Origin of the sequence: Comamonas testosteroni, assembly GCF_000761245.1 — a bacterium.
Lineage (GTDB): Bacteria > Pseudomonadota > Gammaproteobacteria > Burkholderiales > Burkholderiaceae_C > Comamonas > Comamonas testosteroni_C.
Genome location: NZ_AWOR01000068.1, coordinates 402329 through 458463 on the forward strand (window position 1 = coordinate 402329; position 56135 = coordinate 458463).

The 56135-nt window shown below is 62.3% G+C and carries 56 protein-coding genes (1 of these 56 cut by a window edge); 23 read left to right on the forward strand and 33 right to left on the reverse strand.

Annotated features, from left to right (window positions below):
* The 3 genes in view from P353_RS20790 to glpK are tightly spaced (at most 14 nt apart) and all read left to right on the forward strand, a layout consistent with a single transcriptional unit that may run on beyond the window.
* Positions 1-253 carry the end of a DeoR/GlpR family DNA-binding transcription regulator gene (locus P353_RS20790; protein ID WP_034373828.1) on the forward strand. 512 nt of this gene lie to the left of the window's left edge, so only the last 253 of its 765 coding nucleotides appear in the window; the start codon falls outside the window, past its left edge; its stop codon occupies positions 251-253.
* Positions 250-729 (forward strand): GNAT family N-acetyltransferase, encoded by a 480-nt coding sequence (locus P353_RS20795; protein ID WP_034373831.1) that lies wholly within the window; start codon positions 250-252, stop codon positions 727-729. Before P353_RS20790 ends, P353_RS20795 begins: the two co-directional genes overlap by 4 nt.
* 14 nt (positions 730-743) lie before the next feature.
* Positions 744-2240, forward strand: a complete 1497-nt coding sequence (glpK, locus tag P353_RS20800) for a glycerol kinase GlpK (RefSeq protein WP_034373833.1) — start codon at positions 744-746, stop codon at positions 2238-2240.
* An 82-nt stretch (positions 2241-2322) separates the two neighbouring features.
* Here glpK and aqpZ read toward each other — a convergent pair whose 3' ends face one another.
* Positions 2323-3021 (reverse strand): aquaporin Z, encoded by a 699-nt coding sequence (gene aqpZ, locus P353_RS20805; protein WP_034373835.1) that lies wholly within the window; start codon positions 3019-3021, stop codon positions 2323-2325.
* 100 nt (positions 3022-3121) lie between these two features.
* Between aqpZ and P353_RS20810 the strand changes: the two genes are divergently transcribed.
* Positions 3122-4300: an esterase-like activity of phytase family protein gene (locus tag P353_RS20810; RefSeq protein WP_034373838.1), complete on the forward strand. Its 1179-nt coding sequence runs from the start codon at positions 3122-3124 to the stop codon at positions 4298-4300.
* A gap of 69 nt (positions 4301-4369) precedes the next feature.
* On the forward strand, positions 4370-5209 hold the full coding sequence (gene proC / locus P353_RS20815) for a pyrroline-5-carboxylate reductase (protein WP_034373841.1): 840 nt from the start codon (positions 4370-4372) through the stop codon (positions 5207-5209).
* Between the two features lie 84 nt (positions 5210-5293).
* Here proC and ubiA read toward each other — a convergent pair whose 3' ends face one another.
* From ubiA to recG, 5 genes are all read right to left on the reverse strand, one after another.
* Positions 5294-6175 carry a 4-hydroxybenzoate octaprenyltransferase gene (gene ubiA / locus P353_RS20820; protein ID WP_034373844.1) on the reverse strand — a complete coding sequence of 294 codons (882 nt, stop codon included), beginning with the start codon at positions 6173-6175 and terminating at the stop codon, positions 5294-5296.
* 50 nt (positions 6176-6225) lie between these two features.
* Positions 6226-7074: a phosphatase PAP2 family protein gene (locus P353_RS20825; RefSeq protein WP_052084954.1), complete on the reverse strand. Its 849-nt coding sequence runs from the start codon at positions 7072-7074 to the stop codon at positions 6226-6228.
* A gap of 97 nt (positions 7075-7171) precedes the next feature.
* The gene (locus P353_RS20830; RefSeq protein WP_034373847.1) at positions 7172-7708 is read right to left on the reverse strand and encodes a Dps family protein; all 537 of its coding nucleotides are present in this window, start codon (positions 7706-7708) and stop codon (positions 7172-7174) included.
* Positions 7709-7771: 63 nt separating this feature from the next.
* The gene (locus tag P353_RS20835) at positions 7772-8740 is read right to left on the reverse strand and encodes a LysR substrate-binding domain-containing protein (protein ID WP_003050465.1); all 969 of its coding nucleotides are present in this window, start codon (positions 8738-8740) and stop codon (positions 7772-7774) included.
* Between the two features lie 142 nt (positions 8741-8882).
* Positions 8883-11066, reverse strand: a complete 2184-nt coding sequence (gene recG / locus P353_RS20840) for an ATP-dependent DNA helicase RecG (RefSeq protein ID WP_034373850.1) — start codon at positions 11064-11066, stop codon at positions 8883-8885.
* A 148-nt stretch (positions 11067-11214) separates the two neighbouring features.
* Between recG and P353_RS20845 the strand changes: the two genes are divergently transcribed.
* The 4 genes from P353_RS20845 to P353_RS20860 all read left to right on the forward strand — a co-directional run bounded on the left by P353_RS20845 (position 11215) and on the right by P353_RS20860 (position 15625).
* Positions 11215-12426, forward strand: coding sequence for an HD-GYP domain-containing protein (locus P353_RS20845; RefSeq protein ID WP_034373852.1), 1212 nt, complete (start codon positions 11215-11217; stop codon positions 12424-12426).
* 87 nt (positions 12427-12513) lie between these two features.
* Complete coding sequence (gene queA, locus P353_RS20850; RefSeq protein ID WP_034373855.1) at positions 12514-13602, forward strand: tRNA preQ1(34) S-adenosylmethionine ribosyltransferase-isomerase QueA; 1089 nt, start codon at positions 12514-12516, stop codon at positions 13600-13602.
* Between the two features lie 134 nt (positions 13603-13736).
* Entirely contained in the window at positions 13737-14591 is an 855-nt protein-coding gene (locus P353_RS20855) for a Wzz/FepE/Etk N-terminal domain-containing protein (protein ID WP_034373859.1), read from the forward strand.
* Between the two features lie 23 nt (positions 14592-14614).
* Positions 14615-15625: a DMT family transporter gene (locus tag P353_RS20860; RefSeq protein ID WP_232776736.1), complete on the forward strand. Its 1011-nt coding sequence runs from the start codon at positions 14615-14617 to the stop codon at positions 15623-15625.
* A gap of 20 nt (positions 15626-15645) precedes the next feature.
* On the opposite strand, the gene P353_RS20865 is transcribed toward P353_RS20860, so the two are convergent.
* Positions 15646-16383 carry a uracil-DNA glycosylase gene (locus tag P353_RS20865; RefSeq protein WP_080750625.1) on the reverse strand — a complete coding sequence of 246 codons (738 nt, stop codon included), beginning with the start codon at positions 16381-16383 and terminating at the stop codon, positions 15646-15648.
* 172 nt (positions 16384-16555) lie between these two features.
* Between P353_RS20865 and P353_RS20870 the strand changes: the two genes are divergently transcribed.
* Positions 16556-16960 (forward strand): winged helix-turn-helix domain-containing protein, encoded by a 405-nt coding sequence (locus P353_RS20870; RefSeq protein WP_012840108.1) that lies wholly within the window; start codon positions 16556-16558, stop codon positions 16958-16960.
* A gap of 21 nt (positions 16961-16981) precedes the next feature.
* Here the strand turns inward: P353_RS20870 and trpC are convergent, their stop codons facing one another.
* From trpC to trpE, 6 genes are all read right to left on the reverse strand, one after another.
* The gene (trpC, locus tag P353_RS20875; RefSeq protein ID WP_034373861.1) at positions 16982-17782 is read right to left on the reverse strand and encodes an indole-3-glycerol phosphate synthase TrpC; all 801 of its coding nucleotides are present in this window, start codon (positions 17780-17782) and stop codon (positions 16982-16984) included.
* Positions 17775-17936 (reverse strand): hypothetical protein, encoded by a 162-nt coding sequence (locus tag P353_RS29650; RefSeq protein WP_197483949.1) that lies wholly within the window; start codon positions 17934-17936, stop codon positions 17775-17777. The genes trpC and P353_RS29650 overlap by 8 nt, the downstream gene beginning before the upstream one ends.
* On the reverse strand, positions 17933-18976 hold the full coding sequence (gene trpD, locus P353_RS20880) for an anthranilate phosphoribosyltransferase (RefSeq protein WP_113707745.1): 1044 nt from the start codon (positions 18974-18976) through the stop codon (positions 17933-17935). The genes P353_RS29650 and trpD overlap by 4 nt, the downstream gene beginning before the upstream one ends.
* Before the next feature lie 111 nt (positions 18977-19087).
* Complete coding sequence (locus P353_RS20885) at positions 19088-19669, reverse strand: aminodeoxychorismate/anthranilate synthase component II (RefSeq protein ID WP_034373866.1); 582 nt, start codon at positions 19667-19669, stop codon at positions 19088-19090.
* A 4-nt stretch (positions 19670-19673) separates the two neighbouring features.
* Positions 19674-20006: a chorismate mutase gene (locus P353_RS20890; RefSeq protein WP_034373869.1), complete on the reverse strand. Its 333-nt coding sequence runs from the start codon at positions 20004-20006 to the stop codon at positions 19674-19676.
* Complete coding sequence (gene trpE, locus P353_RS20895; RefSeq protein ID WP_034374216.1) at positions 20003-21502, reverse strand: anthranilate synthase component I; 1500 nt, start codon at positions 21500-21502, stop codon at positions 20003-20005. The genes P353_RS20890 and trpE overlap by 4 nt, the downstream gene beginning before the upstream one ends.
* 446 nt (positions 21503-21948) lie before the next feature.
* On the opposite strand from trpE, the gene P353_RS20900 reads away from it, so the two are divergent.
* Complete coding sequence (locus P353_RS20900; protein WP_034373872.1) at positions 21949-22554, forward strand: chalcone isomerase family protein; 606 nt, start codon at positions 21949-21951, stop codon at positions 22552-22554.
* Between the two features lies 1 nt (position 22555).
* Here the strand turns inward: P353_RS20900 and speE are convergent, their stop codons facing one another.
* The 3 genes from speE to rpe all read right to left on the reverse strand — a co-directional run bounded on the left by speE (position 22556) and on the right by rpe (position 25520).
* Positions 22556-23821, reverse strand: coding sequence for a polyamine aminopropyltransferase (gene speE, locus P353_RS20905; protein WP_034373875.1), 1266 nt, complete (start codon positions 23819-23821; stop codon positions 22556-22558).
* A 138-nt stretch (positions 23822-23959) separates the two neighbouring features.
* Positions 23960-24643: a phosphoglycolate phosphatase gene (locus P353_RS20910; protein WP_034373878.1), complete on the reverse strand. Its 684-nt coding sequence runs from the start codon at positions 24641-24643 to the stop codon at positions 23960-23962.
* Between the two features lie 196 nt (positions 24644-24839).
* Positions 24840-25520, reverse strand: a complete 681-nt coding sequence (gene rpe, locus P353_RS20915; protein WP_034373881.1) for a ribulose-phosphate 3-epimerase — start codon at positions 25518-25520, stop codon at positions 24840-24842.
* A gap of 31 nt (positions 25521-25551) precedes the next feature.
* Here rpe and apaG point away from each other — a divergent pair, with 31 nt between their 5' ends.
* The 6 genes from apaG to P353_RS20945 all read left to right on the forward strand — a co-directional run bounded on the left by apaG (position 25552) and on the right by P353_RS20945 (position 31844).
* Entirely contained in the window at positions 25552-25959 is a 408-nt protein-coding gene (gene apaG, locus P353_RS20920) for a Co2+/Mg2+ efflux protein ApaG (RefSeq protein WP_019043152.1), read from the forward strand.
* A gap of 20 nt (positions 25960-25979) precedes the next feature.
* Positions 25980-27947: a site-specific recombinase gene (locus P353_RS20925; protein WP_034373883.1), complete on the forward strand. Its 1968-nt coding sequence runs from the start codon at positions 25980-25982 to the stop codon at positions 27945-27947.
* 62 nt (positions 27948-28009) lie between these two features.
* Positions 28010-28987, forward strand: a complete 978-nt coding sequence (gene thiL, locus P353_RS20930; RefSeq protein ID WP_034373885.1) for a thiamine-phosphate kinase — start codon at positions 28010-28012, stop codon at positions 28985-28987.
* Positions 28988-29088: 101 nt separating this feature from the next.
* Entirely contained in the window at positions 29089-30705 is a 1617-nt protein-coding gene (locus P353_RS20935; RefSeq protein WP_034373888.1) for a DUF4139 domain-containing protein, read from the forward strand.
* 21 nt (positions 30706-30726) lie between these two features.
* On the forward strand, positions 30727-31320 hold the full coding sequence (locus P353_RS20940; protein WP_080750626.1) for a phosphatidylglycerophosphatase A: 594 nt from the start codon (positions 30727-30729) through the stop codon (positions 31318-31320).
* 23 nt (positions 31321-31343) lie between these two features.
* Positions 31344-31844, forward strand: a complete 501-nt coding sequence (locus P353_RS20945; RefSeq protein ID WP_034374220.1) for a CinA family protein — start codon at positions 31344-31346, stop codon at positions 31842-31844.
* Here the strand turns inward: P353_RS20945 and P353_RS20950 are convergent.
* The 14 genes from P353_RS20950 to P353_RS21015 all read right to left on the reverse strand — a co-directional run bounded on the left by P353_RS20950 (position 31838) and on the right by P353_RS21015 (position 45537).
* Complete coding sequence (locus P353_RS20950) at positions 31838-33403, reverse strand: pilus assembly protein TadG-related protein (protein ID WP_034373891.1); 1566 nt, start codon at positions 33401-33403, stop codon at positions 31838-31840. The genes P353_RS20945 and P353_RS20950 overlap by 7 nt on opposite strands.
* Before the next feature lie 21 nt (positions 33404-33424).
* Positions 33425-33850 carry a DUF3613 domain-containing protein gene (locus P353_RS20955; RefSeq protein WP_034373894.1) on the reverse strand — a complete coding sequence of 142 codons (426 nt, stop codon included), beginning with the start codon at positions 33848-33850 and terminating at the stop codon, positions 33425-33427.
* A 17-nt stretch (positions 33851-33867) separates the two neighbouring features.
* Complete coding sequence (locus tag P353_RS20960; RefSeq protein WP_034373897.1) at positions 33868-35544, reverse strand: tetratricopeptide repeat protein; 1677 nt, start codon at positions 35542-35544, stop codon at positions 33868-33870.
* Positions 35541-36494 (reverse strand): type II secretion system F family protein, encoded by a 954-nt coding sequence (locus P353_RS20965; RefSeq protein WP_034373901.1) that lies wholly within the window; start codon positions 36492-36494, stop codon positions 35541-35543. The genes P353_RS20960 and P353_RS20965 overlap by 4 nt, the downstream gene beginning before the upstream one ends.
* Positions 36494-37438: a type II secretion system F family protein gene (locus P353_RS20970; RefSeq protein WP_232776738.1), complete on the reverse strand. Its 945-nt coding sequence runs from the start codon at positions 37436-37438 to the stop codon at positions 36494-36496. The genes P353_RS20965 and P353_RS20970 overlap by 1 nt, the downstream gene beginning before the upstream one ends.
* Positions 37439-37454: 16 nt before the next feature.
* Complete coding sequence (locus P353_RS20975; protein WP_034373907.1) at positions 37455-38789, reverse strand: CpaF family protein; 1335 nt, start codon at positions 38787-38789, stop codon at positions 37455-37457.
* Positions 38786-40126 (reverse strand): AAA family ATPase, encoded by a 1341-nt coding sequence (locus tag P353_RS20980; RefSeq protein ID WP_232776740.1) that lies wholly within the window; start codon positions 40124-40126, stop codon positions 38786-38788. Before P353_RS20980 ends, P353_RS20975 begins: the two co-directional genes overlap by 4 nt.
* 28 nt (positions 40127-40154) lie before the next feature.
* Entirely contained in the window at positions 40155-41519 is a 1365-nt protein-coding gene (locus tag P353_RS20985; RefSeq protein ID WP_034373910.1) for a type II and III secretion system protein family protein, read from the reverse strand.
* A gap of 3 nt (positions 41520-41522) precedes the next feature.
* A complete protein-coding gene (gene cpaB / locus P353_RS20990) occupies positions 41523-42512 on the reverse strand; it encodes a Flp pilus assembly protein CpaB (protein ID WP_034373912.1) in 990 nt (329 codons plus the stop codon).
* A gap of 48 nt (positions 42513-42560) precedes the next feature.
* Positions 42561-43067: a TadE/TadG family type IV pilus assembly protein gene (locus P353_RS20995; RefSeq protein WP_034373915.1), complete on the reverse strand. Its 507-nt coding sequence runs from the start codon at positions 43065-43067 to the stop codon at positions 42561-42563.
* Between the two features lie 21 nt (positions 43068-43088).
* On the reverse strand, positions 43089-43562 hold the full coding sequence (locus P353_RS27660) for an A24 family peptidase (RefSeq protein ID WP_052084955.1): 474 nt from the start codon (positions 43560-43562) through the stop codon (positions 43089-43091).
* A 4-nt stretch (positions 43563-43566) separates the two neighbouring features.
* Positions 43567-43746 carry a Flp family type IVb pilin gene (locus P353_RS21005; RefSeq protein ID WP_034373917.1) on the reverse strand — a complete coding sequence of 60 codons (180 nt, stop codon included), beginning with the start codon at positions 43744-43746 and terminating at the stop codon, positions 43567-43569.
* 417 nt (positions 43747-44163) lie between these two features.
* Positions 44164-44478 (reverse strand): helix-turn-helix domain-containing protein, encoded by a 315-nt coding sequence (locus P353_RS21010; protein WP_034373920.1) that lies wholly within the window; start codon positions 44476-44478, stop codon positions 44164-44166.
* Between the two features lie 210 nt (positions 44479-44688).
* Positions 44689-45537 (reverse strand): YecA family protein, encoded by an 849-nt coding sequence (locus tag P353_RS21015; protein WP_034373924.1) that lies wholly within the window; start codon positions 45535-45537, stop codon positions 44689-44691.
* Between the two features lie 129 nt (positions 45538-45666).
* On the opposite strand from P353_RS21015, the gene P353_RS21020 reads away from it, so the two are divergent.
* Positions 45667-47415: an FMN-binding glutamate synthase family protein gene (locus P353_RS21020; RefSeq protein WP_034373927.1), complete on the forward strand. Its 1749-nt coding sequence runs from the start codon at positions 45667-45669 to the stop codon at positions 47413-47415.
* 68 nt (positions 47416-47483) lie between these two features.
* Complete coding sequence (locus P353_RS21025; RefSeq protein WP_034373931.1) at positions 47484-48302, forward strand: RIO1 family regulatory kinase/ATPase; 819 nt, start codon at positions 47484-47486, stop codon at positions 48300-48302.
* Between the two features lie 115 nt (positions 48303-48417).
* Here the strand turns inward: P353_RS21025 and P353_RS21030 are convergent, their stop codons facing one another.
* Positions 48418-49734 (reverse strand): dicarboxylate/amino acid:cation symporter, encoded by a 1317-nt coding sequence (locus P353_RS21030; RefSeq protein WP_034373934.1) that lies wholly within the window; start codon positions 49732-49734, stop codon positions 48418-48420.
* Positions 49735-49949: 215 nt separating this feature from the next.
* On the opposite strand from P353_RS21030, the gene P353_RS21035 reads away from it, so the two are divergent.
* The 4 genes from P353_RS21035 (at position 49950) to P353_RS21050 (ending at position 54297) form a co-directional block, all read left to right on the forward strand.
* Positions 49950-52613 carry a PAS-domain containing protein gene (locus tag P353_RS21035; protein ID WP_034373937.1) on the forward strand — a complete coding sequence of 888 codons (2664 nt, stop codon included), beginning with the start codon at positions 49950-49952 and terminating at the stop codon, positions 52611-52613.
* Positions 52614-52791: 178 nt separating this feature from the next.
* Positions 52792-53328 (forward strand): DUF2867 domain-containing protein, encoded by a 537-nt coding sequence (locus tag P353_RS21040; RefSeq protein WP_034373941.1) that lies wholly within the window; start codon positions 52792-52794, stop codon positions 53326-53328.
* Positions 53329-53377: 49 nt separating this feature from the next.
* Entirely contained in the window at positions 53378-53854 is a 477-nt protein-coding gene (locus tag P353_RS21045) for a hypothetical protein (RefSeq protein ID WP_034373944.1), read from the forward strand.
* A 41-nt stretch (positions 53855-53895) separates the two neighbouring features.
* Entirely contained in the window at positions 53896-54297 is a 402-nt protein-coding gene (locus P353_RS21050) for a GFA family protein (RefSeq protein ID WP_034373947.1), read from the forward strand.
* Between the two features lie 111 nt (positions 54298-54408).
* On the opposite strand, the gene P353_RS21055 is transcribed toward P353_RS21050, so the two are convergent.
* Both P353_RS21055 and P353_RS21060 read right to left on the reverse strand, forming a co-directional pair.
* Entirely contained in the window at positions 54409-55047 is a 639-nt protein-coding gene (locus tag P353_RS21055) for a response regulator (RefSeq protein WP_034374228.1), read from the reverse strand.
* A 107-nt stretch (positions 55048-55154) separates the two neighbouring features.
* A complete protein-coding gene (locus P353_RS21060; RefSeq protein WP_196354071.1) occupies positions 55155-56129 on the reverse strand; it encodes a Bug family tripartite tricarboxylate transporter substrate binding protein in 975 nt (324 codons plus the stop codon).
* Positions 56130-56135 lie beyond the last annotated feature (6 nt).

A 56135-nucleotide genomic window follows, 5' to 3' on the forward strand; every position in this document is an offset into this window, starting at 1 on the left:
CGGCATCTCGGCCATCGAATCCGACGGCAGCCTGCGCGACTTCGACCTGCGCGAGGTCAAGGTGGCCCAGACCATCATCGGCCAGTCGCGCGAAGTCTGGCTGGCGGCCGATCACAGCAAGTTCAGCCGCCAGGCCATGGTGGAGCTGGCACGCCTGAACCAGATCGACCGCCTGTTCACCGACGTGCCGCCCTCCGCCCCCTTCGATGCCCTGTTGCGCGATGCCGAGGTGCAATGCACCATCGCCCAATGAACGCTGCCCCCTATCTGATCCGCCCCGCACTCCCCGAGGATGCAGCAGGCATTGCCGAGTTGCTGCACGACATAGGCTGGTTCAAGGCCTATGAAACCCATTCCGCCGCCCAGAACACCGAGGCCGTGCAGGCGCTGCTGGACGAGTTGCAGACCGGGCCGGAGCGCTCTTTAATGCTGGTGGCGCAAGACGGCCAGCACCGCATTCACGGCTACTGTGCCGTGCACTGGCTGCCGGTCGCCGTGCAGCAGGGCTGGGAGGCCTATGTAAGCGAGCTGTTTGTCGCCGAAGCGGCGCGCGGAGCCGGCCTGGGCCAGCAGTTGCTGGATGCGGCCACACAGGCTGCGCGCGAGCGCCGCTGCCTGCGCATCTGGCTGGTCAACAACCGCGAGCGCCCTTCCTATGTGCGCGGCTTTTATTCCAGCCAGGGCTGGAGCGAACAGGCCGAAATGGCGCGCTTTGTGCTCCCCCTCTGAATCACGGACAACCCATGACAACCTATCTGCTCGCCCTGGACCAGGGCACCTCCAGCTCCCGCTCCATCGTCTTCGACACACAAGGCCGCATCGTGGCATCGGCCCAGCTGGAGCTACCGCAGATCTATCCGCAACCGGGCTGGGTAGAGCATGACCCGCGCGAGATCTGGCGCACCCAGCTGAGCACCGCCAAAGAGGCGCTGGCCAAGGCGGGCCTCAAGGCGGCCGACATCCGCTCGGTGGGTATTACCAACCAGCGCGAAACCACCATCGTCTGGAACCGCAAGACCGGCGCCCCCATTCACCACGGCATCGTCTGGCAGGACCGCCGCGCCGAACCCACCTGCGTGCAACTGCGCGAAGCCGGTCACAGCGACGCCATTCTGCAAAAAACCGGCCTGCGCATCGATGCCTATTTTTCAGGCACCAAGCTCAAGTGGCTGCTGGACAACGTGCCCGGCGCACGCGCCGCAGCGCAGGCCGGCGAGCTGGCCTTCGGCACGGTGGATTGCTGGCTGATCTGGCAGCTGACGGGCGGCAAGCGCCATGTCACCGACGTGAGCAACGCCAGCCGCACCATGCTCTTCAATGTGCACAGCAACCAGTGGGATGCCGATCTGCTGGCCCTGCTGGACATTCCTGCGTGTCTGATGCCCGAGGTCCTGCCCTCGGCTGCCGATTTCGGCCAGACGGCTGACGAGGTGCTGGGCGGCTCCATCAATATCGGCGGCGTGGCCGGCGACCAGCAAAGCGCACTGTTCGGCCAGGCATGCTTCGACGCGGGCATGGCCAAGAACACCTATGGCACGGGTTGCTTCATGCTCATGCATACGGGCAGCAGCTTCCAGACCTCGAGCAACGGCCTGCTGACCACATCGGCCGCCCAGGTGAGCCGCCAGCCCCAGTTTGCACTGGAAGGCAGCGTCTTCGTCGGCGGTGCCGTGGTGCAGTGGCTGCGCGACGGCCTGCAGGCCATCGAGCACAGCGGCCAGGTCCAGCAACTGGCCGAAAGCGTGCCCGACAGCGGAGGCGTGATGCTGGTGCCGGCCTTTACGGGCCTGGGCGCCCCCTACTGGAAGCCCGACGCGCGCGGCACCATCACCGGCCTGACGCGCGGCACGACAATGGCCCATATCGCCCGCGCGGCCCTGGAATCCATTGCCTACCAGAGTGCGGCCCTGCTCGGCGCCATGAGCCGCGACGCCGTGGCCACGGGCGGCACGCCGGTCAGCGAGCTGCGCGTGGACGGCGGCGCCTGCGTGAACAATCTGCTGATGCAGTTCCAGGCCGATCTGCTGGGTATTCCCGTGGTACGTCCGGCCTGCGTGGAAACCACGGCCCTGGGCGCGGCCTATCTGGCCGGCCTGTCCAGCGGCGTCTATCAGAGCACCGAGGAGCTGTCGGCATTGTGGAAGGCCGAGCGCCGCTTCCTGCCCACGCTGGGCAAGGGGCGCGCCGACGAGCTGATGCAGCGCTGGGAACAGGCCGTACGCCAGACCACGGCGCAGTAAAGCCGCACCGTCCGGCAAAAACCATCAAAAAAGGGATGCCAATGCATCCCTTTTTTGTTTCGGCAACGGCCGCGTTCAACACTCAGTCTTCGTCACCCAGCAGCGCCTTGTGAATCACGGCACCGATGATGGCGCCCACGATGGGAGCCAGCCAGAACAGCCACAGCTGCTCCAGCGCGATGGCCGGACCGAACAGCGCCGGACCGGTGCTTCGGGCGGGGTTGACCGAGGTATTGGTCACGGGGATGGAGATCAGATGGATCAGCGTCAGGCACAGACCGATGCTCATGCCCGCAAAGCCCACGGCGGCCTTCTTGGTGGTGGAGCCCAGGATCACCAGCAGAAACACGGCGGTCAGCACCACCTCGGTCACCAGCGCCGCCGCCATATTGAACTTGCCCGGCGAGTGCTCGCCATAGCCGTTGGTGGCCAGATCGGCCACCTGTGCGCCGGCCTTGCCACTGGCAATGAAATACAGCGTGGCGGCCGCCACAATGGCACCCAGTACCTGGGCAATGATGTAGCCAGGCAGCTCGGCAAAGCGAAAACGCCCCGCCACTGCCAGACCGACGGAGACCGCCGGATTGAAGTGGCCGCCGGAGACGGGGCCGAAGGCGTAAGCGCCCGTCAGCACCGTCAGGCCGAAGGCAAAGGACACGCCCAGCAGGCCGATGCCCACTTCGGGAAAGGCCGCTGCCAGCACCGCGCTGCCGCAACCGCCAAAGGTCAACCAGAAAGTACCCAGAAACTCCGCCGACCATTTTTTGACATTGGATGCCATGATTGCTCCCTATTTCCGATGGCGTCGTCCGTGCAGCCCCGCGCGGCACAGAACCACTGGCATCTTAGAAAGCGATCGGCGAAAAATACAAGGCACAAATGTGAACAATCCGCGACAGCTCCAGCTTTGGGGCCTCTCGTTGATCTGCGCCAGTCTGGCTGCCTGCACGACGGCGCCGCTCGCACCACATCGCATCTGCAGCACATCCCAGGCCCGGCCCTGGTCACTGCTTGGGGAAATCCGCTGGCAGCATGACAAGCTGTTTGCCGGCACGGCTGTGGGCGGTCTGTCATCGATCGACTACGACGCGGGCAGCAATCTGTACTACCTGGTCAGCGACGACCGCTTAGCCCATGGACCGGCGCGCTTTTACACGGCGCGCATCGACTACGACGCCGGCGGCCTGCATCAGGTCAGGCTGCACGATGCGCGGCCGCTGCTCAGCCCCGCCCAGGCTCCCTATCCCAGTCACCGCCAGCCCCTGCCCGGCATCGCGACGCCCGATGCGGAAGCCCTGCGCGTGCTGCCAGGAGGACAATCCCTGCTGTGGAGCAGCGAGGGCGACTTCGCACGCGGATTCGGCCCGCAACTGCTGCAATCAGGCACGGACGGGCGCTGGCAGCGCGAATGGCCGCTGCCGCCCGAGCTGCGCCTGCCGGCCAGCAAGTCCGAGGGGCCGCGCAGCAACTTCACGCTCGAAGGTCTGGCGCTGAGCCAGGATGGCCGCACGCTCTGGCTGGCCATGGAGGCGGCGCTCAGGCAAGACGGGCCCCTGCCCGCAGCCGGCCGAGCAGGCGGCCCGGTGCGCATCACCGCCTATGACATGGGCACGCAGCAGCCGATGCGCCAGCTGGCCTACCAGCCCGATGCCCTGCCTGCCGACCTGTGGCTGCAACGCGGCGCCATCAACGGCGTCAGCGCCGTGCTGGCCGACGACGCCGAGCATCTGCTGGTGCTGGAGCGCTTCTTTGCGCCGCCGCTACGCTTCGGCGCCCGCATCTACCGCATCAGCACCCGTGCCGACGCAAGCAGCGATACGCTGGACCAGGCCCGGCTCCTGCCGGGCAACTACCGGTCTGCGGACAAGGAATTGCTGCTGGACCTGGCCGATGCAGGCCTGCGATCCGTGGACAACCTGGAGGGCATGAGCTGGGGGCCGCCGCTGCCCGATGGCCGACGCGTGCTGCTGCTGGTCAGCGACAACAACTTCAATCCCGCCGAAGTCACCCAGTTCATCGCCTTGAGCGAAGAGCGCGGCCGCTGCGGCGCGGGTTTATAGTGCGCTGTACGCCTGGAATCCGAAGACAGGCTTGCCCACTTGCTGCATTGCAAAGCGAATCGAACCATCATGAGCCAGACCGACCACTCGACCTCCGCCTTCCCTCCCATCGCCTTTATCGGCGGCGGCAACATGGCCAGCGCCATCATCGGCGGCCTGATCCGCCAGGGTGCTCCGGCCAGCAGCATCACCGTGGTCGAGCCTTTTGAAGCCACGCGCGCTGCGATCAAGACCAGCTTCGGCATCGACGCCCTGCCCGCCGCCACCGAGGCCCTGCAAAGCGCCCAGCTGGTGGTCTGGGCCGTCAAGCCCCAGAGCTTCAAGGAAGCGGCCGCTCCCGTTGCCGCCCATACCCGCAAGGCCCTGCACCTGAGCGTGGCTGCCGGCATCACCACCGACAGCATTGCGGCCTGGACCGGCACCCAGCGCATCGTGCGCGCCATGCCCAATACCCCGGCCCTGGTAGGCAAGGGCATGACGGGCCTGTTCGCCCGCCCCGAGGTCGATGCCCAGGACAAGGCCCTGATCGAGACCGTGATCGGCAGCACCGGCGAACTCACCTGGGTGGACCAGGAAGCGCATCTGGATGCCGTGACGGCCATCTCCGGCTCCGGCCCGGCCTATGTATTCCTGTTCCTCGAAGCCATGACTCAGGCGGGCGTCGACATGGGCCTCAGCGCCGAGCAAAGCTACAAGCTGGCCGTGGCCACGTTTGCGGGCGGCTCGGAACTGGCGGCACGCTCCAGCGAGAGCGCCGAGGTGCTGCGCCAGCGCGTGACCAGCAAGGGCGGCACCACCTATGCTGCCATCACGCATATGCAGGAGCAAAAGCTGCCCGAGCATTTCATCGAGGCCATGCGCAAGGCCCAGATCCGCGCACAGGAGCTGGCCGCCGAGTTCGGCAAATAAAGAAAACCGGCCTCGGCCGGTTTTTTTGAGCCATTCAAGCCTCTATCGCTTATCAGTCAAGCGCTTTCAGCTATTAAAACAAGACTATTTCAACGCAAACCCTAGCGCCACGCCTGCAAAGATCGCAGCGCCGATCCAGTGACTCTTGCTGAAGGCGACAAAACAGCCTTCGCGCGTGCGGTCCTTGATCAGGCTGAAATGCCACAAGATCTGGGCCGCCGCCACGCCCATGCCCAGCCAGAAGGGCCAGCCCAGCCGATAAGGAGCCAGCACCCAGGCGATCAGACCCCAGCACAGGGCAAAGAACAGCATGATGGCCGTGACATCGAAACGGCCCAGGGTGATGGCCGAGGTCTTCATGCCGATCTTGAGATCGTCATCGCGGTCCACCATGGCGTATTCGGTGTCATAGGCCAGCACCAGAAACATATTGGCCAGCCACAGCGTCCAGGCCGTGGCACTGACCTCACCGGTCACCGCCGCAAACGCAATCACGATGCCGAAATTGAAGGCAATGCCCAGAAAGGCCTGAGGCATGGCAAAAAAGCGCTTGGTGAAGGGATAGAGAATCGTGAACAGCACGGCAGGCACCGACCAGGCCACGGCCTCCCAGCGGGTGGACAGCACCAGACCGAAGGCCACCAGCGTGAGCACCAGGCCGACCATGGCGGCCTCCCTGACCGAGATCTGGCCGCTGGTGACGGGGCGCTGGGTGGTGCGCTTCACATGTTTGTCGAAGTCGCGGTCGGCAATATCGTTGATGGTGCAGCCCGCGCTGCGCATCAGCACCGTGCCCAGCACAAAGACGATAAGCAGATGCCAGCCCGGAAAGCCCTGTCCGGCCACCCACAGTGCCACCAGTGTGGGCCAGACCAGCACCAGCCAGCCCGCGGGACGGTTGAAGCGGATCAGATCCAGATACAGCGACAGCTTGGAGCGCGGCGAAGCAGGAATGGAGGCGGACATGAGAGGGGTTCCGGAAGGCAGGAGATCACGACCGGGCCCCCAGGCCACGGTCAGCGCAGCGGCAATTGTGCCTCGGCCTGCGGCGGCCCGAGGGCGCCGCCCCCATGCTCGACACGGTCTGTCAACCAGAGCACCAGAGCCGTCCAGCCCAGGCCCAGGCACAGGCCCGCCAGCACATCGCTGGCATGGTGCACGGACAGCAGCACGCGGCTCAAGCCCGTGCTCAGGGCCAGCAGCGCTGCCGCCGCAAACACCCCAGCCCGCCATCGCGGCGGCAGGCGACGCGCGGCCAGCCAGGCCAGCATGCCGAAAATCGCGGCCGTGCCCGCGCTATGGCCGCTGGGAAAGCTGAAGCCGGCCTCATGCACCAGTCCGTCCAGCGGACGCGCACGCTGCATGGCCGCCTTGATGAAGCGCACCCACAGTCCCGTGCCAGCCACGGCCACCACCCAGCCCATCAGCTGCAGGCCCTGGCGCCGCCACAGCAGCCACAGGCCTACGGCCAGGCTCAGCAACCCCATGACGCGCAAATCCCCGAGCAGAGTCCATGCCTGCACCAAAGGCTGCAGCATGGGCGGCAGGGCCGCGCTCACCGCGCGCTGCAGCTTCAGGTCCAGGGCCATCAGCCCCTGAGGCGGCTGCACCGACTGGGACTGCTGCACGCCGACGCTCAGCAGAGCCAGAAACACAGCCGCCAGTGCCGCCAGTGCCAGCAGCCGGCCGCCATTCGGCCTGAAATTCGCGTGGCGGTCCTGCCACAGCCATGCGGCCCGGCCCTGCGCACGCCAGCGCAGCATGCCGGCCGTGAGCAGCAGCAACAGCAGCAGCACCCAGATGGCATGGCTGTCCACCCACTGCACCAGCAGGAGCACGGGAGTCGCCGCAGAAAACACAGGCATTCCTTTCAGGAGCAAAAGCGAAAAAGCCCTGACGGGCCTCGGGAGGCGGGCCCGTCAGGGCTTGGGGAGTCCGCGCGAACGACGGCCTGGGTGCGGCTCACTCCTCGAGCAGGGAGCGCAGCATCCAGGCAGTCTGCTCGTGCACGGCCAGGCGCTGGGTCAGCAGATCGGCCGTAGGCTCGTCGCCGGCCTTGTCGGCACGGGGAAACAGCTGGCGGGCCGTGCGCGCCACGGCCTCGTGGCCCTGCACCAGGATGCGCACCATCTCCAGGGCCTTGGGCGGCTGCGCCGGTGCATCGGGCAGGCTGGTGAGCTTGCCGAACTGGGCATAGGAGCCGGGTGCATGGTGGCCCAGTGCGCGGATGCGCTCAGCCACGGGATCGACGGCATTCCACAGCTCGGTGTACTGCGTCATGAACATGGTGTGCAGCGTGTTGAACATGGGCCCCGTGACATTCCAGTGGAAGTTGTGCGTGGTCAGGTACAGCGTATAGGTGTCGGCCAGCAGCGCCGACAGCCCCTTGGCGATGGCGGCGCGATCCTCGTCGCTGATGCCTATGTGGATGCCTGCGGGCACCTGCGGCGCGGCGTCCGACTTTTGTTTCTGCGATTTGTCCTTGCCTTGCTTGGTCATGCACTCACCTTTCAGGTTTAACGAATCCAGATTCCCGCCCTCTTCGGGCCGCCAAAGCCACGCTTACTGCGACAGGCGCTGCACTCCCGGCAGCGGGCAGGCGTAGACGGCATTGCGCAGTGCGGCAATTGCCTCATAGCGCGTGAAGCTGCGCCGCCAGGCCAGCACCACACGGCGGGTGGGCGGCGCAATGCCGTCTTCCTCATGAATCGGAAGATAGCGAATATGAGGCTCATCGGCGCGGCGACGGCGCTCAATGGGAGCCAGCGCATCCTCGGGCACGGACAGTCGTGGCACCAGGGTCACGCCCATGCCGGCGGCCACCATGTATTTGATGGTTTCCAACGAGGAGCCTTCGAACGTGCGGCGAATGCCTTCGGAGTTGCTGGCATAGCGCGCGAATTCGGGGCAGACCTCGAGCACATGGTCGCGGAAGCAGTGACCCGCACCCAGCAGCAGCATGGTCTCGTTCTTGAGATCCGTCGTGGACAGGCTTTTCTTCTGCGCCAGCGGGTGGGTGCTGGGCACGGCGGCCATGAAGGGCTCGTCGTACAGCGGCGCCAGTGCCAGACCGGTATCCGGGAAGGGCTCGGCCATGATGGCGCAGTCGATCTCGCCCGTGCGCAGCATCTCCAGCAGCTTGACGGTGAAGTTCTCCTGCAGCATCAGCGGCATCTGCGGCGTCATATTGATGGAGTTGCGCACCAGATCGGGCAGCAGATAGGGGCCGATGGTGTAGATCACACCCAGGGTCAGAACGCCGGACAGCGGGTCCTTGCCACGCTTGGCGATTTCCTTGATCTCGTTGGCCTGCTCCAGCACGCTTTGCGCCTGGCGCACGATCTCCTCGCCCAGCGAGGTCACCGAGACTTCGCCGGCACTGCGCTCGAAAATCTTGACATCCAGCTCTTCCTCCAGCTTCTTGATCGCCACGGACAGCGTAGGCTGGGACACATAGCAGGCTTCGGCGGCGCGGCCAAAGTGCTTCTCCCGCGCAACGGCCACGATGTACTTCAATTCGGTAAGAGTCATAGAGAGTGGATCTTTCGGATTATCAATAACAGCATTGATTCATCCTGTTTTTGCATTCAATCACATATTACCAAGGCAAAAGATTACATATATTCCTGCAAAAACGTAACTATTTACGTCTACAAACGCAATTTTCGGTACTTCAGGCCTTCAGATACTCGGCCTTGCCACCCAGCCAGCGGCTGACATGGCGTGCCGCCAGCGCAGGAAACTGCTCAAGCATAAGCGGTGCCAGCTCGCGCGCCCAGTCCAGCAGCAGCACATCCTGCTCCAGATCGGCAAAGCGCAACATGGGGGCGCCGGACTGCCGGGCGCCGAGAAACTCGCCCGGTCCGCGAATCTCCAGATCCCGCCTCGCTATCTCGAAGCCGTCATTGGTCTCGGCCATGGCACGCAGGCGCTCCTTGCCGGTATCGGACAGGCGCCCGTTGTCATTGACCGAATACAGCAGCACGCAGGCCGAAGCCGCAGCACCGCGCCCCACGCGGCCGCGCAGCTGGTGCAGCTGCGACAGGCCGAAGCGCTCCGAGTGTTCGATGACCATCAGCGAGGCATTGGGCACATCCACTCCCACCTCGATCACCGTGGTGGACACCAGCACGCCCATGACCCCGGCCGAAAACAGCTCCATCACGGCCTTTTTCTCGGCCGTGGGCATGCGCGAGTGCAGCAGGCCCACCATGACACCGGGCAGCATTTCGCTCAAATATTCATGGGTGGCCGTGGCATTCGACAGATCCAGCGCTTCGCTCTCCTCGATCAGCGGGCAGACCCAGTAGACCTGGCGCCCGCTGGCAACCTGGGCACCGATGCGCTCGATCACCTCGTCCTTGCGGCTGTCCGAGATCAGCTTGGTGACGATGGGCGTGCGCCCGGGCGGCAGCTCGTCGATGGTGGAGACATCAAGGTCGGCGTAATAGCTCATGGCCAGCGTGCGTGGAATGGGCGTGGCGCTCATCATCAGCAGATGCGGCTCCATGCCCGTGGCCGCTAGCTTTTGCCGCAGCGCCAGACGCTGGGCCACGCCAAAGCGGTGCTGCTCGTCGATCACGGCCAGGGCCAGGTTCTTGAACTGCACCTGCTCCTGAATCACGGCATGGGTGCCCACGACCAGCGCCGCCTCGCCGCTCTCCACCAGCGCCAGCATCGCAGCGCGCTCCTTCTTTTTCTGGGCACCGGCCAGCCAGGCGACCTTTTTGCCCAGCGGCGCCAGAATCGGCTCCAGCCAGCCGACCAGCTTGCCAAAATGCTGCTCGGCCAGAATCTCGGTCGGAGCCATCAACGCGCATTGCCAGCCAGCCTCGATACAGGCCACGGCAGACAAGGCCGCCACCACCGTCTTGCCCGAGCCCACATCGCCCTGCAGCAAACGGTGCATGGGAATGCGGCGCTCCATATCGGTCCGAATCTCGCCCACCACGCGCTGCTGCGCGCCCGTCAGGCCAAACGGCAGCTGCGCGAGAAACTGCTGCGTCAAATCCGCCATGCCGGCCTGCGGCCTGAGCACGGGCGCTCGCAAGCGGGCACGCTCGCGCTTGGCTTCATACTGGGACAGCTGCTGAGCCAGCAGCTCTTCGGCCTTGAGCCTTTGCCAGGCCGGATGGGAATGGTCTTCCAGCGTGACGAGCGCCACATCGGGCGTTGGGTGATGCAAAAAAGTGAGCGCATTGCGCAAGTCACATGATGGTTGAAGCCCGTTCTGACCATAGAACTGCGCAATGGGAGGTGACTGCCCTGGAGGCAGGGTCTCGGACAGGTCTGCGCGCAGCAGCGCCGAGCCGATGGCGCGGCGCAGATAGGCCTGAGGCAGGCTGGCGCTGGCGGGATAGACCGGTGTCAGCGCCGTGGGCAGCTCTCCGCCCGCCACCCGGAATGCGGGGTGCATCATCTGCCGCCCCCAGAAGCCGCCCTTGACCTCGCCGCGGATGCGCAGGCGCGCGCCCGGGGCCATGGTTTTTTGCTGCGAGGGATAGAAGCTGAAGAAGGTCAGCACACAGGTGCTGCTGCCGTCATCCACGGTGACCTTGAGCATGCGCCGCGGGCGCAGTTGCACCTCGCTGTGCGTGACCGTGGCTTCGATCTGCACCGTCTCGCCATCGCGCGCGTTCTTCAGCGGCACGATGCGGGTTTCGTCCTCATAGCGCAGCGGCAGATGCAAAGCCAGATCGATATCGCGCGTCAGCCCCATCTTCTGCAAGGCCTGCTGCGCAGGGCTGAGCGTCTTTTTGGGAGCGGCATCCAGATCCGTGCCTGCCTTTTTTTCGCGAGCGGCAGCGCGCTTGGCAGCAGACTTCGGCTCGGCAACAGGCTTTTTTGACACAGACAACTGAGACTCCTTGACTACACTCCCCGCGACCAGGAAAGCAATGTATGTATATACAGCATATTCAGGTTTGCAAACAACTGCCTCCAGCGCAACAACGTCAAAATCGCTACCATCCTCAACTTGTTACTTTGTGTTTCCGTAGAAATTCATGTTGAAGCGAGTTGATGTCGAGCACCTTCGCCCGGGAATGTTTGTGCACGAGTTCTGCGGCTCTTGGATGGAGCATCCCTTTTTGCGTCCCCGCCTCCTGCTCGATCAGCCCAGGGACCTGGAGCGTCTGCTTGCCACCACCATCCGCCAGGTGTGGATAGACACCAGCAGGGGGGCCGACATTGCCCCCGACATCACGCCCGCAGAGGTCTCCGAGTCGCCAGTTGACGACGCTGTGCCGTGCTCACCGGCACGGCTGACCAGAACCAGCGTGGAGTTGCAGCAGGCCCATCAAATCATCGGGCAGGCACGTGATGTGCTCAAGACCATGTTCAACGACGTTCGCCTGGGCCGTCCGCTGGACCTGCCTGCCTCAAGCCTGCTGGTCGACGAGATGGCCGAGTCGATCAAGCGCAACCCCCATGCCTTGATCAGCCTGGCACGCCTGAAGACTGCGGACAACTACTCCTATATGCACAGCATCGCGGTGTGTGCCCTGATGATCGGGCTGGCGCACCGCATGGGCCTGGACGAACACCAGGTGCATCTGGCCGGTATCGCGGGCCTGCTGCACGACATCGGCAAGAGCAAAGTGCCTCTCGAGGTTCTCAACAAGCCTGGGCCGCTGGATGCCGAGGAGTGGATCATCATGAAATCCCACCCTCGCTGGGGCTACGAACTCCTGTTGCCTCAGGGGCTGGACGACACCGTTACCGACGCCTGTCTGCATCACCACGAAAAAGTCGACGGCACGGGCTACCCCGACGGACTGAAGCAGGACGACATCAGTCTGATGGCGCGCATGACGGCCGTCTGCGACGTCTATGACGCAATCACCTCGGATCGCCCCTACAAGCAAGGCTGGCACCCGGCCATCGCGCTGCAGCGCATGGCGCAATGGGCGCCCCATCATTTCGACAAAGCCATCTTCGAGCAGTTTGTCCAGACGGTGGGCATCTACCCGCTGGGCTCGCTGGTGCGACTTCAGTCGCAGCATCTTGCCGTGGTGCTGGATGTCTCGCCAGCCTGTCTGCTGACCCCGAAAGTGCGGCGCTTTTACTGCCTCAGCCAGCAGCGCCGCATAACGCCCGAGATTCTCGACCTGGCTTGTCCCCATGCCAACGACAGCATCGTCGGGCGCGAAGACCCTGCCGAATGGCCCTTCAGGAATCTCAACGAACTCTGGAACCCAGCTGCTGCTCAGCCCTGAAGCCGGCAGCCCTAATGGCGATTTGCGACAATCGCCCACTTGTTTGATTGAACTTGGAACGGGCCTCGTACGGCCCTCAAGCACCGCATGTCTTCCTGCACCCGTGAATTCACACTCAGCGATTTCGACTTCGACCTGCCCGAATCCCTGATTGCCCAGCATCCCACCGCCGTTCGCAGCGCCTCGCGCCTGCTTGACGGCCGCAGCCTCCCAGCCACCGACCGCATCTTCCGCGAACTGCCCGATCTGCTGCAGCCCGGCGACCTGCTGGTCTTCAACGACACCAAGGTCATCAAGGCACGCGTCTTCGGTGAAAAGGCCAGCGGCGGCAAGATCGAACTGCTGGTCGAGCGCGTGCTGCAGAACAACGAGGTTGTGGCACATATGCGCGTGAGCAAGAAGCCCTTGCCCGGAGCCAAGATCCATCTTTGCGGTGGCCTCAAAAACGGTGGTTTCGAAGCCACGCTGCTGGGCCGCTGGCCGGACGAGAACGGGCCGCTATTCCAGCTTTCCTTCAAGGGCAACCAGGGCGAGTCGCCCTATGAGTTGCTGGAGCAGTTCGGCCACCTGCCGCTGCCACCCTATATCGAGCGCCAGCAAAACGCCGACCACGACCCGGATGAAAAGGAAGACAGCGAGCGCTACCAGACCGTGTTCGCAGCCCACCCAGGCGCCGTAGCCGCACCGACCGCCGCCCTGCATTTCGACGAAACCGTGCTTGCCGCCCTGCAGGCCAAGGGCGTGGAGCGCGCCAGCGTCACCCTGCATGTGGGTGCAGGCACCTTCCAGCCCGTCAAGACCGAAAACCTTGCCGACCACATCATGCACAGCGAGTGGTACGACATTCCCCTGCCCACCTTGGCCGCCATGGAGCGCTGCCGCCAGCGCGGCGGCCGCATCATTGCCGTCGGCACCACCACGGTGCGCACGCTGGAGTCCTGGGCCAAGTACGGCAATATCACCGGCGACACCTGCATCTTCATCACCCCGGGCTTTCAGTACCAGGTGGTCGACATGCTGATCACCAACTTCCATCTGCCCAAAAGCACGCTGATGATGCTGGTCAGCGCCTTTGCTGGCTACGAGCACATCATGGCCATGTACCAGCATGCGATTGCCCAGCACTACCGCTTCTTTAGCTATGGCGACTCCATGCTGCTGGAGCGCCAGCGCTGATCTGCAACATATTGGAGCCGCTTTGCCGGCTCCAGGCATAAGGAGTTACAGAAACACTGGGTCCAATCTTTTCTTAGTGGTAGATTTCATCGTTTTGTCAAAGTGCTTATTTATTTAGTCATTTAGAAAAATCAATGGAAGTTCAAACCCCACAAGATGAAGAGTTGGATCTGCTGGATCTGTTGGTCACTCTCGCGGAAAACTGGAAGATTCTGATTTTCGGTCCGCTATTAGCGGGCATTGCCGCCTATGGAATCGGCTTTGTGATTCCCAAGACCTACGAAAGCAGCTCATCGGTTCAGGTGGAGCGTGCCGGCTCCAGCTTTACCGCCCCCATGGCCGCCAGCCTGGCCATGTCTGCAGACGTGCTGCACCAGATAGCTCCCGTGGCGGGCCTGGACGATGGTCTGACCACCGAAGAAATCTATAAAAAGCTCAGCAAGCGCATCACCGTCAATGTCGGCAAGCAGGACAAGCTGCTGAATATTGCAACGCAGGCCCAATCGCCTGAAGCGGCTCAAAAGCTCAACCAAACGCTGCTGGACACCTTGTTTCCCCTGAGCAAGCCACGCGGAATGGAGAAAAAACAGCTGGAAATGCAGCTGGCTTCCGAGAAGACGCGCCTGGAGGAGTCGCTCAAGCTCGAGCATGACACCTCTGCCAATATCTCCTCCGGGAAAAGCGTCAGCGAAGCCACCAGCCGCCTCTATGGCGAACTGCTGGCCGCCAACAGCAACCGCCAGAAGGGGATTCTGGACATGGAGCGTCGCCTCGCAGGCCTGGACAACGACGACGTGATCCAGATGCCGACCCTGCCCGAGCGCTCCATCAAGCCCAAGAAGTCCATGCTGGCCATTGGTGCGGCCGTGGGCACCGGTTTCCTGCTGCTGCTGTTTGTCTTCATCCGGCAGGCGCTGCGCACCGCCAAAGAGTCCTCGCCCGAGCAGGCCGAGAAAATTGCGCGTATTCGTAACGCCATGCCCTGGTAAGCCTTCACCTCCCATCCCATCCCATGCCCGCACCCGACAGTGCGGGCATTTTTCTGGGCGACGCAACGCAGGCCGGACGCGTCATCCCCCTAGAATTCCTCGCTTCTTTGTCGCAAATCGCTACGGACATGCTCCCCCGCTGGCTCTCTCCCACACTTTCCCCGTCAGCGCAGTCTGCCATCCGCGGTGTTCTGCTCACCATATTCGCCTGTGCACTGTTTGCCGTTCTGGATAGCGCCACCAAATTCACCGGCAAGCTGCTTCCGGTGCTCATGGTGCTGTGGCTGCGCTTCATGGCCCAGGCCTTTGTCACCTGCGTACTGGTTTTGCCCCGGCATGGCCTGTCGGCACTGAAAACCCGGAACCTGAAGTTTCAGCTTCTGCGAGCAATCTCGGGGCTGTTGACCACGGTCTGCGCCTTTTTCTGCATACAGAACATGCCCCTGGCTAATTTCACGGCCATCTGGTCTGCGGCCCCGCTGTTCATCGTGGTCGCATCGGCACTCTTCTTCAAGGAACAGGTCAGTCCTGCCCGCTGGGCGCTGCTGGTGATCGGTCTGCTGGCCGTGATTGCCATCGTCCGACCGGAAAACGATGGACAGCCCTTGGGCCTGGCCGCCCTGTGGCCGGTTGGTCTGCTGGTATCGGGCACCACCTACCAGGTCCTCGGAAGTCGCCTGTCGCGCCTGGATTCACCTCCGACCACCCAGCTTTACTCGACCTGGCTGCCCTTGCTGCTGACCACTCCTCTCATAGGCTTTGTATGGCAGCCCATCGATCAGTGGCAGATCTACGCAGCGGCAACTGTGATGGGCCTTTGCAGCGGCATCGGCCACCTGATGCTGCTGCAGGCATACACCCACGCCACGCCCGCAACCGTGGCGCCTTTCCTCTACAGCCAGATCGGCTTTGCCATGCTGATGGGCTGGCTGTTTTTCGGACAGCTTCCCGACAGCACATCGCTGATCGGCATGGCGGTGGTGACGCTCAGCGGCCTGACGGGCGTCTGGCTGGGAATCCGGGAAAAGCGCTGAGACAGCCCAATCTGGCCATCTCAATAGCCGTGTCTGAGCTTGAACTCCCTGGCCTTGCCGAAGTGTCCGTTACCGATAAAGGGCACGGGAGGCCTCAGAGCCGATAGCGGTGAAGGGTGGTTGCTCATCAGCACCAGATGGCCACGATCCTGAGGAATGAACACACGCTTGGACTGGGCGTGCGAGCCCCAGAGCATGAAGACCGTGGGCCGCCCCTGCTCGGCGACATGTCGGATGATGGCATCGGTCAGCTCTTCCCAGCCTTTTTTGGCATGGCTTGCGGCCTGCCCTTCTTCCACCGTCAGGCTGGTGTTGAGCAGCAGCACGCCATGCTGGGCCCAGCTCACCAAGCTGCCGCCGGGCTGGGGAAAAGCCGGAAACGGCGTGCCCAGCTCGCGTTGCATTTCCTTGAAGATGTTTTGCAGCGATGGCGGCACGCGCACCCCGGGAGCAACAGAAAATGCCAGCCCCTCGGCCTGCCCACGACCATGATAGGGGTCCTGCCCCAGGATCACGACACGCACCTCCTCGGCGGGTGTCAATTCCAGGGCCCGCAGGGGCTTGGGCGGGAAGATCACGGCGCCGGCATCCAGTCTTTGCTGCAAAAACTGCAGCAGCTTCTGACCTGTGCTCCCTGCAAAGAAAGAGTCGACAACGGCTTGCCAGTCTGACGAGACAGGCCAGTCCTGTGGATCTGCACTCATCAACTGGGTAGGCGCGGCGGTGTTAGCACTCATGCTCTGGCTAGTGAAGTTCATACGTGGATTTTCTCAACTTCCACGGCCACCTCGAATGATTTCCTCAAGGGTTCTCACCTATTTCGAGGCTCAAAATACCTGATTTCAGTGAGTGACACATTCTGACATTTTGCAAAGAATCGACTCCAACATAGCTGACCACCTGGCGGCTCAGGCTCACAAGGAGTTATTCATGCACACATCTTCTGCCAGTCACTCACAAGCCTCTGCCGCGCAGGCCTTCTTTTCCTGCGCCCGCCCTGCGTTCACCTTGAGTCCACAGGGCTTCAAGTTTGCCGACTGGGAGTTGAGGCTGCGCTCGCGCAGCCTCATCAGCGCTGCCGGGCATGAGGTGGGGCTCACAAAGAGCGAGTTCGCGCTGCTGCTGGCCCTGCTCAAACGTCCCAGGCAAATCATGAGCCGTGAGCAGATCATGGATCTGACGCAGGCCGAAGATGATGTCTTTGACCGTGCCATTGATGTGCAGATGCTGCGCTTGCGCCGTAAGGTCGAAGCATCGAGCCGCGCGCCCACGCTGCTCAAGACCAAGCGTGGTGCCGGTTATTTTCTGGATGCCGATGTGCAGGTTCTGCGCTGAACCTGCACCTCAGCCAACCCTCTATTGAAACAGCTGGGCCAGGGCCTCGCCCGGCTCGCGGGCACGCATAAAGGCCTCTCCCACTAGGAAGGCGTCAATGCCGGCCTCACGCATGGTCTTCACATCGTCGCGGCTCAGGATGCCGGACTCGGTCACCAGCAGGCGGTCGGCGGGCACATCCTTCTTGAGCGCAATCGTGGTCTGAATATCGACCTCGAAGCTGCGCAGATTTCGGTTGTTGATGCCCACCAGCGGCGTCCCGAGCTTGAGAGCGCGCTGCAGCTCCTCGGCGTCATGCACTTCCACCAGCACATCCATGTCCAGGCTGTGCGCAATCTGCTCCATCTCGGCCATCTGCGCATCGTCCAGGCAGGCGGCGATCAAGAGCACGCAGTCAGCGCCCATCACCCGCGATTCGTAGATCTGATAGGGGTCGACCATGAAGTCCTTGCGCAGCACCGGCAGCAGCGTGCTCGCGCGGGCCTGCTTGAGATAGTCGGGCTGCCCCTGAAAGAACTGACGATCGGTCAGCACCGACAGGCAGGCCGCACTGATCTTGCCGTCGCCCACCATATAGCTCTGGGCGATATCGGCAGGATCGAAGTCGGGGCGGATCACGCCTTTGCTGGGGCTGGCCTTCTTGACTTCGGCGATCACGCCGGCCTGTCCCTTGGCGATCTTGGCACGGATGGCACCCACGAAATCGCGCGTGGAGACACGGCTTTCCGCATCGCGGCGCATCTCGGCAAACGGCACGGCCTTCTTGGCGGCAGCAACTTCCTGGACCTTGACGTCGCAGATTTTCTTGAGAATGTCAGACATGGTTTTCCTTGTTGGTGGCGGCATCCGCTGGGCCGCGCAAGACCTTCACGATGACGCGGTGCATGCCTATGCCCACCACGATGAACAGCAGGGAGATGCCCAGCACGATCCAGGTGCCGGCATCACTCCAGATGGGCGCGTCGAGCAGGCTCATGCAGCTGCCTGGCCGAGCTTTTGCGAATAGGCCACCAGCTCCTGGAGCTTGGCCAGTGCCGCGCCGCTGTCGATGGCCTGTTGCGCACGCTCCAGGCCCTCTTCGATCGAGCCTGCCACATTGGCGGCATAGAGGGCGGCACCGGAGTTGAGACAGACGATATCGCGTGCCGGCCCTGCCTCCCCCTGGAGCACGCCCATCAGCATGGCTTTGGACTCCTCGGGATTGTCGACCTTGAGCGAGCGCGTGCCCGCCATGCGCAGACCAAAGTCCTCGGGGTGGACTTCATACTCGCGCACCACGCCGTCCTTGAGCTCGCCGACCAGCGTGCCCGCACCCAGACTGATTTCATCCAGGCCGTCGCGGCCGTAGACGACCAGCGCATGCTCGGCCCCCAGGCGCTGCAGGGCACGCACCTGGATGCCGACCAGGTCTTCGTGGAACACGCCCATCAGGATATTGGGTGCGGATGCCGGGTTGGTGAGCGGGCCCAGGATGTTGAAGATGGTGCGCACGCCCAGCTCCTTGCGCACGGGGGCCACATTCTTCATGGCCGGATGATGGTTGGGCGCAAACATGAAGCCTATGCCCACATCGCGTATGCAATCGGCGATCTGCGCGGCGTTGAGGTTGATGTTGACGCCCAGCGCCTCCATGGCATCGGCGCTGCCCGACTTGCTGCTGACGCTGCGCCCGCCATGCTTGCTGACCTTGCCGCCCGTCGCCGCAATCACAAAGGTCGAGCAGGTGGAGATATTGAAGGTGTTGGCGCCGTCGCCGCCGGTGCCGACGATATCGACCAGATTCCTCTTGTCGTGCACGTTCACCTTGTTGGAGAACTCGCGCATCACCTCGGCCGCAGCCGAGATCTCGCCAATGGTTTCCTTCTTCACGCGCAGGCCGGTGATGATGGAGGCCGTCATCACGGGCGAGAGCTCGCCGCGCATGATCATGCGCATCAGGTGCAGCATTTCGTCATGGAAGATTTCACGATGCTCGATGGTTCGCTGCAGCGCTTCCTGGGGAGTGATCATTGCAATATCTCTCTATGTTTTTGAGAGCTGCCTGCGCTTATCAGCAATCGATTTCCTATTGTTTTCATTCTGAAATCAAGCAGTGACAAGCGCTGGCAGCTATCAATAAATCGGCTGTTATTTCTGGTCAAGAAAGTTCTTCAGCATGGCATGACCATGCTCGGTCAGAATGCTCTCGGGGTGGAACTGCACGCCCTCGATGGCCAGTTCGCGGTGGCGCACCCCCTGGATTTCACCATCTTCGCTGGTCGCCGTGATTTCAAGGCATCCGGGCAGCGTGTTCTTGTCAATGACCAGAGAGTGATAGCGGTTGACCGTGAACTGCCTGGGCAGGTCGGCAAACACGCCCTTCTGGTCGGTGCTGATCACGCTGGTCTTGCCATGCATCTGCTGGCCCGCCCGGATGATGTCGCCGCCAAAGGCCGCGCCAATGCTCTGGTGGCCCAGGCAGACGCCCAAAATCGGCAGCTTGCCCGCGAAATGCTGGATCGCCGCCACCGAGATGCCCGCCTCGTTGGGCGAGCAGGGGCCGGGTGAGATCACCAGCCGCTCGATGCCTTCGCGCGCGATCAGCGCCTCGACTTCGGCCACCGTGGTTTCGTCGTTGCGCACCACGGTCACCTCGGCGCCCAGCTCGCCAAAGTACTGGACGATGTTGTAGGTAAAGCTGTCGTAGTTATCGACCATCAGCAGTTTCATGGTCTTACTCCCCTGCAATTTCTTTGGGTTCACGCAGGCGCGCAAATTCCTGGTGTTCGTAGGCGATGCAGGCTTCCATCAGCGCGCGATAGACGGCCTCCATCACATCGGGCTGGCCGCCCTCCTGCGCCGTGCGCTCACGCACTCGGCTGACGATGGCTTCGATGCGCGCCTCATCGCGCACCTGGCTCGCATCGCCCTTGATGCGCGCCGCCTGCTGCATATAGCCGATGCGCGTGACCAGCAGCGGCACCAGCACATCGTCGAGCGCATTCACATTGCGGCGCACATCTTCCATGGTGGTGCAGTGCTGCACCAGATCGATGGCTTGGCTCATTCCAGACCTTCCTCAACGAGTTCTGCGGCGCGCAGCAAGGCGCGGGCCTTGTGCTCGGTCTCTCTCCACTCCAGCTCGGGCACGGAGTCGGCCACCACACCGGCAGCGGCCTGCACATAGAGCACGTTGTCCTTGATGACGCCGGTACGGATCGCGATCGCCAGATCCATGTCGCCGGCAAAGCTCAGATAGCCGCAGGCACCGCCATAGATGCCGCGCTTGCTGGGCTCGAGCCGGTCGATGACTTCCATGGCATGCACCTTGGGAGCGCCCGTCAGCGTGCCTGCAGGGAAGGTGGCCTTGAAGACATCCATATTGTCCATGCCGTCCTGCAAGATGCCTTCCACGTTGCTCACGATATGCATGACATGGCTGTAGCGCTCTACGGCAAAGGCTTCGGTCACCTTGACGCTGCCGGTCCTGGCAATGCGGCCGATATCGTTGCGCGCCAGATCGATCAGCATCACATGCTCGGCACGCTCCTTGGGGTCGGCGATCAGCTCCTGCTCGGTGGCCTTGTCGGCCTCCACCGTATTGCCGCGCGGACGGGTGCCGGCCAGAGGGCGAATCGTGACCTTCTGGCCATCGGGAGTGCGCTCCTGGCGCACCAGAATCTCCGGGCTAGCCCCCACCACATGGAAATCTCCGAAATGGTAGAAGTACATATAGGGGCTGGGGTTGAGCGAGCGCAGCGCGCGGTACAGCGACAGCGGCGAGGCCGTGAAACGCTTGTGAATGCGCTGGCCTACCTGCACCTGCATGAAGTCGCCCGCCGCAATCAGCTCCTTGGCCTTTTGCACGGCGTCCAGATAGTCCTGCTTGTCGAAGCTGCGCTCTGCGGGATAGCTCTCGCCGGCACGAATCTGCGGCGCGCTGACGGAATAGCGCAGCTGGTCCTTGAGCTGGCGCAGGCGCTTCTTGGCGCGGGTATAGGCTTCGGCCTCGCCGGGGTTGGCATAGACGATGAGGTAGAGCTTGCCCGAGAGGTTGTCGATGACGGCCACCTCTTCGCACTGCAGCAGCATGATGTCGGGCGTGCCCAGGCTGTCGGGCGGGCAGCTGCCTTCAAGCTTTTTCTCGATGTAGCGCACGGCGTCATAGCCGAAATAGCCGGCCAGGCCGCCACAAAAGCGCGGCATGCCGGGCGTGACGGCAACCTTGAAGCGCTGCTGATAGGCCGCGATGAAGTCCAGCGGATTGCCACCGGCTGTCTCCACCACCTTGCCATCGGTCACAACCTCGGTCCTGGCCTGGTCGCCGAAGCCCGAGGCGCGCACAAAGCTGCGTGCCGGCAGGCCGATGAAGCTGTAGCGGCCGAAGCGCTCGCCGCCGACCACGGATTCCAGCAAGAAGCTGTACTTGCCGTCGCCATTGGCATGGGCGAGCTTCAGATAGAGGGACAGCGGGGTTTCGAGGTCGGCAAAGGCCTCGATCAACAGCGGGATGCGGTTATAGCCTTGGGCCGCAAGCGATTTGAATTCCAGTTCCGTGATCACGGGAGAAGCTCCGGGAGTCATGGCGCATGGTGCATCTGCACGGATTGATTACAGGGCAGATGACGCGTTTGAAGAGAGGGTGCGCCGGTTCATTCCAATTGGCCCGAAGTATGCAACGCATGGGGCCGCGGGGTGCACGCCGGGCTCGTGCCGGGTGCTTCAGCAGTTCAGATGTGCAGGCTTACGCCAGGGCCAGGCTCCCCGGTCTCCACAACCTGCATTGAACGTGCGATGAATGAACATGATGCGGACAGTGTAGCGCATAGCGCCGCCGCACAAGCAATAGCGCTCCGATGCCGTGCAACGCCCCCCTTTGCTGGGGACAGACCTGATTGCAGCCATCGCGGACAAAAACAAACATACCGTTTTTACCGGAACGCTTGCCCACGGCGTGCAAGCGAAGCGGTCGCCAGAACTGCTCGACCGGAAATCACGAGGAGACAGCCATGCCCAGTGCCCGTTTAATGCCTGCCTTGCTGCTGGCAGCCGCTCTTGCCTGCCAGGCCGCTCAGGCACAAGGCATGCCCTCCGAGCCCGTGAAACTTCACGGTGTCATCTATGCCCCCAGCCTGCAGTCCCAGGGCAGGACGCTGGAACTCAACGGCGCAGGCACCCGCTACAAGGCCGTGTTCAAGGTCTATACCGCCGGCCTGTACCTGGAAAAGCCTGCGCGCAGCCTGCAGGAAATCGCCGCCCTGCCCGGGCCCAAGCGCATCAGCGTGACCATGCTGCGCGATATCGACTCGGCCGAGCTGGGAAAGCTGTTCTCACGCGGCATGGAAGACAACATGGAGCGGGCCGCCTTCTCCAAGCTGATACCGGGGGTGATGCGCATGAGCGAGATCTTCACCCAGCACAAAAAGCTGCTTGCAGGCGAGAACTTCATGGTGGACTGGCTGCCCGGCCAGGGCGCCATCGTGACCGTCAAGGGCCAGCCACAGGGCGAGGCCTTCAAGGAGCCCGAATTCTTCAACGCCCTGCTGGGCATCTGGCTGGGTCCCAAGCCCGCCGATCAGCAGCTCAAGAAAGCGCTGCTGGGCGAGGCAGGCTGACTCACTTGAGCAGCTCGCGATAATAGTTGGGCAGCGCAAACAGCGCGCCGTGCACCTGCTCGTTGTAGTACTGCAGATCCCGCACCTTGCGCTGCTTGAGGCGTTCGGCCAGTTGCGGCGCCTTCAGCTCCAGCGGATCGAGCTCATCGGATGCCACGGCCAGCCCCCAGTAAGCGCCGTAAAGCGGAATATAGAGGCCGTAGCAGCGCACCACGGCAAACTGCTGACGCAGGCTGCGCACCAGCTCGGCCACCTGCGCGCCGTGAAAGACAGGGCTGCCCAGATGCAGCACCAGCGCGCCGCCCGGCGCCAGCACGCGCTTCATGCGTGCCAGCGAGGCCGGCGCATACAGGGCGCTGGCAGGCGTGTCAGGGTCGGTCAAATCCATGAGTGCCAGATCGAAGCGCTCATCGGTTGCCTCCATCAAGGCCAGACCGTCGCCTATGCGGACCTCAACACGGTCATCATCGAGCGCACCGCGATGCACGGCTTGCAGATGCTGGCGCGAGAACTGCACCACGGCCTCGTCCAGCTCAGCCAGCACCACGTGCTCGATGCTCGGGTGCTTGAGCAGCTCCTCGGCGGCCCCGCCATCTCCCCCACCCAGAATCAAGGCCTTGCGCGGCGCGGGGTGGGCCATGGCGGCCGGGTGCACCAGGGCCTCGTGATAGAAAAACTCCTCGCCCTCGGAGGTCATGAAGCAATCATCCAGACGCAGCACCTTGCCGAACTGCGGCGTCTGCAACAGCTCCAGCCTCTGATACGGGGTCTGCTGCGTCTGCAGCGCCGTGGCGCGATAGCCAAAACGGGCATGGGGCGTGAGCTGCTCCGTGACCCAGCCGGATTCGGACACGGGTGCAGGGTCCACGCCATGGTCTGCCGGCTGCGCCATGCCGATGTCGCCGCGCATCAATTGCTGGCGCAACACCTTTTGGGGCGCGAAAGCGCCAATCACGCCTTCCATCAGACGGCGGGCCTTGCCCGAGTTGTCGGCAGAAAAATTGCACACATAGACGTCGATGGTGACACTGCCCGTCTCGGGCCAGGTATGTATGGCCAGATGGGACTCCGCCAGCAACACCGTACCCGTCACCCCGCCGGGCTGGCCTTCATAGGGCGGAAACTTCACCCAGGTGTCATCCACCAAGGTCAGCCCCGAGGCCGCAGTCTGTTCGCGGCAAAGCCCGGCGATGGCGTCGGCATCGAGCATGAAGCGCTCATGGCCTGTGCATTGGTAAAGGTCGGCAGTCAGGTGCAGTCCGTGCATGTGGCGCGAGTCCCCCTTTGTTCTCTGCCGACCGCACAGTGATGCAGGAGCCGGCATGGATTCAGACAAAGCGACCGACTCTAGCAAATATGCTTATCCGCACTCTTTCATGCCAGATATGCGGACAAAAACACAGCATCACGCAACAAGCTGCGCCAGCGAATCCAGATGCGCCCTGGCCTTGACAGCCGTGATGGGCTGGCCGTGGTTGTAGCCGTAGGTCATCAGCACCACCGGGCAGCCTGCGGCATGGGCGGCCTGGGCATCGTTGCTGGAGTCACCCACCATCAGCGTGCGCGCGGGCTCGCTGCCCAGAGCCTTGCAGGTCTCGACCAACGGCATGGGGTCGGGCTTTTTGCGCGGGAAGGAGTCGCCACCGAACACGCAGTCGAAAAAGCCGTCCAGCCCCTTGGCGGCCAGCAGCGGCTGGGCAAAAGACAACGGCTTGTTGGTCAGGCAGGCCATGCGCAGCCCCAGGGACTGGAGTGCCTGCAGACCTTCGGCCACGCCCGGATAGACATCGGCAAACTGGCCGTTGATGGCCAGGTAATGGTGCTCATAACGCTGCCAGGCCTGGGGATACAGGGCATCGATGTTCGGTGCCTCCACATGCGCCAGCACGCAGCGGATCAGATGCTCGCTGCCCTTGCCCACCATGTTCTCGATGATTTGCGGCGCTATGGCAGGCAGTTGCAGATCGGCCAGCATGCGGTTGAGCGCTTCGGCAAAGTCGCCCAGCGTGTTCACCATGGTGCCGTCGAGGTCGACCATGACGGCATCCAGTTCCAGAGCGGCGGCGGGAGCAGGCAGATTCAGCTTCATACAACTATCAATTAAATAGCTGCATGCGCTTATTCATATTGGGCTTGCAGCCAAAAAACACTAAAACTTTCATACCCCGACTCCAAAAGCCGCGCTCGTGTATCGAGCGCAGCCGAAGCCAGGGCAGGAAGCCAGACCTGGGCGGCCTCGCCGCCTCTGTGCAAAGGAGCCGCGGGCGCAGCGCCTTAAGCGGGAGTCAGGCCAGATTCTTGCGCATGGTGTCGATGACAGCCTTGTAATCCGGCTTGCCGAAGATGGCGCTGCCAGCCACAAAGGTGTCGGCACCGGCATCGGCCACGGCGCGGATATTGGCTTCCTTGATGCCGCCGTCCACTTCCAGGCGGATATCCTTGCCACTGGCTTCAATTCGCTTGCGAGCGGCTTCCACCTTGCGCAGCGTGCTATCAATAAAGCTCTGGCCGCCGAAGCCGGGGTTCACGCTCATCAAGAGGATCAGGTCGATGTCCTCGATCACCCAGTCCAGCACGTCCAGTGGCGCGGCGGGATTGAATACCAGGCCGGCCTTGCAGCCATGGCTTTTGATGTTCTGGATGCTGCGATGCACATGTTGCGACGCATCGGGGTGAAAGCTGATGTAGTCCGCACCTGCCTTGGCAAAAGCAGTGGCGAGATCGTCCACGGGCTGCACCATCAGATGCACGTCGATGGGCACGGGCTTGCCATCGGGTGTGACCGAATGGGGCTTCAAAGCCTGACAGATCATGGGGCCGAAGGTCAGATTGGGGACGTAATGGTTGTCCATCACGTCAAAGTGGATCCAATCGGCGCCGGCCGCAATGACATTACGCACTTCTTCACCCAGACGGGCGAAGTCGGCTGACAGGATGGAGGGGGCAATACGGTAGGTGGGGCTCATGGATTGCAATTGTCGCAGTTACCATTAGCTCATGCCGATGAATGAGTTTCTGGTCCAAGTCCAGCCCGCCTACCTGCCCGAGCAATCCGCCCCGGCCGCCGGCGTCTATGTGTTTTCCTACACCATTACCGTCACCAACACGGGTGAGGTGCCGGCGCAGCTGATTGCGCGGCACTGGATCATCACCAACGAGTTGGGCCATGTCGAAGAGGTCAAGGGCCTGGGCGTGGTGGGCCGACAGCCGCTGCTGCAGCCCGGTGAATCCTTCGAGTACAGCAGCGGCTGCCAGCTGCGCACGCCCACGGGCACCATGCGCGGCAGCTATCTCTGCGTGAATCACGAGGGCGAGACCTTCGAATGCGAGATTCCGCTCTTCGTGCTGCAGATGAATGAGTCCGGGGACCCCATGCCCATGCCCGAGAAGCGCGTTCTGCACTAAGGCAGCCACCCCACATTTGCATGAAGAAAAGCACTCTTGACCTGCCCGGCCTGCTGGCGTCCCTGGATCCCGGCGCAGGCCTTGCGCAACGCCATCTGTGGCTGATCCATCTGGCCGAATGGATACGCGCAGCCGAACCCTCTGTCGAAGGCGCCGTGCAGCGCGTGAAACAGATCGTCGAGGCCTTCGAGGCCGACCCCGAAGCTCTGGCCCGGCTGCGCCGCTGGAGCCAGACGCTGATGGAGACGGTGGACATCACCGCCCTGCTGGCAGATTTCGGCTTTGCCCCGCGCACGGCCATGGCCAGCGAAGTGGCCGAGCGCCTGCGCTACAAGCTGCTGCCCAGCACGCCCGAGACCGAGGATGCCTCCGAGCTGTTCATGCTGGTCTTTCCCGAGCGTTTCGACGCCCGCTGGCTGCATGCGCTGGACAGCCATCTCATGGCCCGCATCACCACCTTGCTGACCCCGCAGCAACAGGATGAAGGCGTGAGCTTCTGGGAGCGCAACCTGCTTGACGCCATCACCTATTGCGCGGGCCAGATTCTCTCCACGGGGTTTGCCCCCGAGCTGCGCCTGCGCATGAGCGAGCAGGCACGCGAGGAAAAGCCGTTTCATGCGCTGATCCACGATGTGGAAAACCTGCGCGTGGAGGTCATGCTGCCGCTGCGCACCACCGACAGGCGCGACGCCGCTGCAGCGCAGTTGCGCGAGCGGCTCGAGGCCTGCCGCGCCGCCGTGTCCTCGGTCTACTCCTACGTCGAGGCCGAAGGCATTTCCGTCGGTTTGATCTTCCGCCTGCGCCAGGTGCGTGCGCGCATTCTGCGCATTCGCCGCCTGCTCGATTGCCTGCTGGCAGAAGACCGTGCCTACGAGACGTCCGAGCTGCTCTCCAACCTCGTGGCCGTGGGCATAGAGCGGCGCAGCGTGCGTGCGCTGATGTCCACCAACTCATCGCTGCTGGCAGCCAAGGTGGCCGAGCGCAGCGCCGAAACCGGCGAGCACTACATCACCCGCGACGGCAGCGAATACCGCAAGATGGTGGCCAAGGCCGCGGGCGGCGGCTTTGTGATGGCCTTCACCACGCTGGCCAAGTTCGCACTGTATGCGCTGGGCCTGTCCGTCTTCTGGTCGGGACTGGCTGCGGGCTTCAACTACGCCATCAGCTTTGTGCTGATCCAGATGCTGCACTTCACGGTGGCCACCAAGCAGCCGGCCATGACGGCGCCGGCCATGGCTGCCAAGCTCAAGGACATCCAAAGTGATGGATCCATCCAGGAGTTCGTCGATGAAGTCGCCCATCTGGTGCGCTCCCAGGTGGCTGCCATTCTGGGCAACGTGCTCATCGTCTTCCCCGGGGCGTTGCTGCTGTCGCTGGGCTATGCCTATCTTGTCGGTCATCAGGCGCTCAGCACCCCGCATGCGCGCCAGGTGCTGGACTCGCTGAGTCTGCTGGGGCCGTCCGTGCTCTTCGCCGCCTTTACCGGCGTGCTGCTGTTTGTCAGCAGCCTGATTGCCGGCGGTGCGGAGAACTGGTTTGTGCTGCGCAATATCGATTCGGTGATTCGCTACAACCCGCGCATCACACGCTTTCTGGGCACCGGCCGCGCGGATCGCTGGGCAAGCTTTTTGCGCAAGAATGTCTCCAGCCTCGCGTCCAATATCTCGCTGGGTTTCATGCTGGGCCTGGTGCCTGCATTTGCGGCCTTCTTCGGCCTGGGACTGGAAGTGCGCCACGTCACCCTGTCCACGGGCCAGATCGGCGTGGCCGTGGCATCGCTGGGCTGGGAGGTGCTGCATGACGATCTGCTGTGGTGGGCCGTGGCCATGCTGCCCTTCAATGCGGCGCTGAATGTGGGGGTGAGCTTCTACCTGGCTTTCCGTGTCGCCCTGCGTGCCCACAACGTCAGCGGCGTGGATCGCTCGCGCATCTACAAGGCCATACGCCAGCGTTTCTGGCGCAGGCCGCTGAGCTTTTTCTGGCCTTGACCTTTAACCGCCGCCGACCAGCGGCCCAGCAGGCCGCAGCATCGCGGGCGGCCAGAGACCTTATGGGTGAATTCGATCTGATCCGGCGCTATTTCCAGCGCCCCGTGCGTCGCGCCGCCCTTGGCGTGGGCGACGACTGCGCGCTGCTGGCCCCGGCCCCCGGCATGCAACTGGCCATCTCCAGCGACATGCTGGTCGAGGGCCGCCACTTCTTTGCCGATGTGAACCCGCGCCTGCTGGGCCACAAGGCTCTGGCCGTCAACCTCAGCGATCTGGCCGCCAGCGGTGCCAGGCCTCTGGCGTTCACGCTGGCCCTGTCCCTGCCCGCTGCCGACGAAGACTGGATCAGCGAATTTGCGGCCGGCCTGCTGACCCTGGCCGATGCCCATGAATGCGAGCTGATCGGCGGCGACACCACGGGCGGCCCGCTCAATATCTGCATCACCGTGTTCGGCGAAGTCCCTGCCGGCCAGGCCTTGCTGCGCAGCGGCGCCAGGGCCGGCGATGAGATCTGGGTCAGCGGCACTCTGGGCGATGCACGCCTGGCACTGGAGGCCATGCTGGGCCGCGTGCAATTGCCTGCCGAGCTGCTTCTGCAGGCCCGCCATAGGCTGGAAGCACCGACGCCGCGCGTGGCCCTGGGCCTGGCGCTACGCGGCCTTGCCAGCAGCGCGCTGGATGTCAGCGACGGCCTGCTCGGCGACCTCGGCCATATCCTGGAGCTGTCCAGCGTCGGTGCCACGGTAGACAGCCGCTGCACCACGCCCTTGATGGCTGCTGCCGCCTACGCGTGCGGCAATGCATGGCAACTGGATTCAAAACTGCAGCAGCAATGCACGCTGGCTGGCGGCGACGACTACGAGCTGTGCTTTACCGCCCCCGCAGCCCGGCATGCCGACGTGCTGGCAGCAGGCGCTGCCAGCGGCACACCAGTGCATCGCATAGGCCGCATTGATGCCGAGCCGGGCCTGCGCGTGATCGGTACGGACGGCGCGCTGCTGCAAAACCGCTGGAAGTCCTTCGACCACTTCGGCAGCTGAAAGCCGAGCACGCGGGCAGGAGGCAACAGGCACCTGACAGGGAGCTCGCAAAGAGCCCTGAGTTAAGCTCAAGCCCTGTCCACTGCCCACAAGAGCTGCCAATGCATTCAAGCCGTCTTCTGCCTGTGTCCATGGTCTGTGTCGCAGCTGCTTTGCCCGTGCTCGCCCTGGCCGACGCCAGCAGCCTCAGTGTCTCCGGCAATCGCGCGCCCATCACCGACGTCACGCTCTATCCCGGCATCGCCGCCGTACAGCGCGAGGCACGCATCGAAGCCCAGACCCGTCTGCTCAGCTTTGAATGCCTGCCCGCCAGCGTAGATACGCAGAGCCTGCAGATCAGCGGCGACGAAGGCGTGCGCGTGGGTGAGATCAAGACCCTGATGCAGTCCAGGCAGGTGGCTGCCAAGGAATGCACCAGCCCGCTGGACCAGCAGATTCGGGCCCTTGAGGATCAGTTGGCGAACATCGATGCCGAAGAAAGTGCAGCCAAGCTGGTGGGCGACTTTCTGCAGGGCATGAGCAAGCCCGGCGACGAAGCCAGAATCAACCCCGCTCAGATCGCCGGCACCAGCCAGGCCCTGCGCCAGACCAGCCGCGACAACAGCCTGCGTGCTCACCAGATTCAGCGCCAGAAGCAGGATCTGCTGGCACAGCTGCAGCCCCTGCGCCAGGAGCGAGACCGCACGGGCTCCGAGCAGTCTCAGGTCATGAAAGTCAGCGTGCAGCTGGCCAGCCCGCGCGCGGCCAATGTGCGCCTGAGCTACCAGGTGCGCGGCCCCAGCTGGCAGCCCAGCTACCGCGCTCAGCTGAACACCGCCAAGCAGCAGGTGCAACTGGAGCGCCAGGCTCTGGTCGTGCAGGCCAGTGGCGAGGACTGGAGCAATGTGCGCCTGCGCCTGTCCACCGGACAGCCCGGCCGCAGCACCCAGGGGGTCATGCCACGCCCCTGGACGGTGGATATCGCTCAGCCACTGCCCCCCGCCGCACCGGCACCGGCCCCTGTCGCCATGATGGCGCGCGGCGGAGCCAGGGCGATGCGCGAAGAGGCAGCGGCACCGGACTTGCCGGCGCTCGATGTCTCCAGCATCAACACGGCCTACAGCACGCAATTCATCGTGCCGTACAAGATCAGCGTGACCTCCAGCGCCGAGCGCATCACGCTGTCGCTAGGTCAGGAAAATCTGGCCACCAGCTTGCTGACCCGCACCGCTCCGGCCATGGAAGAGGCGGCCTATCTGATTGCCACGTTGCAGGCTCCGCCAGGCATCTGGCCGGCGGGCCCGGTAGCTCTGTTCCGGGACGAGGCGCTGGTTGGCAATGGCAGACTGGACTTTGGCAACGCCCAGGCGCTGGCACAAGGCCTGTCTTTTGGTCGCGATGACAACGTAGTGGTGCGCCGCCTGCCTGCGCAAAGCCATACCGGCAGCGGCGGCTGGGCCAGCAGCAAGACCGAGCGCAGCATCATGCGCAACTACGCCGTGGAAAACCGCCACAACCAGCCCATCGCGCTGCAGGTGCTGGACTCGGCCCCTGTTTCGCGCAATGAGCAGATCAAGGTGCAGTCGCAGTACAGCCCGCAGCCCGCCACCACCAGCTGGAATGCGCAAAACGGCATGGTTGCCTGGGAGCAGAATCTGGCCGCCCGCAGCACGACCCAGTTCCAGGCCACACACCAGATCCGCTTCCCCGAAAACCAGCCCATCACCGGTCTGCAATAAGGCAGCGCGTATCATCACGCCATGACGGATGATCTATCAAACGGCGCCACAGCGCATGTGGATATTGCGCAAGCAGCTATCAATAACAAAGCACGTCCCGACATGAGTGCGCCGGGAATCGCCCACCCCAGCGTGGGGTTCATGCTGCAGCATCCGGCCCATTTGATTGCTCTGGGCTTTGGCTCCGGCCTGCCCCGCGTCGCCCCCGGCACGGTGGGCAGCCTGTGGGCCTGGCTGGCCTATCTGGTGCTGGCACTGTGGCTGAGCCCGGCACAGATAGGCTGGCTGATTGCCGCCAGCATTCCCGTAGGCTGGTGGGCCTGCACCGTCACCGCAAAGCATATGCGCGTGGCCGACCCCGGCCATATCGTCTGGGACGAAGTGGTCGCCATGTGGATTGTTCTGTGGCTGTGCATGCCCATGGGCTTCTGGGGTCAGCTCACCTGCTTTGCGCTGTTCCGCTTTTTTGATGCCGTCAAGCCCCAGCCCGTCAAATGGGCCGACCGCCTGTTCAAAGGCTTCGGCCCGCGCGGCGGCTGGGGAATCATGTGGGATGACCTGGTAGCCGCCTTCTGCACCCTGCTGGTGGTCGCCCTTTGGCGACATTTCTTCTGACGGTGCAAGCCATGGAGGAGACGATGAGCACACAAGCAAGCAGCATCGAAGAACTGGTGCGACAACTGGCCGCCAGACTGACCGAAAAAGGCTGGATGCTGGCCACCGCCGAAAGCTGCACCGGCGGCATGATTGCCGCAGCCTGCACCGATCTGGCTGGCTCCAGCCAGTGGTTCGAGCGTGGCTTCGTGACCTACTCCAACGAAGCCAAGACCGAGATGCTGGGCGTGCCCGCCGAGCTGATCGCCAAGCACGGCGCTGTCAGCGAAGAAGTCGTGCGCGCCATGGCCGAGGGCGCCCTCCGTCACTCACGCGCCCAGGTCAGCATTGCCGTGACGGGGGTTGCCGGCCCGAGCGGAGGCTCTGCAGAAAAGCCTGTGGGGACGGTGTGGGTGGGGTGGAGCACCGCGGATACGTCCCATACTCAGCAACTTGCACTCCATGGCTCTCGCCAGAAAATCCGCGAGATCACCACCTATCTAGCTCTACAAGACTTGGCAAGACGGCTGATGCCCGCTCAGTAAACAAGCTCCACATTGGTGTCGCAATTGAGTTGAGCCCCGATATCTGTTTGCGCAAGGCTCAAACCCAAAAGGCTCAACAGCAAGTTCAGTATCAAGTCGAGCGCATACGTCAGTGGGGACAGAACTGCCGCCAGCAGCGTACCAAGTGGACCGAGCTGACTTTCCAGCGCAGTGAACAAGGCTCCCACCAAATTGGTTTGCACCATGCTCAACCAGACTGCAGGCTTATCCAGCCTAGGCGGCGGCGGACTATTGAACAGCAACTGTTGGGGCGGCGACAGCAAGGGTAGTGAGATCACGACTGGAATTTTGATCAACGAAAGCAACAGAGTCGCCTCACCCTTCAGCGCAACGGTTCCCACTCCGGTCTGCCCAAGGACAGTCAAAGACTTTCCCGCACTGCTGCACTGATAACCCGTGACACGGGCACCACCCTGGGCCAGCTTCACATCCAGGGAAAGATTCACACCCACCAGCAGCAAGTTCAGGCCCAATCCAACCACGAGGTCTATTTGGGATGTCTTGGCCTGGATGACATCTCTGTCAGGATCTCCAATCGCACTCTGCGCCGGCTCTATGACTTTGAGATTCACACCCGTATGAACCAGTCCCAGATCTAGATTGACGCCGACCTTCGCCGCACTTTTGCTATTGGCAAACTGGGCCAGCAAGGTGACCATGTCCAGTACGTTCAGGTCCGTACGCAATGCCTCTGCTCCCAGGCCCGTTCCCAGTTTCAAAACATCTGCCAATGCCAATTGGATCTGCCCGACTCCGGCGGCCAATACTTTCAAGGCCGTTATCGCCGCGGCATTTCCTTGCTGGGGTAAGACATCGGCCATGGCCAACATGAAGTTGCCAAGAGACACCTTCGCGTTGACGACTTCATCGTAACTACCCACATTCAGCGAGCCACGAATTTTCAAGGCGTCCAGAAATTTGAGCAGATTGATATCGGCCCCCGCGATGCCCTTCCAACCAACGGCACCCAGCTTGATGCTGCCTCCCAGCATTCCTCCAATCACGGCGTCCAGCAAGTCCGACTTTGTCGTATCCAGCTCTAGCAAGGTAGACCGTACGGAAAGTCGCGCGAGACGGGGAGCGCGAAAAGCCGTGGCAGACGCCGTTACTCGTCGCCCCCCCGCATCCAAGTCCGCCCCGAAAAGAAACAAGTAGGGGACCACTCTGGCCACTTGCACCTTGCAGGCATTCAACGGCCCCTGTCCTGCTACGAAATACTGCTCTGACGTCAATCCGGTTCTGACTTCCCAACGCCCCTCCGCAGTGCTCACCAATTCCGATGGAATGCCACCGTTTCTTGGAATGCTATCTGCCGCCACCGACTGACACGCTCCGCTGCGAGGTGTGCCACTGGCCCCCGCCAGCGCCGCCAGATCCGCCATCTTCTGCAGCTCGCGCTTCTGCCAGAACACATTGCCGATATCGATGGTCGCCAGGCAGATCACGGCAATCATCAGCCATAGCGCCCCCAGCGTCGCCACGGAGCCCGATTGGCGACGCATGGGAGTAGGGCCCAGGCCTTTGGCAAAAGACTGCATGCAGAGCGCCTCTGAGGCCGCCTAACGGCCGCCGCTGGTTGTACTACCCACCTGTGTTTCAGAGCTCTCCGGAATCTTGTAGGTAAAACTCTCGAGATAGCGCTGATAGGTACGCTGTGCCACATCGCTTGTCACGGGATAGGCATTGCGCGATGCATACTGGCCGCTGGCCTGCAGCGCCAGCAGATAGCTGGTGGCGTCGCCCACCCGATTGCTTGCCGGTGGCGTCAGGGAGGCATTGCCGGGAGCCGGAGTCTGCGTCACTGCTGCCTGAGCTGTTGCTGCGGGCATCACTGCCGCACTTCGGGGCGCACTCATATTGGTCACTCCCGTACCGGAGCCGGTACTGCTGCCGGCCTGCGCCATGGCGACCGAGGCCGCTCCCAGTGCCATCAACGCCAGGGTGAATGCGCGGGCCCGTTGGGTGAATGCTGTCTGCGTATTCATGGGGACTCCTTGAAGGTTCAGGGCCAGGCACGCTCGGGTGCACTCTTCTTGGCAGAAGCTGCAGGCTTGCTGCCGGCATCTTCATCGGGCGTCTCGAAAAACAAGCCGCCCGCCGCCGCGCGCTGGGGCAGCATGGCTTGTACCGCCTGTCTGCCACCGGATTCACCGCTCTGACGCACTGCGGCAGGATGTGCTGCAGCCATCACCACTGCAGCCTCCGGCATCGATCTTGTCGGGCGCACAGGCTGGCGCGCGATCACGGGCTGCACCGCAGGCTCAGCTTGCGAAGCCGGTGCCGGCTGCGTCTGCTGCAGTTTTGCGGGCATCGCCTCGGTAAGCAGAGGCTGTGCAGGCTTGGGCGTCTCCTGCTTCGCGGACTGAGAAGCCGTCGCCACGGCCGCCTCCAGCGGTGGCGCCACTTTCGCTATCGATGCAGGAGCTTGTTGCGCTTTATCTATGGCTACTTCAGACTGCTTTGACTCTGGAATCCTTTCCAATGGTGCGCTAGCCGCTACATCGACAGGAGCAGCCATTGCCTGCACAGGCACAGGTGGCGCATAGGCATAGGCCCGCGGAGCCGCCGGCACAAACTGGCTCGCCCCCTGACCGGGGTGACGCGGCCTTCCTGCATCAAAGCTACCGCCAGAGACCATCCACTGACCACCGCTGGGCGCCCGCTCCACACTCCGCGCCACCATGGGCTGAGCTTGGGGCAGTGGTAACAGGGTCTGGGGCACATGGGAACGAGACGGCACAGAATCCGATGCCTTGACTGCCACTACCGGAGCCTTTGCGGCTTCAGGCTCCGGTGCGGGCTTTTTTGTGGGGGGTACCTCCTGCACTGCCGCAGGCTCCAGCACTTCGGCAGATTTCCCGGAGCTGGCTACGGCCTCGGGGGCGGTCTTCACTTCCGGACGGGAGAGGTTGACGACCTTTGCCGTCGCAGCCGCGGCAGGCTTTGCTGCTGCCAGGCTTGCAGCCCTCAACCACTCCCCGGCCTGCTCCTTGACCAGTTGCCGGGTCTGTGCGTCCAGCTTGCGCTGGCGCATGAATTCCTCGGCCTGTGCGCTATGGCCGCTGACCATCATGAACAGGCTCAGATTGACGTTGGCCTGTGCATCTTCGGGGTTGAGCTGCGCCGCCTGCATCAGCGGAATGCGCGCCGCGTTCAGATCATGCGCACGCAGATAGGCATAGCCCAGATCGGTCAACAGGCGCGAATCCACAGGGTTGCTCATGCGCGCCTGCTCCATCTGCTGCGCGGCACTGCGAAAGTCGCCCTGCTCTGCGGCCACACGGCCCAGGCCATAGCGTGCGGCACCATCCTTGGCGCTGCCCAGCAGGCCCTGGTAGATGGGGATGGCCGCACTGAGCTGCCCCACCTGACGCAATGCATCTGCACGCAGCAGCCGCGAATCGCTGGAAGCGCCCCATTGCTTGTCCAGTGCGTCCAGGTGCGCGATGGAGGCATACCAGAGCGACTTGGACTGCATCTGCTTGACCAGAGAGAGGTAGGTGTCCTGCGTGTCGACCACCGCCTCCTTTTCGAGCGGCATATCCGCTGCGGCCTTGGCCGCCGGCGACAGCACGGGCTGGTTCTGCCCCAGCAGATTGCCCATGCTGGAGCAGCCCGACAGCATGGCCATCGCAGCAACCGCCAGAGGCAACATCATGTATTGCTTGTTGTTTCTCATATCGTCATCCCTCCCAATGCCCGGATCACGGCCAGGAATCCCGGTCCGGCTGTAATGATGATCAGGGCCGGCAGCAGCGTCACGACCATGACACCTGTCATCTTGACCGAGATCTTTCCTATCATCTCCTTCATCTTGGCCTTGCGCTGCTCACGCAGCCGCTCGCCAAAAATGCGCAGCGGCTCCTGGACTGCTCCGCCGTATTTGTCGATCTGAATCATCAGCGATGTCAGATTGGCCAGGTTCTCGTTCTGGTAGATCTCGCTCATACGCCCAAAGGAACGCTCACGTGTGCTGCCCCGGCTGTATTGCTGGCTGGCCAGCTGTATTTCCTTCGAGAGCACGGGCATGACATTGCCGAAGTCAGAGCCGATCACCTGCAGGGTCTGATCCAGACTCATGCCCGTGCCTTGCAGCAAGCCCAGCAGATCGACGAGCAAGGGCAGTTCGCGGGCAACGCTGGCCCTGCGGCGGCGTGCCACGCTGCGCAACACCCATTTGGGAAGCAGAAAACCTATGGTGAAGGCGGCAAACAAATAAAGCAGAAATTGCTTGCTGCCCGAAAAAACAAAGAACGCAAGCAGCGCGAACATGATGGAAACCACGCAGCGCGCTATCAGATATTGCAGCTGCGCGCGAGTCGATCCCCAGCCGCATTTGCTCAGCAGAATGCGGTCTTCCTGCGCAACCAATGCCTTGCCAAACGAGGTATTGAGCCAGTGTGCAGGCAGCTCGCCATCGCCATTGAGCGAACGCAGCAGATCTGCAGGTCTGGCAGGTACAGCCACCGCGCCCGCCGCTGCTGCGCCGCTGCGACTCAGTGCATCCTGGACCACCCGGCTGCTGCGCTCTCGGCGCTGATGCGCATAGGCAATCACAGCAGCACCGATCAATGCAGCCACAGCAAGCAGCGCAATGCTCAGCATCAGCAAAACACGGGATGTCTCCATCAGTCGGCCCCCTCGTCGAGCTTGGCCATGCGGTAGAGCAGCAGCACGCCAAAGACCTGCAACGCTGCCGCAACCCAGATGATGTTGCGACCACTGGCGTCATTCCACATGTTCAGAAAATAGCCAGCGTTGACTGCAATGATCAGACAGCACACCGCTACCGGCAGCAGACTCAACACCCAGGCCGACATGCGTGTTTCAGCCGTCATGGCAGACAAGTCCTGCTCGGCCTGCTCGCGGTCGCGCATAAAGTGGGCCACGCGCTCCAGCAGCAGATCGACTCGGCCGCCATAGCGCACACTGATGCGCAAGATGGCTGCCAGCAAATGCAGCTCGTCCAGCCTGGTCTGCCTGGCCACATGAGCCACCGCATTCTCCAGTTCCATGCCTGCGCGGGCCAGACTGGCGGCTTTTTCCATGACCGACTGCAAAGGGTCTTTGGTGGTTGCCGCTGCCATCTGGAAGGCCGCCTGAACGGAATTGCCAATCGTCACCAAGCGCACCGTGTTGTCAAGAAAGCCGGGCAACTGCTGCGTGAGCCTGGCGCGGTACTTAAGCGCACGCGCATAGAGCAGAAAGAAGAAGCCAATCCCGAGCACCACCAGCACTGCACCACCAGCGAGCCAGCCAGCGCCAAAGGCTATGGCCAGAAACGTCGCGACAATCAAGGCCAGACCACCATAGAAAAGCCGGGCGCTGGCCGTACCCAGCAAAATAGCGGGAACCGGCCAGCCTGCCTTCTTCTCCTTGCCCAGCACCGCATCTGCCACAGAACTATCAAAAGCTGATGCCGCTGCATCCTTGGCGGTAAATCCGGCCGCCGCCGCCGCGCTTTTTTCCAGACTCTGCTCCAGATGCCTGGTCATACGGTGCGTCTTCTGCTGCCGGCTGACAAGCATCCACAGCGCCATGGCCGCTGCAGCGATCAGCAGCGCCAGGCTCATGAGTAAGAATGCATTGCTAGCCATGACGCAGCCCCGCAAGGTTGCCGCCATTATTTCCCGCATGCTGCAGCACCGCGCGATAGCGCGCCAGCTTGGGCGTATGCGGCACCATGCCCAGCGTGGTCCAGCGCTCCAGGTCCTCACCGTCGGGTTGCGGCAGCAGCTCGTGACGATAGAGCTCCTGGGTGGCAATCACGCTGTCGATGATGCCCGTGACTTCGGTAATCGAGGTGATGCGCCGCTTGCCATTGGGCAGGCGGCTGATCTGCACGATGAAATCAAGCGCATTGGCAATCTGGCGGCGCAGGCTGACCTCGCTGCCCTGAAAGCCCGCAAAGCCCGCGAGCATCTCCATGCGGTGCAGGCACTCACGTGGAGAGCTGGCGTGGATGGTGGCCATGGAGCCGTCGTGACCGGTGTTCATGGCCTGCAGCATCTCGAGCACTTCCGCGCCGCGCACCTCGCCCACCACGATGCGATCGGGCCGCATGCGCAGGCTGTTGCGCAGCAGGTCCCGAATGGAGACCACTCCCGCCCCCTCAAAGCCACCGGGGCGGCTTTCCATGCGCACCACATGCGGGTGAGGCAGCGTCAGCTCGGCCGTATCTTCAATCGTCACCACCCGCTCATTGCCGGGGATGAAGCCTGCAATCGCATTGAGCATGGAGGTCTTGCCGCAGCTGGTGCCGCCGCTGATGAGAATATTGCAGCGCTCACGCACCGCCAGCTCCAGCAGGCGGGCCATACCTTCGTCCATGGTGCCGAAATCGACCAGATCCTGAACCCGCAGCGGATCATTGCGAAACTTGCGTATCGACACCGCCGGCCCGTCCAGCGACAGCGGCTCTATCACTACATTGATACGCCCGCCGTCCGGCAAGCGCGCATCGACCATGGGCGTGGATTCATCAAGGCGGCGGCCCAGCGGGGAGATGATGCGGCGCACGATGCGTAGCACATGAGCGTTGTCGGTGAAGTGCAGCGCCTCCTGCTGCAAAATGCCCTTGCGCGAGACAAAGACGCGCTGATAGCCGTTGATCAGAATGTCCTCAACCTCCGGGTCGGCCATCAGATCGTCAAGCGGCCCCAGCCCCGACAGCTCCTTGTTCAAGGCCTGCGCAATCCATTGCACCTCCTCGTCGTTGACGGGAAAGCGCTGCTGGCGCACAAACTGCTCGAGCTCCTGATGTACAAACTGGCGCACACGGCTGGCCGACCATTTCGCAAACACCGCTCCGAGCTCCTCCACACGCGTCAGCAAATGCTCGTGTGCGACGTTCTTGATCAGCAACAGCTGCTTGGAGTCCGAAAAATGACTGCTTTTTTCGGCGAAAACAATGTCCATGCTCATTCGCCTCTCCTCAATCGCTTGGCCCATTGACCCAAAACGCCCGCCACTGGTACCGCCGCAGCCTTGTCAGCCATCATTGCTTCACCCTGCAAGACACGTACCATGCTTCTGATGCAGGTTACATAGGGATCGCCGCGCTGCGCTTGAGACAACAGTTGACCGCAGCTGGCGGCACTGAGCAAAGCCGTGGATCGGTCCGGGATCACGTGCAGCAGCTCCAGGCCAAGGCGCTGCGCGACCTCTTTGACGGGCAGCCCAGCTTGGGCATTGAAGCGGTTGAGAACCAGCTTGAGGGTGCTGCGTTCCACACCCTTGGCATCGAGTTCCTTGAGCATCTGCGCCGTAGACACAATGCCGCCCAGCGACTGGTCACAAACCACCCATCCCTGACCGCTTTCGCGCAGCAAAGGCGCCAGAAAATCCGCCTGCACCATGCCGCCCATATCGATCACCTGGACGCCGAGCAAGCTCTTGAGCGTGCTGACTACCCCTGCTGCTGCAGCAGGGCTGACATCGCGCAGCAAGCCCAGGTCGGATGGCCAGGCCAAAGTCACAGCGCCAGTAGGGTGCTTGGCAAACGCCGAGTTGATCAACGTCGCATCCAGACGGCGCATGTTCTGAACCGCATCCACAAAGCTGAAGTCACCGGCGATGCCCAGATACAGCAAACCATCGCGCGCTGGCAAACCCAGATCCAGCAAAGCTGCATTCGCAGCCTCCTCCTGCGGTAACTGGCTAGCGCCGAAGGGCCGAACTGGCTGCTTTTTGTTTTTGACACTGCCCACGCCCTGGCCATGCATTTCCTGAAACATCACGGCCAGATGCACCGCCAGCGTGGTTACTCCCATACCGACACGGGCCCCCAACAAAGGCAGGGCAAAACCTTTGGTCTCTGGCGCAAGTGCCACTGCGGCAGGCTGCAGATTGCGTGCATGCACCTGATGCCTGATGGCCGCATTGGCCTCGGCTTCGGTCGCATCCCAGTCAATGAATTCAGCCACGCCACAGCGCAGGGCCGCACGCATTGAAGTGGGCTCGGCTGCAGAGCCGGATCCCATGATCACCACACCGGGGAATGCGGCACGCAGATCGCTGACCAGGGCGATGGCAGCCTCCGTCATGGGAGCCGAGAAATCCACCACCGCCACGCCAAGCCCTGGCGCCGAAATCGCAGCGTGAAGCGTTGCCAGGTCGCCTGCCACCGGTATCACTTCCGCATCGCTGCCCAAAGCACCTGCCAGCCAGAAAGCGTGTGACGAAGACTGCGTCACCAGCACCACGCGTGGATTGCCACGCACAGCCCCTGGCTGCGCGGTATTGAGCTGGGATGAATCCATGCGCATATTCATGTCTCGACTCTGGCAGTCAGCGTGAGAAGCCCGGCGCCACGCTGGACGACAGGCCACCCGCCACCCATGGACCCCATACCGCAGGGTCACGCTGCTCGGTGCGCCCGGGCAGCAGCGGCTCCACATTCACATCGCGAGCCAGCGGTTTGACAAGGCGTGGCGTCACCACAATCGCCAGCTCGCTCTCCTTTTGCTGAAACTCCTGACGCTTGAACAGCACACCGAGAATCGGGATATCGCCCAGCAAAGGAACCTTGTCGGTGCCCGAAGTGGTGTTGCGGCTGACCAGGCCGCCAATCACAAAGCTTTCGCCGTCGCCCAACTCCACCGTGGTATCGGCACGGCGGGTCGTAATCGAGGGCACGGTCGCACTGTTCAGAACAATGGTGTTGGCGTAGTCTAGTTCGCTGGCTTCCGGCGCCACCTTGAGCACGATGCGATCGTTGGACAGCACCGTGGGGGACACCGTCAGGCCTATGCCATACGGCTTGTACTGGATGGCCACCATGCCCGTGCCCGCAGGCACGGGAACCGGCACTTCGCCGCCCGACAGAAAGTTGGCGCTTTGGCCGGACAAGGCCACCAGGGTCGGAGCCGCCAGCACCCGCGCCAGATTATTGCCTTCGAGCATGCCGATATTGACACCTATGCCGGCCTTGTCGAACTGCATCAGCAAGTTGAAGGCCTGAGTCAAGGGATTGGCGGTTGCGCCCGTCGTGGAACTCCCCCCGCTGATGCCATAAGAACCACGTCCAAAAATGCCAAAGCTGAAGCCCGAGCTATTGGGGGACGTGCTGAACAGATTGAGGCCGACCTTCTTCATCTGGGTCTTGTTGAACTCGACCACCTTGACATCGACCTGCACCACATTGCTCTTGAGCTGGACGCTGGAGAGATCGACGGTCTTGGCCTTGTCGGCGGACTGAGCATTCGCCAGCTCGCCGGCAAACTGCTGCTCTATCAGGCTGGAGGCCTTGGCCGTGCGCAGATCCACCCGTTGCTGCACATTGAGCATATAGCTCTGCGCCTGCGCTTCACCGCGTGGCCAGACCATGAACGATGTGTTGCCGGGCTTGAGCGGGCTCAGCAAGATCTTGGCGGCAGCCCCCTTGCCCGCACGCTTGATATGCACAGCGGCGATCGTGTCGTCGCCGATGGCAATGCGCTCCACACCGCCGGGCAGGTCCAGCTCATGCTGCGCCCCCATCACCAGCTTGATTTCTCTGGCTGCTGTCGCTTGCTGCGCTCTGCTTTCGCCTGCATTGGGCACTTGCTGCGCAAGGGCCGGGACAGTGACGGCACCCAAGGATAGGCCGCAAAGCAGATACAGCGGCTTCATTGACGGGGTACGGGGCGAGATCCAAAAAGTCTTGTTATTCATAGCTCAGTACCGCACGGTTTGGGAGTTGGCGCCACGCACGAATTCAACGGGCAGGGAAGGATCTGCAGATGCGGTGCGCGTGCGCGGCACGGCAGGGTTGGCGACACCAGCGGTCATGGGCCTGACTGCAGTCGTGCGCGCTGCCGAAGTGCCTGCGGAGCCGGCCAGGCTGCTCATGGCCACGCCGGCCTGCGCTGCGTCAGCACCTTCCAGCCGAGTTGCAACAGATCCCTTGGTCATGGCGACGGCCAATACCCCAGGCAGCGGAGCAAACTTCTCGCTATCCGGCTCGGTCATATCCGTGGGATTGCGCAGTGCCAGCAGCAGGCTGCCATTGGAGCCGCCCAGCAGCAACTGACTGACCTCGGCCACCGGCACAGCAAGCACAGCCGTGCGCGCACTGTCGGAGCCATTGGCCTGCTTGCCATCGGCTTTGTCCGTCGAGGTCAGCGCCTCCACCGATGCCGCGCCATAGGCCAGCACGCGCTTGCGCGAAAGCAGCAAACGCGCCTGGCTCTGATCGATTTCATTGCCATCGCGGCGCAGCGCAAAGAACACATCAACAAAGTCGCCTGGCTTGATGCGATTACCAGCGCCAATGCTTTCATCGACCTTGACAGCCACCGCACGCTCACCCTCCGACAACTTGAGCGCCAGTCCGGTCACCATTTGCCCTTGCAGCACGGGGGCGCCCTTGGGTATGTCCACCGCTGGTACGGAGCCAACAGCTGCCTGAATGTCGCTATAGGCGCCATCGGGGATGGCCGGCAACTGCGAGATCTGCAGATCCTCGACCTTGAGCGCCTGTCCCGCTGGAATGGCCTGCGCTGCCATCACCACACTCACATTGGCACTGGACTTGACGTCGCTGGATGAGTTTTGAGCCTGAGGGTCTGATGCTTGTGGTGTTTTGGCGAGCATCCACCCATAAATGCCCAGAGCCAATGCCACCGCCAGCAGAACCCCGACCGCGATCTTTGCGACATTCACCATAACCACCCCTCTTATTGCCCTGCATCGTTGACAGAGCTTTTCAATTCATCAATCCAGCAGACTTACTTGAGCTACTGCACCGCCCCTCAATATGTCTGGAGTCGGCAGGCTCAGCACGGGTCCCAACAACTTTGGAATCAACGGTGAAGCTGCATAGTTGTAATTAATGCGAACATTGATGCAGGAGATTCCAGCCCCCACAGCGCCCCCCGTGCAATCGCCTGATGAGACATAGATACCGGCCGCATCACCCGTCGGGCTGTCCATGCACGAGGTTCCCCCCAAGCCGGTACCCATGTTTCTCAACCATTCCAAAGCGCCATTGGTCATCGCACAGGCGGCGCTCTTACGCGCACTGATTAAAGAGGTGTTGGCAGGAACCTGAGCCGGATATCGCACTGCGGCTCTAGCACCTTCTGCTGCAGCCAACGTCAAAGTCTGCTGAGCAGTAAAAATCAATCCATAGGTAACTATGGCATAGAAAATCAAGAAAAAAATAGGGAAGAGGAGTGCAAATTCAATTGCCACAGCACCTTTTTGATTTCTCAAGTACATACCCCCTCCTTTCTGCTTACGCTATTTGATCATCACCAAAACGATGACTGTTGCCAGCGACAGATAAGTCACATAGGGGATAAACCGCTTTCCCCTATCAGTTGAGCCATCCTCCAACTTTATTGCAGGGAAAAATAAATATCTCAGATCACTTCGGGCAATCAAGCCATGAGCCAGTGCAAACGCACAACTCAGAGCCCAGATCAAAAGCAGCAACTCCCAGCCGACCCAGGCTCCCAGAGCCGCAGAAAATTTCACATCTCCCGCCCCCATGAGGCCCATAAAATAAAAGAATAGAAAAAATAAAAATATCGAAACCGAAGAAATCAGACCATTGATCCAACTTACCCCAACTGGTTGATTTTCAGGGTCAAAAACAAAAATGAAAATTGATGTTATCAAACCACAGAAAATCAACCAGTTGGGAACCATCCTATGTCTGAGATCGAAGATCCCAGAGGCAACCAAGAACAATATGAAAAGATATCCCCACATTGCTTTATGCGATGGTGATTCCCTTCAGTTTCGTTCCAATGCGTCCGAAAAAGTCTGACAACTCCTTGCCCAGATTAGTCAGCGCCAACGCCAACCCAACAGCAATCAGGCCAGCGATCAGCGCATACTCAATCGCCGTTGCACCTTCTTCATCACGCCAGAATTTGATGATTTGGTCTTTCATGACTAGCTCCTTCAACAATCAGGTTTGTAGATCGCTGTGGCTGTTTTCGACCACCGCGGAGTCCATCTTACGAAGCAAGAAACATCTTGAAATATTTGAAATAGCTATCAACAAATATGCTGCATAGCTCTCAGCAATTTCACCCCTCGAGTAAGCAAGCACTCCCGGACCAAAAAATCCAATAAAAACAATCACTTCACAAGCCGAAAGAGATCATCTGTAATTTTCCCGACTAATCCCTCACGTGTGGCTTCCGGTTCAATCTACGCAATCTTCATTCATTTCCTACAGGCTATTGGATTTCCTCCTACATTCAATAATCGGGTTAACCCTTGGTTTTGAATGAAAAACAAAAAGGCCTGCAGATAGCAGGCCTTTCTGAAACAAAAGGAATCGCTCAATAAAGTGATTCGGAAATCATTGCAGAGCTTTAATCAGTTTGAGAGCAATGTCCTGCAACGGCGGCTGCAGTTTTCTATAGCAGTCGAGCAAACGCTGCTCATCGCTGGGCAGCGATGCGGTCTCTGAATGCAGACCTGCCATCAATTCCAGCGCCGTGGTCTGCAGGGCGATGGCCAGTCTTGCCAGCGTGTCATTCTTGAGAGTGCGAATGGCTCCCGACTCGATTTGAGAGATGGCGGATGCAGTGACATCCGCCATCTGCGCCAAGCGTCCCTGACTCAAACCCAGCGCCTGTCGCCGGGCGCGTATGCGCTCACCTAAATGCGTCATCTATCCCACTAACTCACACTACACGCCAATGCCTGCGCAAATGTCACGCGGACTTTATTTAGTTTGAGCCCCCCGACAACCGAGGCTCCTTGGTAGAGGGCTCTGCAACACAGCTACCCCTAACTCGGAGGCAGCAAGCAAAGACCGCCTTGCGGCGGTGCTCCTGCCCCTTGGCGGGAAAGCTCAAAGAGCCTCAAGCGGTGGCTCTGGTCAGGCCCCGTGGCACTTCTTGAACTTCTTGCCGCTACCGCAGGGGCAGGGGTCATTGCGGCCGGGCTGCTCGCCCTTGACGATGGTTTCCTGGCGGGGGCCCATGCTCTTCCACAGGCGGTACAGGTCATACACGGCCCAGATGGCTTCGCCAAAGGCGTCCACACGCTCCTGGCTGGTCGAGGCGGGGCCGGCTTCGTCGTACAGATTCAGAGCCGGCTCGTCCGTGTCGTCTTCGGTCAGGTTGACGATGAACTCCATGGCCGCATCCAGCAACTGAGCTGCTTCCTTGTCGCGTGGTGCGGCCCATTCGTCGGCCCAGTTCTCCACCACAAACATGAAGCCCAACGCCCACACTTGCGAGAACGAGGGCACTTCTTCGCCGGCCAACTCGGCCTGCTCGGCTTCGGGCAGGATGGCGATGGCGCCACGCGTGTCCAGTGCTTCGGGCTGGAAGGCGGCGTCGTCGGCCAGGGACTTGATGTCGGCATCGAGCTGCTCGCGCACTTCGGCCAGGCGCAGCTCGAACAGCTCCATGAAACGTGCCTGCTGGGCCTCGTCCTTGAAGACTTCCAGCTTGGGCAGGGGCTGGCCTTCGGCCACTTGCAGGGCTTCGCCATCGCCCAGCAACATGGGCATGTATTCAGCTGCGGCGATGGGGCGGCGCGTGCAGACCAGAGCGGTCAGGAAACCGTCACAGAATTCCCACTGGGGAATTTCGTCGCCGCGGGTGCGCAGCTCATCGAGCAGCGCATCCAGCTCTTCGAGCTGATCGTTGCTCAGTGCGCCCTCGGGAATGTCGGCGAGGGCCGAGTCTTCTGCTGCGGAGTTAGGTGCTTGTTCTTGCATAGGGAAAGGCTTTTATGATGGCCCGGACCGTTTCATCACTATCGAAGTGCAGGGCCGGGAGATGGAGCTGGGGGCAGGATGCTCCCGTACAGGCTGAATTTTAGCGGGCCACCATCAACACACCCTGCCATGGGAGTATCTGCAGTGCATCGCTTCTTCAACAGTCTGCCTCTGCGCTATAGCGCGCTAGCCATCTCGGTGGTCGTACTGGGCATCTCGCTCTACACGCTGACGACAGCAGACAGGGGGCTTGGATGGTTGATTGCGTCGACCCTGCTGGTGCTGCTGGGCATCTGGGATCTGCTGCAAAAGCAGCATGCCATTTTGCGCAACTATCCCGTCATGGGACATTTGCGCTTCATCTTTGAATTCATCCGTCCCGAGATTCGCCAGTACTTCATCGAAGGCGATACCGAGGCCCAGCCTTTCTCGCGCGCCCAGCGCTCGCTGGTCTATCAGCGTGCCAAGGGCCAGGTCGACAACCGGCCGTTCGGCACCCAGCTCGACGTGAGTCAGCAGGGCTATGAGTGGGTCAACCACTCCCTGCAACCCACCAAGCTCAGCTCGCATGACTTCCGCCTGTGGATTGGCGGCACGCAGGAGCAGCCAGCTGAAGGAGTGGATCCCTGCACCCGCCCCTATCACGCCAGCGTCTTCAATATCTCGGCCATGAGCTTTGGCGCGTTGTCGGGCAACGCCATCCAGGCGCTGAACCAGGGCGCGAAGATGGGCGGCTTCATCCACGACACGGGCGAAGGCTCGATCAGCCAGTACCACCGCATGCATGGCGGCGATCTGATCTGGGAGGTGGCTTCGGGCTACTTCGGCTGCCGCAATGCGGACGGCACGTTCAGCGAAGAGAAATTCATCGCCAACGCCACCGACCCGCAGGTCAAGATGATAGAGATCAAGCTCAGCCAAGGCGCCAAACCCGGCCATGGCGGCATGCTGCCCGGAGCCAAGGTCACTCCCGAAATTGCAGCAGCGCGCGGTATACCCATTGGCGTAGACTGCATTTCGCCGTCCAGCCACAGCGCATTCTCCACCCCTGTGGAGCTGATGCAGTTCATCGCCAGGCTGCGCCGTCTTTCAGGCGGCAAGCCCACGGGCTTCAAGTTCTGCGTCGGTCATCCCTGGGAATGGTTTGCCATGGTCAAGGCCATGCTGGAAACCAATATCACGCCCGACTTCATCGTCGTCGATGGCGCCGAAGGCGGCACGGGCGCTGCGCCTGTGGAGTTTGTCGACCATGTGGGCGTGCCGCTGCAGGAGGGCCTGCTGCTGGTGCACAACACGCTGCTGGGAGTGAACCTGCGCCAGCGCATCAAGATCGGCGCGGCCGGCAAGGTCATCACGGCCTTCGACATTGCCCGCATGATGGCCCTGGGTGCCGACTGGTGCAATTCGGGGCGCGGCTTCATGATGGCGCTGGGCTGCATCCAGGCCCAGAGCTGCCACACCGGCACCTGCCCCACGGGCGTCACCACGCAAGACGCCGTGCGCCAGCAGGCGCTGGTCGTGCCCGACAAGGCCACGCGCGTGGCCAACTTCCACAAGAACACCTTGCATGCGCTGCAGGAGCTGGTTCAGGCCGCCGGCCTCAGGCATCCCAACGAGATCACGGCCCACCATATCGTGCGCCGGCTGGACGACACCCAGGTCAGCCTGCTGTCCAACCTGATACTGCGCGTGGAGCCAGGCTGCCTGCTCAAGAACCTGGAGCGCCAGCACAAGGTCTTCCAGAACTACTGGCCGCTGGCCACGGCACAGAGCTTTCAGCCGCTGCACGAGCCCGTATTGCGCCCCTCTGCTGCAGGCAGTGCCGACAACGCGGCACAATCGCAGGCTTTTCCCCAGCGCAACGGCATCTGGACCTGAGAAGCCAGAGCCTCGCGCCCGACAGACCCCACGCCGTGCCATCTCAGGATATTTCCGCCCAAGAGCAGATGCCCCCTGCGCAGAACGCCATCGATTACCAGGCATTTCTGCGCGAGCATCTGGACCAGCCTCACAGCATCATGCGCTATGACCTGGCGCATGAAACCCTTTGGGTCAAGCGCGCCAACAAAGGCAACCCGGCCCTCAACTACTGGCTGCTGAGCACGCTGGCCAAGCTGTTCAGGGCCGCCGTGCTGCAGCCCGTGCCCAACCCCGGAGGGACCGAGTCCCTGCAAACCGAAGTGCGCCGCCTGCGCAGCTTCATGGCCAAGGGCCTGCGCGTGCCGCAGGTGCTGGCCACGCACGAGCAGGCCTTTGTGATGCGCCATCTGGGCCGCCCGGGAGAAGAGGCTCCATCGCTGAGCAATGCCATCGAAGAAGCGATTGCCCGGGGCGCGCAGCCCACGCTGGAGCTCTGGCAAAAAGGCCTGGAGGCCATACAGCAGGCACATGCCTGCGGCGAGGTGCTGAGCCAGGCCGTGGCGCGCAATATGGTGGTCTGCGCCGACGGGGTCATAGGCTTCATCGACTTTGAAGACGACCCTGCTGCCCATTTGCCGCAAGCCGTCTGCATGGCGCGCGATGCCCTCAACTATGCCCAATCCACGGCGCTGTTTCTGCAGCAGGCAGGTGCGCTGGGACAGGCCCGACAAGCCTGGCAGCAGTTTGTACAGCAGCTTCCCGCTGAGGCCCGGCAGGTACTGGAGCGCACCGTCAACAAACTGAGCTGGGTGCGCTTTCTACCCCGCAGCAAGAGCCTGGGGCGTGACACCCTGCGCGTGCTGGCGGCCCATGACCTGCTGGCGGCGACCCCGCTCTCCGCCTGAATGCCATAAAAGCAATAGCTACCAGCGCTTTCCCTGACTGTGCTTCAAGCCTGAAGCCCATGAAAAAAGCCCCGACCTGATGGTCGGGGCTTTTTGGCATGAGGCCTGTGCTCTCTCAGGCGTGAGCGGACACTGCCTCGTTTTCGTCCTTGCCTGCCAGAGCCGCATCCAGCTTTTCGTGGTCCAGCGCGTTTTCCCACTTGGAGACCACCACGGTGGCGACGGCGTTACCGATGAAGTTGGTCAGCGAACGGCATTCGGACATGAAGCGGTCCACACCCAGAATCAGAGCCATGCCGGCCACGGGCACCTCGGGCACCACGGCCAGGGTCGCTGCCAGGGTGATGAAACCAGCCCCCGTCACACCCGCCGCGCCCTTGGACGACAGCATGGCAACCAGCAGCAAAGCGATCTGGTGGCCCAGGGTCAGATGGGTATCGGTCGCCTGGGCAATGAACAGCGCAGCCAGCGTCATGTAGATATTGGTGCCGTCCAGGTTGAAGGAGTAACCGGTGGGCACGACCAGACCGACGACGGACTTGCTGCAGCCGGCTTTTTCCATCTTGTGCATCAGCGAAGGCAGAGCCGATTCGGAAGACGATGTGCCCAGCACCAGCAGCAACTCGTCCTTGAGGTACTTGATCAGCTTGAGCACGGAGAAGCCGCAAAAGCGCGCCACCGCACCCAGGATCACCAGCACGAACAGGGCCGAGGTGATGTAGAAGGTCAGCACCAGCTCGGCCAGGTTGACCAGCGAGCCCAGGCCGAACTTGCCGATGGTGAAGGCCATGGCGCCAAACGCGCCGATGGGAGCGAACTTCATCACGATGTTGACCAGCTTGAACACGGGCTTGGTCAGGGCTTCAAAGAAGTTCAGCACGGGCTTGCCGGCCTCGCCGACCATGGCCAGGGACACGCCGAACAGCACGGCCACCAGCAGCACCTGCAGGATGTTGTCGCCCACGAACGGACTGATCAGCGTCTTGGGGATGATGTCCATCACAAAGCCGGTCAGCGTCATCTCGTGCGACTTGGCCACATAGCCCTTGACGGCCGTCTGGTCCAGATCGGCGGGGTTGATGTGCATACCGGCGCCGGGCTGCATCACATTGGCCACGATCAGGCCCACGACCAGCGCCAGTGTGGAGAAGGTCAGGAAATACGCCATGGCCTTGCCGAACACGCGACCCACGGCGCTCAGGTGCGTCATGCTGGCGATGCCGGTGACGATGGTCAGGAAGATCACCGGCGCGATGATCATCTTGATGAGCTTGATGAAGGCATCGCCAAAGGGCTTCATGGCCTCGCCATAGGCGGGCTCGAAATGCCCCAGCAGCACGCCCACGATGATGGCGAACACCACCTGGAAGTAGAGCTGACGGTAGAACGGCAAGTGCTCGCGCGGAGCAGATTCGGTGGGCAGAGTGTGCACGCTGCATCTCCAAGATTGCGGGCGCACCACCGTGGTGCGCCGAATTGCTGCCGTTTGTACTCCCGCGCCCTTTTTGTGCCGATAACCCATTGGTATTAGGTCGGGATGCGCTCCTAGGGAGAGCATGCACCAACTCAGGGAAATCCCTAGGCGTCAAAATCCGCGCTGAACCTGCTCCAGAGCCACACTGGGCTCCTTGATCACCCGACCTCGTCATGCGTCTTGCGCGAAACCTTGCCCGAAACCGACTGTTTTTGACCCTTGTCATCGTGCTCAGCGGCATGCTGCTGAGCATGTGGGCGGCCAGTCGCGTCGCGCTGCAGACCTCTTTGCACGATGAAAGCGAGAGCGTGCAGCGCCAGCTCACGCTCTACGCCCAGGCCATGGTGCAGCGCGTGGATCGCTACCGCACCCTGCCCGAGGTGCTGGCGCTCGATGCCGAGCTCAAGAGCGCGCTCAGCCATCCACTCAGCGCCGCCGAGGTAGACAGGCTCAACCACAAGCTGGAGCAGGCCAACGGCGCCAGCCAGGCTTCCACGCTGACCCTCATCGACAAAACCGGCAAGGCCCTGGCCGCCAGCAACTGGCGCGACTCGCACAGCAACGTGGGCGAGGACTACAGCTTTCGACCCTATGTGACCCAGGCGCTGAGCCGGGGCAGCGGCCGCTTCTACGGCATAGGCATGACCACGGGACTGCCAGGCTACTTTCTCTCCCAGGCCATTCATGACGATGGCGGCTCGGTGCTCGGGCTCATCGTCATCAAGATCCTGTTCCAGGAGCTCGAAGGCGAATGGAGCCAGTCGCCCGACATCGTCTTCGCCTCGGACGAGCATGGCGTGGTCTTTCTCTCCAACCGCGACGAATGGCGCTACCGCCTGCTAGAGCCGCTGTCCAGCAGCGACCAGCAGGTAGTGCGGGACACCCATCAATACGCGGGCCAGGCCCTGATTCCGCTCGGCTATCGCACCAGCCGGCAGCCTGCTGGCATCGGCATGCTGGCCCATTTCAGCCAGCCTCCGCTGGTCGACCCCATGCTCTGGCTGCGCATGGAACTGCCTGAAAGCCAATGGCAGTTGCACCTGCTGCACGACATCGTCCATAGCCAGACAGCCAGCCACTGGGCGGCAGTGGCCGCCGGCGGCCTGTGGCTGGCCGCATCGCTGCTGGTGCTCTACATCCGACAGCGCCAGCGCCTGGCAGCCCTGCGCCAGCGCAGCCGCAAGGAGCTGGAGACCGTTCTGCACCAGCATGCGCAGGAGTTGCGCACCGCGCAGGACGGCATTGTCCAGGCCGCCAAGCAGGCCGACACCGGACTTTCGCGCAGCCTGCAGCATCTGCCGCAAGGCGTGGTGGTGGTGGACCCGCAGCTGCGGCTGGTGGCCTGGAACTCGCGTTATGTGGAGCTGTTCCGCTACCCGCCCGAGCTGATGCATGTGGGCCAGCCTATCGAAGCGCTGATACGCCACAACGCCAAGCGCGGCCTGCTGGGCAAGGGCGATGTGGAGCCCGCGATCCAGCGCCGGCTCCAGCATCTGCGCAGCGGCAGCCCTCATCTGCACGAAAGCGCCAAGGGCGACGGCACGGTGCTGGAGATTCGCGGCAACCCCCTGCCCGACGGCGGCTTTGTCACCAGCTATGCCGACATCACCAGCTATAAGAACACGGCACGCGAGCTGCGCAACCTGGCCGATACGCTGGAGAAGCGCATTGCCGATCGCACCCGGGACCTGGCCCAGGCCAAACAGGAGGCCGAGCGCGCCAACCGCTACAAGACCCGCTTTGTCGCCTCGGCCGTGCATGACCTGCTGCAGCCGCTGAATGCGGCGCGCATCTTCACCAGCCTGCTGCCCACCTATCTGCACGATGATGCGGGCCGCCAGCTGGCCCAGCGGGTGGACAAGGCACTGGCCTCTCAGGACGCCATCCTCACCAGCCTGCTCGATATCTCGCGCATGGAATCGGGCCAGCTCGAAGTCCGCGTGCGCGATTTCGCGCTCAGTTCCTTGCTGGAAGTGGTGCACAACAATTTTGCGCTGCAGGCCGAAAACGAGGGCTTGAGCCTGCACTGCATGCCCAGCCGGCTGATCGTGCGCAGCGACGAGGCCCTGCTGCGTCGCATACTGCAGAACTTCGTCTCCAACGCCATCCGCTACACGCGCAAGGGCCGTATCGTCGTGGGCTGTCGCCGCCAGGGCGACCAGGTGCGCATCGAGGTGCATGACCAGGGACCGGGCATTCCCGAGAGCCTGCAAAAGGAAATCTTCGAGGAGTTCCGCCGCCTCGACGAAGGCCATGCCGACGACCGCGGCACCGGCCTGGGCCTGGCCATTGTGGAGCGCCTGGGCAGATTGCTGGACCATGAGATCGGCCTGCGCTCCACCCTGGGCAAGGGCAGCGTCTTCTGGGTCAAGGTTCCACTGGGCCAGGCTGCAGCATTGACACCGGTCTCCCAGGAGCCTTCTCCCAGCGCCCGCGTGGACAGCCCGCTGCAGGGCGGCACCGTCTGGTATGTGGAGGACGATCCCGCCACCCGCGACGCCACCTGCGCCCTGCTCGAGCGCTGGGGCTGCGATGTGCCGCTGGCCGCCAATGCACCCGAAGCCCTGGCCTATGCAGCGCCCGGCAATGCACCGCAACTGGTGCTGCTCGATGTGCATCTGGGCCAGCTCTACGGCCCCGATGTCTATACCCAGCTTTGCGAGCGCTGGGGCCGGCAGCCTCCAGCCATCCTGCTGACCGCCGAAGGCGACAGCACCCTGCGCCGCCAGGCTGCCGAACGCGGCTGGGGCTTTCTGGCCAAGCCGGTCAGACCGCCGGCGCTGCGGGCGCTGATGAGCCAGACTTTTCTGCGCGGACGAGAAGGCGGCAGCGCCTGAAGACCAAAGTCATTTCCAGCTGCGGCGTTTTCAGGGCATCGCACGCTCGCCATGAATTCAGAACCAGCGCCGGTCTGCACGCCACGACTGCACAAGCCCAGTGGCGAATTCTTCGATATGCTGCAACAGCCTCTGCGGCTTTCAGGCACGCGGGCCGCTCAACCCTGACAGAGACAGCATGCACCATCATCCCGTTGAATCCTCCGTTCCGCCCGGCAGCCGCATCGCACAGCGAGTGGCCGGCTCCAGCTTTCACGACTCCTGGAGCATCGTCTCGGACGCCACAGGCCTGTCTGCACTGGACCACTTCATTCTTGCCGCGCGCAAAACCCCGCGCTGGATTGAAATCTGCATGCGTGCGCGCAATCTGATCGGCGGTCTGGCGGGGCTCAAGAACCTGGGCACCTTGTCGGCCCTGATGCCTGGAAAACCAGCAGCCAGCTACGGCCCCGGCGACAGGGTCGGTATCTTCACGGTGTTCGAGAACACCTTTGATGAAGCCCTGATCGGCGACGACGACAAGCATCTGAAGGTCGTGCTCAGCATTCACCGCAAGAGCGACATCAGCTCCCCGGACACCGTCATCACCATCACCACCGTCGTGCATGTCAAGAACGCACTGGGCCGCCTCTACATGCTGCCCGTCAAACCCATGCACAGGCTGATCGCTCCCGCCGTGCTCTCCTCCCTGGGAGGACGAACGCATGCCGCATGAGGAGACGCACCTGTGCATGCCTGCTCTTGCCTAGACGGCTGCAGAAGACATGCGCGACTACGACAGCCTGGCTCATCGACGCAGCAGCCAAGACATGTGCGTGGACAAGCCCATGTCACTCATTGCCAATCTGATTGGCTTTGCGCCCGCAGAGGAAGACTTGCACTATGCGCTGGGCTTTTACGCCGGAGGCAGCGGCATTGACGACCGCCTGGCTGTGCGCTGCCGAATCGATCTTGCTCATTGGCCCGATGTGGTCAGCAGACTGCGTCTGAAGTCCTTGCATGAAGTATCGTGCGACGCCGGCTGGCAAGGGGATTTCCTCTGGCTGATCGATGCACAAGATGTCGAAGGCCCGCTCCAAGGCCATTGCCATCGCTTCATCAATGCGGCGAGACAGGGTTTTCAGGACGAGGTCGATCATCGCTGGGAGATATTTTTCTCCCATGGCAGCGACATCAATGCATGGTGTGTGGTCTGGCGTAGCCAGGTGCATCTGAACTATCTAAGCTTCGAGCAGGGCTGACATGCCGATGGCGGCCCGTCTCAACACAGGGGGATCGCCAGATGCTGAAGTCCTATCGCGCCAGCTGCCATTGCGGCCGGGTTCAGATTGAAGCCGGCCTGGATCTGAGCCAGCCCAGCTATCGCTGCAACTGCTCCATCTGCAGGCGCAGCCGGTTCTGGCCCGCCATCGCCAGCCCCGAAAATTTCCGTCTCATTACGGGCGAGAAGGAGCTCACCCTCTATGTGTTTGGCTCGCAAAAGAACCAGCATTTCTTCTGCAGGCGCTGCGGCATCCGCGTCTTTGGCGTTGGCAACGATACGCCGATGGGCCAGATGTACGGCATCAATATCGGTTGCCTGGAAGGTGTGTCGGAGCAAGAGCTGTCACGCATTCCCGTCACCTATGTCGATGGCATGCATGAGCGCTGGGACGCTGCACCGAAGTTCTTCACCCATTTGTGAGCCAGCAGATTCCACCGACGCAGCGAAAAATCCCGACCAAATCGGCAGAAAGTCCTATGCATCAAGCACAGACAGCTATCAAAAAAGCGGATCGCTGAGACGGCATGGCAGTCAAACTTCGTGATCGTTTTCCAGGCTCTTGACCAGCACAGCGGCCTGGGTGCGCGAATAGCATTCGAGCTTCTTGAGAATTGCCGTCACATGCACCTTGACGGTGTTTTCGGCCAGGCCCAACTCGTGCGCGATCTGCTTGTTGAGCAGCCCGTCGGCAATGCACAGCAGCACGCGAAACTGCTGGGGCGTGAGCTGGGCCAGACGAGCGGCCAGGGCCGCATCGGCCTCCGAGCGCTCGGCCACCATGGAGGGAAAGCTGATATCGCCACTCAGCACCTCGTCAATGGCGGCACTCATATCGTCTGCAGCCGCAGACTTGGAGATAAAGCCTGCAGCCCCGAACTGCTGGGCGCGACGGATGATGCGAGGGTCGTCATTGGACGAGATGATGATCACCGGCACCTGCGCATATTCGCCGCGCAGATGCAGCAGGGACGAGAAGCCACGCGCGCCGGGCATGGCCAGGTCCAGCAGCACCAGCTCGATCTCGGGATGCTCCTGCATCGCAGCGCCCAGAGTCTGGGCGCTGGCCGCCTCCACAATGCGGAATTGCGGAAAGCGGTCGTGCAGCACCTGGATCAGCGCCGCGCGAAACAGCGGGTGATCGTCGGCAACGAGAAGTGTGGGCTCGGACATGGGCCGCAGTCTGCCACGGCTGGCACGGCGATGCATCTGCAAAAACGCATATCCCGCAGCGCCCGGGCCTGTCTGTCATCCGGGCTGCGGCCCACTGAGCCCGGTGCTCAATCGAGCTTGATGTTGTTGGCCGTGATCACACGGCCCCATTTGCTGCGCTCGTTGCTGACAAATTTCTCCATCTGCTCGGAGCTGCCGGGCATGGGCTCGACCCCCATGGCCGCCAGACGAGCCTTGGTGCGCGTGTCGGCCAACGCAAACTGCAGCGACTGGCTGAACTTCCTGACCACCTCGGCCGAGCTGCCCTTGGGCACGACGATGCCCTGCCAGGCATAGCCCTCGAAGCCCTTGAGGCCTTGCTCCTGCAAGGTAGCGACCTTGGGCAGCACATCGATGCGGGCCGGGCTGGCCACGCCTATGGCCTTGAGCTTTTTCTCGCCGAGGAAGGGAATGATGGTGGCGCTGTCGGCCCACATGGCGGGAATCTGGCCGCCGATCACATCCTGCACTGCGGGCGCGGCCCCGCGATAGGGAACATGGGTCATATTGCCCAGACCGGCTTCCTCGCGAAACAGCTCGCCAACCAGATGATGAGGGCTGCCCAGGCCGGCCGATCCCCAGCTCACACCGCTCTTTTGCTGCTTGGCCCAGGCGACGAACTCGCTCAGATTGCTGACCGGCACATCGTTGTTGACCACCAGCAGCATGGGAAAGCGCACCAGCATGCCCACGGGCTTGAAGTCTTTTTCGGCGTTGTAGTTGAGCTTGCGGAACAGAAAGGGGTTGGCAGCCAGCGTGGCGAAGTCGGCCGTGAACATCAGGTTGCCAAAGTCATGCGAGCGCGCGCTGTACTCGGCTGCGATATTGGTTCCCGCGCCGGGCTTGTTGTTGATGACGATGGGGCGCTCCAGATTGCGGCCCATGGCCTCTGCAATCACGCGGGCCACCACGTCGGAGCCCCCGCCTGCGGCGTAGCCTATGACCCATTCCAGGGGCTTTTCCTGCGCCATGGCGGCCGGCCCTGCCGCCCAGGCCAGCGTCGAGCAGGCCAGTGCGGCCAGAAACTGTTTGCGTTGCATCATCCTTGT

Bases quoted from the DNA above. Each gene is read 5' to 3' on its own strand.
- P353_RS21015 (WP_034373924.1), bottom strand. From the start codon at position 45,537: ATGCAAGAACAAGCACCTAACTCCGCAGCAGAAGACTCGGCCCTCGCC.
- P353_RS21055 (WP_034374228.1), bottom strand. From the start codon at position 55,047: ATGTCCGAGCCCACACTTCTCGTTGCCGACGATCACCCGCTGTTTCGC.
- P353_RS20845 (WP_034373852.1), top strand. From the start codon at position 11,215: ATGTTGAAGCGAGTTGATGTCGAGCACCTTCGCCCGGGAATGTTTGTG.
- P353_RS20795 (WP_034373831.1), top strand. From the start codon at position 250: ATGAACGCTGCCCCCTATCTGATCCGCCCCGCACTCCCCGAGGATGCA.
- P353_RS21005 (WP_034373917.1), bottom strand. From the start codon at position 43,746: ATGAAAGACCAAATCATCAAATTCTGGCGTGATGAAGAAGGTGCAACG.
- trpC (WP_034373861.1), bottom strand. From the start codon at position 17,782: ATGTCTGACATTCTCAAGAAAATCTGCGACGTCAAGGTCCAGGAAGTT.
- glpK (WP_034373833.1), top strand. From the start codon at position 744: ATGACAACCTATCTGCTCGCCCTGGACCAGGGCACCTCCAGCTCCCGC.
- P353_RS20855 (WP_034373859.1), top strand. From the start codon at position 13,737: ATGGAAGTTCAAACCCCACAAGATGAAGAGTTGGATCTGCTGGATCTG.
- speE (WP_034373875.1), bottom strand. From the start codon at position 23,821: ATGCACGGACTGCACCTGACTGCCGACCTTTACCAATGCACAGGCCAT.
- P353_RS20835 (WP_003050465.1), bottom strand. From the start codon at position 8,740: ATGACTCTTACCGAATTGAAGTACATCGTGGCCGTTGCGCGGGAGAAG.
- P353_RS20950 (WP_034373891.1), bottom strand. From the start codon at position 33,403: ATGCAGTCTTTTGCCAAAGGCCTGGGCCCTACTCCCATGCGTCGCCAA.
- queA (WP_034373855.1), top strand. From the start codon at position 12,514: ATGTCTTCCTGCACCCGTGAATTCACACTCAGCGATTTCGACTTCGAC.
- P353_RS21050 (WP_034373947.1), top strand. From the start codon at position 53,896: ATGCTGAAGTCCTATCGCGCCAGCTGCCATTGCGGCCGGGTTCAGATT.
- P353_RS20955 (WP_034373894.1), bottom strand. From the start codon at position 33,850: ATGAATACGCAGACAGCATTCACCCAACGGGCCCGCGCATTCACCCTG.
- P353_RS20965 (WP_034373901.1), bottom strand. From the start codon at position 36,494: ATGGAGACATCCCGTGTTTTGCTGATGCTGAGCATTGCGCTGCTTGCT.
- P353_RS20980 (WP_232776740.1), bottom strand. From the start codon at position 40,126: ATGGATTCATCCCAGCTCAATACCGCGCAGCCAGGGGCTGTGCGTGGC.
- aqpZ (WP_034373835.1), bottom strand. From the start codon at position 3,021: ATGGCATCCAATGTCAAAAAATGGTCGGCGGAGTTTCTGGGTACTTTC.
- P353_RS20870 (WP_012840108.1), top strand. From the start codon at position 16,556: ATGCACACATCTTCTGCCAGTCACTCACAAGCCTCTGCCGCGCAGGCC.
- P353_RS20945 (WP_034374220.1), top strand. From the start codon at position 31,344: ATGAGCACACAAGCAAGCAGCATCGAAGAACTGGTGCGACAACTGGCC.
- cpaB (WP_034373912.1), bottom strand. From the start codon at position 42,512: ATGGTGAATGTCGCAAAGATCGCGGTCGGGGTTCTGCTGGCGGTGGCA.
- P353_RS21020 (WP_034373927.1), top strand. From the start codon at position 45,667: ATGGGAGTATCTGCAGTGCATCGCTTCTTCAACAGTCTGCCTCTGCGC.
- P353_RS20885 (WP_034373866.1), bottom strand. From the start codon at position 19,669: ATGAAACTGCTGATGGTCGATAACTACGACAGCTTTACCTACAACATC.
- P353_RS20995 (WP_034373915.1), bottom strand. From the start codon at position 43,067: ATGTACTTGAGAAATCAAAAAGGTGCTGTGGCAATTGAATTTGCACTC.
- P353_RS20935 (WP_034373888.1), top strand. From the start codon at position 29,089: ATGCATTCAAGCCGTCTTCTGCCTGTGTCCATGGTCTGTGTCGCAGCT.
- P353_RS20960 (WP_034373897.1), bottom strand. From the start codon at position 35,544: ATGAGAAACAACAAGCAATACATGATGTTGCCTCTGGCGGTTGCTGCG.
- P353_RS21035 (WP_034373937.1), top strand. From the start codon at position 49,950: ATGCGTCTTGCGCGAAACCTTGCCCGAAACCGACTGTTTTTGACCCTT.
- P353_RS21025 (WP_034373931.1), top strand. From the start codon at position 47,484: ATGCCCCCTGCGCAGAACGCCATCGATTACCAGGCATTTCTGCGCGAG.
- P353_RS27660 (WP_052084955.1), bottom strand. From the start codon at position 43,562: ATGTGGGGATATCTTTTCATATTGTTCTTGGTTGCCTCTGGGATCTTC.
- P353_RS20865 (WP_080750625.1), bottom strand. From the start codon at position 16,383: ATGAACTTCACTAGCCAGAGCATGAGTGCTAACACCGCCGCGCCTACC.
- P353_RS20985 (WP_034373910.1), bottom strand. From the start codon at position 41,519: ATGAATAACAAGACTTTTTGGATCTCGCCCCGTACCCCGTCAATGAAG.
- P353_RS21010 (WP_034373920.1), bottom strand. From the start codon at position 44,478: ATGACGCATTTAGGTGAGCGCATACGCGCCCGGCGACAGGCGCTGGGT.
- P353_RS20830 (WP_034373847.1), bottom strand. From the start codon at position 7,708: ATGACCAAGCAAGGCAAGGACAAATCGCAGAAACAAAAGTCGGACGCC.
- ubiA (WP_034373844.1), bottom strand. From the start codon at position 6,175: ATGTCCGCCTCCATTCCTGCTTCGCCGCGCTCCAAGCTGTCGCTGTAT.
- P353_RS21040 (WP_034373941.1), top strand. From the start codon at position 52,792: ATGCACCATCATCCCGTTGAATCCTCCGTTCCGCCCGGCAGCCGCATC.
- P353_RS20860 (WP_232776736.1), top strand. From the start codon at position 14,615: ATGCCCGCACCCGACAGTGCGGGCATTTTTCTGGGCGACGCAACGCAG.
- apaG (WP_019043152.1), top strand. From the start codon at position 25,552: ATGCCGATGAATGAGTTTCTGGTCCAAGTCCAGCCCGCCTACCTGCCC.
- P353_RS20975 (WP_034373907.1), bottom strand. From the start codon at position 38,789: ATGAGCATGGACATTGTTTTCGCCGAAAAAAGCAGTCATTTTTCGGAC.
- rpe (WP_034373881.1), bottom strand. From the start codon at position 25,520: ATGAGCCCCACCTACCGTATTGCCCCCTCCATCCTGTCAGCCGACTTC.
- P353_RS21060 (WP_196354071.1), bottom strand. From the start codon at position 56,129: ATGATGCAACGCAAACAGTTTCTGGCCGCACTGGCCTGCTCGACGCTG.
- thiL (WP_034373885.1), top strand. From the start codon at position 28,010: ATGGGTGAATTCGATCTGATCCGGCGCTATTTCCAGCGCCCCGTGCGT.
- proC (WP_034373841.1), top strand. From the start codon at position 4,370: ATGAGCCAGACCGACCACTCGACCTCCGCCTTCCCTCCCATCGCCTTT.
- P353_RS29650 (WP_197483949.1), bottom strand. From the start codon at position 17,936: ATGAGCCTGCTCGACGCGCCCATCTGGAGTGATGCCGGCACCTGGATC.
- P353_RS20825 (WP_052084954.1), bottom strand. From the start codon at position 7,074: ATGCCTGTGTTTTCTGCGGCGACTCCCGTGCTCCTGCTGGTGCAGTGG.
- P353_RS20910 (WP_034373878.1), bottom strand. From the start codon at position 24,643: ATGAAGCTGAATCTGCCTGCTCCCGCCGCCGCTCTGGAACTGGATGCC.
- P353_RS20970 (WP_232776738.1), bottom strand. From the start codon at position 37,438: ATGAGCCTGGCGCTGCTGATCGCTGCAGCGGCCATGGCGCTGTGGATG.
- P353_RS20890 (WP_034373869.1), bottom strand. From the start codon at position 20,006: ATGAGCCAAGCCATCGATCTGGTGCAGCACTGCACCACCATGGAAGAT.
- P353_RS20900 (WP_034373872.1), top strand. From the start codon at position 21,949: ATGCCCAGTGCCCGTTTAATGCCTGCCTTGCTGCTGGCAGCCGCTCTT.
- P353_RS20925 (WP_034373883.1), top strand. From the start codon at position 25,980: ATGAAGAAAAGCACTCTTGACCTGCCCGGCCTGCTGGCGTCCCTGGAT.
- P353_RS21045 (WP_034373944.1), top strand. From the start codon at position 53,378: ATGCGCGACTACGACAGCCTGGCTCATCGACGCAGCAGCCAAGACATG.
- P353_RS20940 (WP_080750626.1), top strand. From the start codon at position 30,727: ATGACGGATGATCTATCAAACGGCGCCACAGCGCATGTGGATATTGCG.